Source organism: Dickeya oryzae (assembly GCF_009372235.1).
In the GTDB taxonomy this organism is placed as follows: Bacteria; Pseudomonadota; Gammaproteobacteria; order Enterobacterales; family Enterobacteriaceae; genus Dickeya; species Dickeya oryzae.
This window is the reverse complement of the sequence record NZ_ML762923.1, coordinates 169,500-227,170: the sequence shown is the minus strand read 5'-3', so window position 1 is coordinate 227,170 and position 57,671 is coordinate 169,500. Positions and strand designations below refer to the sequence as shown.

Sequence of the window (57,671 nt, the reverse complement as noted above, 5' to 3'; positions counted from 1 at the left end):
TCCACGGTCCCCTGTCTTGTACAAACGACGATCCGACTGTTGTGGATGTGTTACAAATAACTGATCGTACAATTCTTGCTGGTTGAGGTAGGTAAGCGCCAGACCATTACCCCCAATATACAACTCACCTGGAGTACCAACCGGTACAGGCTGCATGAAACGATCCAGGATTTGTACTTCATTGCCAGCATTAGGTCGCCCAATAGGCACGCTTTGTAAATGATGCTGCACATCCGCCCGGTAGCGGTAACATGTGGTGAACGTAGTATTCTCTGTCGGACCGTAGCCATTAATCAGTTCCAGTTGTGGATACAACGCCTGAATTCGGGCGGCATGGCTGACAGACATTGCTTCGCCACCGGTAATCAACTGTTTTACCCCACGTAGTGCTTGCGGTTGCTCATCTACCAGTAAATTAAACAGTGATGTTGTCAGGAAAAGGCTTTCAATCTCATATTGTTCGATGAGCTGAGACAAACGTGGAATATCCACCCCGTCATAGGGATAGATGACAATAACGCCGCCATTGAGCAACGGCCCCCACAACTCTAGGGTTGATGCGTCAAAACTCACGGCAGCCAGCATTAGAAAGCGCTTATATTGCTCCAAGTCGACATAATCAGCTTCCTTAACTAACCGCAAAATGCCACGCTGACCGATCAATACACCTTTGGCTTTCCCGGTAGAGCCTGAGGTATACATGACGTAAGCTGGCAACGCATTATCGCCGGAGATGGGTAAGGCTGTCTGAGGCATAGACACCCAGGGACCTTGAGCTCCCAGATACAGTACGGGTACCGGTGTATCTTTTACCTGAGATTCATCCCCCTGATGCGCCAACATCAATATACATTGCGCATCAAGTAATTGTGTATGACGTCGACCCACAGGGTCTTCTTTATTCAGCGGAACATATACCGCTTCCAGTTTGCTCAACGCCAGAATAGCTGCAACCAGCTCGATACTCCTCCCCAGCCACAGACCAACACGATCACCTTTTTTCACACCATGCTGAGCCAGCCAGTGCGCCAATTGCGTAGTATGGATATCGAGCTGACGATAGCTCAATCGACGCTCGTCAAGTATTACTGCTGTAGCATCAGGATCTCGTGCCACCTGCCCGGCAAATAGTGCGGCCAGAGTTTCTTTACCCTGATAACCGGGTTTTCCCTGGCTGAACAACACGAGTTGGTCCTGCTGTGCCGGAGTCAGGAATGATTGACTGGTGTGGATGGCAGACTCTTCCGTTACCATCGCCCGGAATACGTCCCGATAACAATCTGCCATCAGCCCGACAAGTTCGTGACTTAGCAAATTCTCATTGTAATCAAGCTGGATAGAAATCTGATTGTTGACCAATGCCGATGTCAACGTGTAGTGCTGGAAATGGACGTTAAGCGCAAAGTGCGTCCCTTCATACACATAATCGCTATTAAGATTACTGGCAACCTCAAACCCCAGCTCCGGCAGCAAACGTTCATACACATGGAAGTCCATGTAGTTAAACAAGACTTCATCCAGTAATGGCTGAGGCCCAAACTGACGTTGGATATCCGCTAACGGGAAGCTGCGGTATGGCATCATACTGCTTTCGTTGGCGAAGGTCTGGCGAATCAGTTCTCCCCAGCTACCTCTCTCCAACCTCTGGCGAAATGGCAGAATATTAAGGAATAATCCATAGAGTTGATCCCCGCCTTTCGCTTCTGGTCGTCCGTTGGTAGGGATACCGGTTAATACATCATTTTCGCCGCTGAACAGGCTCATCACCTTTAAATGTCCGCTCAGCAATACACTCTTCATCGGAACAGAGAGTTGTTTCATTAATCGGCGGATGCCCTGATATACCTCACTGTCCAGCACTAATGAAATGGAACGCTGGCGTGGTGGCGCATCAGCATGTCCCTGAGCTCCCGCTTTACGTGGTAGTTTCAGTAAAGTGCAATCATTCAGTTTCTCTTTCCACCAATGCTGCTGCTCTGGGTCATTGATCAATCGTTGTTCCAACGCAATAAAATCGCGGTATTCAACTCCGGTCTTTGGCTCAGGCTTCCAGTCTTTCACACCAGTCAATGCTGCGTAGCGGTTAAAAATTTCGACAATCAGCGAATGGTAGCTCCAGCCATCATACACCGGGTGACATTCAGTCAGTGTGAACTGAAAACTGGTATCGTCACGCAGATAGATGAAGAAACGTAACAGCGTGGGCTTGAGCAGATCAAAGGGGGTAACTCGCTCAGACTCCAACAACACTTTGATACGCTGCTCCTGTTCCTCAACGCTGAGATGGCGCAGATCTTCAAACACTATCGGCAATTCAGCCTGGCGTAGTACCAGTTGCAGAGGTTGGCTATAGTTCTCCAGATCAAACGCGGTGCGCAACACATCATGGCGTGCCACTGCTTCCTGCACGGACTGATAGAAAGCCTGTTGATTGAATGGCTGGGACAAGCGTAAATGCGAGGTCCCGGTACAGTGATACACATTGGAATCAGGCGTCAATTGCATATGGTAGAACATCCCCGCCTGCATGCGGCTCAACGGGTAGGCATCCACCACATAATCGGGCAGATTCGCTCGATCCTCGGCTGAAATCATACTAAAAGGTTCGGGGTGGCTAACAGCTGTACTCTGCTCAGACAAGTGCTGTTCAACCAATGCCGCCAGCTCTGCAATCGTCTGATGCTGAAACAAATCTACTAACGAAAGATTCCAGTCCAGATCGTTAGCCCGACCGACCAGTTGAACCCCACGTAGCGAATCCCCGCCTAATGCGAAGAAGTTATCCTGTACACCGATAGTGTCCAATTGCAGAGCCTGTTGCCACATATTGACCAATTGCCGCTCTACATCCGTGCGCGCTTCAACAAACTCACTCGCCAATTGTGGCCGGTCTTGTTGCAAAGACAGCAGCGTCGCTCGATCAATTTTCCCGTTGCTGGTCAACGGTAATGTTTCCAGGAAATGGAAGATCGATGGCAACATATAATCTGGTAGCGTTTCCTTCAGCCCAGCGCGCAACATTTCGGTAGTGCATGCCTCCTCACCCACTACATAAGCCACCAGACGCATCTGCTGTTGTTCATCTCGTTGCGCCAGAACTACAGCTTGTTGAACCTGTGGTAAACGCTTGAGGGTGGTTTCAATCTCGCCCAGTTCAATACGAAAACCGCGGATTTTCACCTGATGATCAGCGCGACCAAGGTACTCCAACGAACCATCCGGATGATAGCGGGCAAGGTCGCCGCTGCGATAAATACGCCCTTCACCTACTGCATCAGGGAAAATATCCCGTAGTGGGATGAAACGCTCCGCTGTTAATTCCGGTCGATGCAGATACCCTTTAGCCACCCCTGCACCACCGACATACATTTCACCTGTCGCGCCAATCGGTACCAGATTACGCTGAGCGTCTAGCAGGTAAATGCGCAAATCATCTAACGCCACGCCAATCGGGCTTTTTCCACCTAATTCAGCATCAATTGCACTGATATTACGCCAGGTGACATGCACAGTGGTTTCAGTAATACCATACATGTTAATAATGGCTGGCTGGACATCCCCGTATTTAGCAAACCACGGTCGCAGTGCGCCTGGGTCCAGTGCCTCGCCACCCATCACAATGTAGCGCAGGCTGTCACACCGGGTCGATATCCGGGCATCGGCAGTGATCAACTGATAAAATGCGGAAGGTGTCTGGTTAAGCACCGTAACCTGTTCATCATCCAGCCACTGGCGGAAACGTTCTGGCGTACGAGTGACCCAGTAAGGTACTAAGCTCAGACGCGCACCATATAACAACGCCCCCCAAATTTCCCACACTGAAAAATCAAAAGCACAGGAATGGAACAATGTCCACACATCTGCATTGCTAAACTGGAAGTAACGCTCACTGGCACTAAATAACCGCAACACATTACTGTGTGGGATTTCGACGCCCTTAGGATTGCCGGTAGAGCCGGAAGTGTAAATAATATAGGCCAGATCATCTGGTGACACAGCGAAATTCGGGTTCACATCAGGCATAGTCGCGATAAGGCCAGCCTCATGATCCAGACTAATGAAATCAACCTCACATCCGGCAAACAAATGACGGAATGCTTCACCACCAATGACCCAATTCAGCCCTGCATCCTGCACATAGTAGTTGATGCGTGCTTGGGCATGACTGTTATCAATTGGCACATAGGCCAACCCAGCCTTGAGAATGGCTAAAATGGCAACTAATGTGGCGTCGTCACGTTCCAGGCAAATCCCCACGCGTCTGGAACTATCAGCCGATTGAGACTGCATCTTCAGCAAATAGTGAGCCAGTTGATTCGCCCGTTCATTAAGCTGTCGGTAGGTCACGCGCAAACCATTTTCACCACTCAACGCGACTGCCTGTGGATACAACTGAGCCTGTTGCTCAAAGCGCTGGTGCAACGTGTTAACAACCGGGTGACTAACACATTCGCGCTGCCAGTCGCTTAACAGTAACGCTTTTTCCTCTGACGTCATACATTGATAAGAACACAGGGACGCATCTGGTTGGGCTGCTATCTCCGACAACAGAAACGTGAAATTCCGACTCAAACGCGTGATCGTATCCTCATTGAAGAGGTCAGTGCTATATTCAAAGACACCGAGCAGTTCGTCCCCTTGTTTCTCCATGGACAGCGTCAAGTCATACTTGGCATGCTCACTCAGCGACACCTGAACCCGGCTCTCCAGACCATCGAACCGCCATGAACTGGGGTCATATTCATCAAACGAGAACATAATCTGGAACAGCGGTGCATAGCTGAGATCGCGTTGTGGATTGATAGCTTCTACCAGGCGGTCAAAGCTCACTTGCTGGTGTTCCATACCCGCCAGCACAGTTTTAAACACCTGTTCCTGTAACTGATCAAAACGCTGTTCCGGCGCTAGTTCAATGCGATAAACCAGCGTGTTAACGAAAAAGCCCACGACGTGTTCCAGCGCCATCTGACCGCGTCCAGCCACAGGTGTGCCAATAGCCAGATCCGTCTGACCACTGTAACGATGCAACAACAGATAGAACGCACTGAGTAAAGTGGAGTAAAGCGTTTTATTATGCTGACGTGCCACTCTTGCCAGTTGTTGACTTAAATTTGCAGGCAAGCGAAACGCACAGGTTTTCCCTCGAGTACTAATGCGTGTAGGGCGCGAATAATCGGTGGGAAATGCGATAGGTTCAATACCCCTCAACCGTTCACACCACCATGACAATGATTGCCGATACTCAGGCGTTTCCATTTGTTCCTGCTGCCAAGCGGTATAATCAATGTACTGAATCTCTAATTCTGGCAGTATGGGGGTCTCGCCACGACGAGCAGCATTATATCCTTCAGCCAGCTCGCGGCTGATAATGCCTGCCGACCAGCCATCAGAGATAATGTGATGTAATACCAACAACAACCGATAATTATGATTACCGCAATCAAACAAGGTAACGCGAGCCAGAGGACCCTGGTCTAAGGCAAAATCGCTATCCCGCTCAACTGCTATCGTCTGTTTCTGTTGCGCGTCATCCAACCCTGACAAATCTACCCATTTAACCGGCAACGAGCATTCGGTATGGCAGCGCTGCCACAATACGTCTTGCTCAAAAACAAAATCAGTACGAAATGACTCATGACGTGTCACCAGCCAATCTACTGACTGTTGTAATGCAGCCTTGTCCACCGTCCCCGTCAATTCCAATAAGGTCGGAATATGGTAATTAGCCGACTGCTGTTCCAACTGCTGTAATAACCATAACCGTTTCTGTGCCAACGAGGCTGGGTGTTGAAAAAAAGTCTCTTGCATAGTGTGCCTCCGTGCTTCCTTGTTTACTGCGGGGATGAAGAATCTGGGCGTCGCCGTACGACGCGTTTAATAGCCTGGGGCATCGCACCCGGTGAGCTAGTTATCGTGCTCATTTTTTCAGCCAACAGCTGAATAGTCTGATGCTGAAGTAAATCAGCCAGCGAGACACGCATCTCCAGTTGTTGCTCAATACGTGCAGCAATACGCAGCGCGTGTAATGAATGTCCTCCTAATGCGAAAAAATTCTGATCGCAACCAATCTGATCGTACCTGAGCACCTCACACCAGATATCACGCAGCGATTGCTCTAATGGGCTTTGTGGTGCTGCACCTTCATTCAATGGTGAGACTTGTGGTACAGGTAACGCACGGTAGTCGACTTTACCATTTGCTGTTTGCGGCATGGCTGTCAGCACCTGAATAGAGCCGGGTATCATATGCGTTGGCAAAGTGTGCGCCAGATATTGACGCAGTGCCGCTTCATCTACAGCCGGGTTAGCATCGCTTCGCAGCTCAACCCATGCAGCCAGGATGTCGCGTTGTGCTAAATACTGCACCGCACTCAACACCACCTGAGGATGCGATGACAAGTGAGCCTCGATTTCACCTGGCTCAATACGATAACCACGTAGTTTGATCTGTCGATCACAGCGCCCCAGATAGTGCAATGTACCGTCAATATCCGCACAAACCCGATCCCCAGTGCGATAAAACCTCACACGTCCATCTGGTGTATCACGCTCCAGGAAACGTTCACTGGTGAGTTCCGGACGACGCCAGTACCCACGGGCGACACCTGCACCTCCAATGTAAAGCTCACCGGTAGCCCCCAGAGGTACTGGCTGTTGTTGTTCATCAAGAATTAACAAGTGAGTATTGTTAATAGGCAACCCAATGGCTACGCTGCCGCCATGTTGCACATCCTGCAGACTGACGCGTTGAACACAACACCCCACTACCGTTTCTGTTGGTCCATACTCGTTGAAAATGCCGCAATCGGGTGCATCATTCAGCCAGCGTTGCACTGCGGCACTGTTCAGAGCCTCACCACCAACAACCAGTGCGGCTACCCGGCGTTTATCGTCTGCTGTCAGTCGAGTTTCCAGCAAACTGAGGTGGACAGGTGTAATCTTAAGCAATACATCATGACCACTGTCGCGGATTGCCTGCTGCAAGGCAGCGATATCACCATCCTCACGGATTACACGGATACAACCGCCAACTAATAACGGTAAATACAAGCTGGTTAAGGTCGCATCGAAACTTATCGACGAATGGAACAAGCTGTATGTAGACGCATTAATGTGATAACGCGCCACCGCATCCTGAAGGTAGTTATTCAGACTGGCATGTTCGATCATCACCCCTTTTGGCGTACCTGTAGAGCCTGATGTATAAATAATGTACGCCAATGTGTCAGCAGGAATCTCTACCGGTAAAGTCACCGCCATCTCATCCGTACTCGGGCATTGACCGATATCAATGACTGTCGTCGAAGTAGGTAATTCCATTCGTGCCCGCAACGTTACATCCGTGATTAACGCTCCTCCAGCACTGTCTTCAAGTAGCCACAGCACACGTTCATCCGGCCACTGACTGTCAACTGGGATATAACAAACCCCCAAGCGACTTGCCGCCAAAATCGCACACAGATAATCAATACTACGCGGCAACCAGACCACAACCCGGTCTCCGGCACGTACACCAGCGAAATACAAACGCATCGCCAATTGTTCTGAACGCTGGCGTAGCTCGCGGTAATTTACGTGGTTGCTTCCGTCAATGATGGCAGTGGCATAAGGTGTACGCTGTACCTGCTCAACAAACTGTTGATAAACCGTAGCAACTTCAACCGGTAACGCCATACCCTGCCACCGGGTCAACAGATGACTCTGCTGCTTCGGCGTCAGCTGACTGATAGCACCCAGCGTCACCGCTGAGTCGAGTTGTGTCAGGATATTGCACAACCCCTCAACCAACTGATGAGCGATACTGTCGTCACATACTCCGTCGTCGTAAACCAACTGACCATGAAGACAATCATGCAATGAAGCCACCAACGTAAGTGCATAGTTGGTACTCTCATGTGCATCAACTACACGGAACAACTGAGCCTCCTGCTCACTCGCACCGGGGTAGTTTTCAAACACCAGCAGGGTATCAAACAACGCATCGTTACTACGCAAGCCGGCTGCAGATTTGATATCGGTCAGCGCAACATCGCCATAGCGCTCGTTTTGACGTTGCTGTTGCTGAATTTCACGTAACCAGTCACTAACTGGCTTATCTGCCAGTACACTAATGGCGGTAGGTAGCGTGTTTATCAGTAGCCCAACCATCTGCTCCATACCGGGCAGTGCCGTTTGGCGACCCGATATAGTCATGCCAAACAGTACGTTATCCCCACCGGCATAATTCTGTAGCAATAGTGCCCATGCACCTTGTACCAAGGTACTTACCGTTAACTGCTCACGGCGAGCAAAATGTGACAATCGCTGCGTTACCGCCTCATCAAGAGTGAACGACATTACCTGTTTATGTTCACTACGCTGCCGCGATGGCAAGTCAAAAGGCAATGAGGTTGGAGTCATGCGTGATGCCTGCTGCGCCCAGTAACTCTCACGTTGCCGATCACGCTGTCGTACCTGGCGCACATACCCCCTGAACGAAGGAGCCGACGGCAAGATAACATTTGGGTTGTGCCAGTAATGGGCGACACTGTCCATCATCACCCTTACTGACCAGCCATCCAAAATGGCGTGATGATGACTAACCAATAATTGCCGTTGGCCTTCTCCCAGATCAAGTAGCGTCAACCGCAACAATGGCCCTTGTTGTAAATCAAAATGACGAGCGCGATCAGCCTCTAAGACTTGCTGACGCGTCATCGTCGGCCCAATCCTCACAGACTCCCATACCAATGGAAGATGGCGGTGTACCACTTGCAGCGGTTCATCACCGAGACTCATTTCAAAGGTAGTACGTAGTGCCGGATAATGTTGTACCACCCGTTGCCACGCATGCTGCAGCCTGTCAGTATCTGTATTCAGCGGTAAATCAAAACAGATCTGCTCATGGTATGCATCACTGGTCATCGAGTGGAAAAGCATCCCCTCCTGCATCGGTGTCAGTGGGTAGACATCCTCAATATCACTAATACGTTGCTGTAATTCATCAAGCGCAGCAGTACTTAGGTTAGCCATCGGGAAATCAGAAGACGTCCAGTACGTGGTGACTTGCTGCTGGCAGTGCTGTGTCAGTTGTCGTATCCATGTCAGCATCCGTTCAGCCAGTTGACGCACGGTATCATCCCGATAACATTGACCGTTCCAAGTCCATTCCAGATGCAATGTGCCGTCTACAACATAGCAATCCACTTCCAGTGGCCAGACCCGCGGGCTATCCGGCGCATGCCGGTTTGCCAAATCAAGACGCGCCTCCCCCTGGAACGGGGTAGCATCAAACCCTTGATTAAACTGCCCAAGATAATTGAAGCAAATATCCGCAGCAGTATGTACCTGTGAGGCAGCAGCTAATCTGGCTCCATAGCCGACGCCCCGACACGGTACTTGCCGAGATGCTTCTTTTACCTGTCGAATAACTCGACCGGTATCATCGGGCTGTACCAAATCAATATCCAGCGGATAGATAGCGGTAAACCAACCGACAGTGCGGCTGACATCCAACTCCTCATGCAATCGTTCACGCCCATGCCCTTCGGTATCAATACGCAAACGGGTGCGACCACTCCATTCATACAGTGTCAACGCTAGTGCACTCAACAGCAAATCACCTGGATGGGTTCGATATGCCATATGCGTATTTTGGATCAACGTAGCGGTAGCACTTGCGGGTAGCTCCAGAGCCAGCTTCCGTGAATCTACACCACGCCCTGGTTGAGGGTTTTCACCGACATCACTCGGTAATCGCATGGTATCCAGCGCAGGATAACGTCGCCAGAATGTCTCCTCCTGCCTGGCATCCTCACTGTCAGCATACTGCTGCAAATGATGTGACCAGCGCAGAAGTGAGGCTGTTTTCGCCACGACAGGCATCGTCTCTCCCTTCGCCGCACGCTGATAGGCAAGACTCAGATCTTCAGTAATAATGCGCCAGGACACACCATCGACTAACAGATGATGCGCCACAAATAACAACCAGCAACCTTCTGGCGCACGGTAAAGCAAGGTCTTGAATAATGGCCCCTGAGCGATATCCAACCCCTCTTGCGCCGCAGCAATAGCAGCATCCAGATGCCCCGACTCTGTTAAGGTCACTTGTTCCAGTGTTACGTGATCCACTGGTTTATCGATAACAGCACCAGTGTCATCAAAATGTGCACGCAACCCATCATGCTGGTTCACCAGCCAGGTCAGTGCAGCTTGCAGCCACTGTGGCGAGACCTCATCATGCAGCCGCCATAACATTGACTGGTTATAATGGTGTGGAGTAGCAGCATAATGGGAGAAGAACCAGCGCTGTGCCGGTAACCACTCATAACGCCCCGTTACCGGTGAATGGTCAACTTCGGTAAGATGATGAGGCGTCAGGCGCTCAGCCAGCAACGCGATTGTCGGTGCATCAAAGAGTGTATCAACCGACAGCATTAGCCCAGCTTCTCGTGCCCGAAACACAATTTGCAAACTGAGGATAGAATCACCACCCAGCGCAAAGAAATCATCATGAGTGGAAATATCATCACGTCCCAACACTTGTCGCCAGCAATCCAGCAATTGCTGTTCCAGTGCTGAGATAGGTACCTGATGTGACTCACGCTTGGCCTGTTGCCATGGCAAATTAAGCAGTTGTTTACGATCAACCTTGCCATTGCTGGTTAGCGGCAACGATGTCAACCATTGCCACTGTGTCGGGCGCATGAAGCGAGGCAGGCGCTGAGCAATCTCGTTACGGATAGCCGACTGTGTTGCCTGCTCACCGACCAGCCAAGCTACCAGATGTGGGCGACCTTCCACTTCCCGGATAGCTACCGCAGCCTGCATTACCCCAGCACATGCACTGAGCTGAGCTTCGACCTCTTCCAGCTCAATGCGGTAGCCATTCAGTTTGATCTGATTGTCGTTACGTCCCAGAAACATGAGGTTACCATCGGGCAAATAACAAGCACGGTCACCCGTTCGGTATAGCCTGGCTGACGGATCCGGACTAAACGGATCGGCGATAAAACGTTGCTCGGTCAGATCAGGACGCTGATAGTAACCTAGCGCCAGTCCTTCTCCTCCAATATACAGTTCACCAGGTGCGCCAAAAGGCACTAACTGGAGCTGTTCATCCAATAGATAAAGCCGGGTATTGGCAATCGGTCGACCAATAGGAACAGCACCGTCTTCACCGGTTTCCCCGGCAGTAAATGTGTGAATACAACACCCGACAGTAGCCTCAGTCGGACCATATTCATTGACGATCATTACCTGCGGCGCATATTGCTGCCAGAAACGTAACGCGCTGGCAGACAAACTCTCCCCGCCGACCACCAACATCGAAACGTTGCCAGCAGCCTCTGGAGGCAGTTGTTGGCTGAGTAATTCCAGATGAGCGGGTGTCAGCTTGACCATCGTCAACCCAGGTACCTGCTGCCAAATAGCGACTAATGCGGCAACATCATCCTCATCTGGCAGAATATGCAATGTTTGACCACACAATAACGGCATGAACAAACTGGTCAGGGTTGCATCAAAAGAAATAGAAGCATGCAGAGTGCAACCTTTCCCACCGCGCAAGCTGTAGTCACGACAGGCATGGGCCAGATAGTGTCGTAGCCCTCGATGGGGGATCATTACCCCTTTAGGCACTCCCGTTGAGCCAGAGGTAAACAGGATATAACACAGTTGATCTGCCTCAATACATAGCGTCGGATTACTGTCCTCTGCTGCAGAAGGCAACGCCTCGATATTCAGTTGCTGAGCCTGGGGAGCCAGTGCAGTGATATCCAAATCCCCTTGTGTCAATACTGCCTGTACTTCTGCTGTTTGCATCATCAGGCTGACACGCTCCTGCGGATAACGCAGATCCACGGGAACCCATGCTGCTCCACTTTTCATGACACCCAGGATTGCTGCCACCAACTCAGGCGAACGAGGCAGATAGACCGCTATCCGGCTACCAACACCGAATCCCTGACGCAACAAGGCATGAGCAATGCGATTAGCTTGCTGATTAAGCTGCTGATAAGTTATACACTGCCCAGCCATATTCAGCGCTATCGCCATCGGATGTAAAGCTGCCTGTTGCTCAAACTGTTGATGCACCCAGGGAACATCGACCGTCATCGCGGTATCGTTCAGCGTCTCACACAACAACACCTGCTCGGCAGGCGGCAATATCGATAGCAGCCCCAGACGCTGTGACGGCGAGTCAACTAACTGCTGTAATATCGCCAGGTAATGCTCCGCCAATGAATGAATCCGAGTCGGATCAAAGCAAGCTGTTTTATATTCCAGCACCAATCTCAATTTCTGTTCTTGTTCCTGTACGAAACAGGTGAGATCGAACTTAGCCTGAGATGTCGCGATAGACTGATTTTGTACCGTCAGCGCAGTTTGACTGGCAAGAGGATCAGCATTGTAAACAAACATTGTCTGGAACAATGGGGACGATGGCCGCTCCCCCGCAGGCAGCACTGCATCTACGACCCGGTCAAAAGGCACGTCTTTATTCGCCATAGCCTGTGAGCATGTTTCTGCACTGACAGCCATAAATTGCTCTAGTGTCAATTCACCACTAACCATCTGACGAATTGCCACCGTATTGAGCAACAAACCAATAGTGGATTGCAACGCAGGCCAGTCACGCAGGGTAACAGGCGTTCCAACCACGATATCCTGTTCACCGCTGTGACGATGCAACAGTATCTGAAACGCCGCCAGCAAGACGTTAAATAAGGTAACGTCATGTTGTTTCGCGATCTGACGTAATGAAGTGGCAATCGTATCCGGCATAGCCACTGAAACAAACCCCGCCGCCTGTTGATTGTCCGTAGCCCGTATTACCGGGGACAATCCTAATACAGGTGGCAACGTAGCAAATTGTTGTTTCCAGTAATCCAGTTGAGACTGCCAGAGATCTTGAACTTCTTCCTGATACTCCCAGGATGTGTATTGCAGTACGTTGACAGGGGCTGGTTGAACAGGCTGCTGCATGTAGAGTGCCAATAACTGCTCATCCAACAGATTCATCGACTGTTCATCGACTAAAATATGGTGTAGCACCAACACCAGAGCAATATCCCCTTGTACTGACTCGACCATGGTTAACCGGTACAACGGCGCATCCAGGAGTTCAAGCGGCTGAGCTAAATGCTGCTCACCATATTGCTGTAATACTTCGTGCCATGTCGTACTATCGCTGACCGTACAGCACTCTCGATTACATACCAAGGGCTGATCAGACAGGTACTGTTCGACAACACCTTGCTGCAAACGAAACCGGATATTAAGCGCCGGCGTCTGAGCCCATAACTGTTGCAAACTGTATAATAACCGCTCAGCATCCAGCGGTTGACTGAAAGTCTTAATCTGCCCGATCAGATAGCGCGTGTCCCCAGCATGTTGCTGCGACAAAAACCACATGCGTTGTTGGGCGCTGCTAAGTGGCAACGGCGTTTGGGTCGGTTGAGACAGCAACAGATTTTCGCGCGTTTGCTGTAACACCTTGGTAGCTAACCGCATCGGCGTACGCCAAGCGAAAATATCGCTGACACGCAATCCGATTTGATACCGTTCAGCCAGACGCGCTATAGCTCTGGCAGCCAGTAGTGAATGACCACCTAGAGTAAAGAATGACGAATCACGTCCGATAGCGTCATGCCCCAACAGCTCACACCAGACATCAATAATTGCCTGTTCAGTATCATTGGCTGCCGGAATGACTGAGATATCGGTGTCCACATGCGGCAAGGGAAAACGATTACGATCGATTTTTCCATTCGGAAGGTGAGGGAATTCAGTCATCAACACATAGCACGACGGACACATATATTCTGGTAAGCGATCAGCCAGATAGTCCGCCAAAACGGAACGATCTGGCTCGCATCCATCATTGTGCAATACATACGCAATAATAGCGCTGGCTGCCAGATAATCTGGCCGAATCATGACTACAGCCTCATTGACTGACGGGTGCTCACGCAGAGCCGTTTCGATCTCACCCAGTTCGACACGAAAACCACGGATCTTAACCTGTTGGTCGATGCGTCCCAAGTAATCGAGGGTGCCGTCTTCCCGGTAACAGGCCAAATCACCAGTGCGATACACCCTGGCACCCGCTTTATTACTCAATGGATGAACCACGAAACGACTATTTGTCTGCTCTGGCTGATTGATATAACCCGCAGACAATCCGACACCGCCAATACAAAGCTCACCTGCAACACCAATCGGCATTGGCTGTTGGAACTCATCCAGAATCCACACTTCAGTATTGGACATAGGGCGGCCAATGTGTACTCGTTCCTCGTCAGCAAAAAGCTCTGCGTTAGTTACACACACAGTGGCTTCTGTTGGACCATAGGAGTTGAAAAAACGACGTCCACGCCCCCATTTACGTAGTAAATCGACACCACACGCCTCGCCAGCCGTTATCAGCAATTTCAGAGCAGGTAATGGGGCATAAGGTAAGGCTGCCAGCGCTGATGCTGGCAACGTGACACAAGATATTTTCAAATCAGATAGTTGCGCCAGCAGGTCAGGGCCAGGCATCAACGATAGCCGCGGTGCCATCACCAGTGTGGCACCATGACACAGTGCCATACTGATTTCCCATACTGAGGAGTCAAAACTGGTGGACGCAAACTGTAATACCCGTTCAGCCCCCATGATACCTAATAGTGCCGGGAACTCTGTCGCCAGGTTGACAACGCCATAATGCCGAATCGGTACACCCTTAGGTTTACCAGTCGATCCTGAGGTATAAATAATGTAGGCGGTATTATAGCTGCCACACCGCTCAATCGGGTTCACAGTCGAGTACTGTGGCAAAAGTGGTTCCAGTTCTTCAAGCAAAAGGCGCTGGCAAGGCACATCCTGATAATGGCTGATAAACGCATGCTGGGTCAGAAGCAGATGCACCCCAGCATCCTCAAGCACATAACGGCTGCGATTAAGCGGATAATCTGGATCTAGCGGAACGTAAGCGCCTCCAGCCTTCATGACTGCCAGCATTGCAACTATCACCCAGGGAGACCGAGCTAAGCTCACCCCGACAGTAACTTCTGCACCGACACCATGCGCTATGAGTACCTGCGCCAGTTGGTTAGCTCTCTGGTTTAGTTGTTGGTATGTCAGCGTCTGTTGCTGGAACTCTATCGCCACCAGCTCAGGTGTATGTCGCGCCTGTTGTTCAACTAACTGATGCCAGCATAGCTGTTCATCGAATGGCCTTACGGTCTGATTCCACGCCAACAATTGCTGGTAGTCATCCTGTGGTAACAATGACAAAGCGCCCAGCGCACTTTCTGGTTGCTCCAGAAATGATTCGATAAAGCGGACGAAACTGTCAGCCATACGTGCAAGAGTAGTCGACGCAAAGCGATCACTGGCATATTCGAAATTACCATGGAGCTGTTGCTCTTCAGGCCACATCTCCAACGTCAGTTCATATTTGGCCGTGAATGTATCTGCCTGCCGTAACGCCCCTACGCTGGCAGTACCGATACGCTGATCTACCTCGGTCGCTTCACGCCAGGCAAAGAACGCCTGAAATAGCGGCGACACTCCAGATACTCGTGCTTCATCCTGTAATGCAGGCAATTGACTAAATGGTAACGGGTGCTGTAATGCGTCAATGAAATGGCTTTTAACCTGTTCTAGCAACACAGCAAATGGATGGCGCTTATCCACCTGATTGCGCATCACCATGACAGAAAATAACAGCCCAAATGGCTCATCTTGATCAATATGGTGATGCCGTGAAATTGGCGTCCCCACCAGAATGTCATTCTGCCGACAATAACGTGACAAAAAGGCATGGAACAACGTCAATAGACACAAATAAGGTGTAACATTATATGCTCTGGCAACATTGAGAAGCGCGTCACTCTGCAACCTTGTCAGACTAAAAGGCACTTTACCACCATGATAGTGCTGCACCGGTTGTGCCGGATAATCATAGGGAAGTTGCAATAACGGCAAAGGACCAACCAATTGCTGGCGCCAGTAATCGCGAGCTTTTTCTCCCGCAGCACTATTCAACCACTGATACTGCTGACGAGCGTAATAGTACTGCCCTTCTCGTGCTGGTTCAGGCAAGTTTACCTGCCCACCAGCCAGCACTCGTCGATAGGTTCGTAAGACCCATTGCCATAAGCGCTGCACTGATGCTTCGTCGGCAATAATATGGTGCATCACGATACTCATATCATAGTGCTGCTCACGACGCTGCAGACACCCGACCCGTATCAAGGGTGCCTCCAGAGAAGTGAAAGGTCGGGTCGCTTCCTCCACAAGCCAACGCTCGGCAACAGCATCTCCCTGTGCCGTCACATCAAAGAAATTCAGATGCAGTGTCGCGTTTGGCTCCACTCGTGCTTGTGGCTCACCGTCCACCGCGCAAAACGTAGTACGCAACGAATCGAACCGCTGTAATGCTAGCTGCCATACCTGTTCTAATAATGTCAGGTTGAGCGGTCCCTGCCAGACTGCGTGATACACCATGTTATAGACAGGGCTTTCCGGTTGATGTTGTTGAATTAGCCACAGCCCCTGCTGTTCAACACTGAGTGTTACGGCCTCTTCTCCCGTTGCGTATTCATCAACAGGCTCAGGTTCACGGAGTGCGGAAGCGCATTGAGCCAGCGTGCTACCCTGATACAGGTCATTAAACCGTAGTACCAACCCCATCTGGTCACGCACTTGGGCAATCATGCGAATTGCCTGTAACGAGGTACCGTTTAGCTGGAAAAAATCTTCATCACGACTAAGGTAATCCAGTTGCAACACAGACTGCCAGATAGCTGCCAGTGTCTGCTCCCGTTGGCCCTGCGGCGCAGCACCACTTACGATACGTGATACCGATAACGGATACATATCTTGCAATGCTTTGCGATCAACCTTACCGTTTGGCAGTCGGGGAAATAGATCAAGAATGTGCAAATGCGTCGGAATCCAGGCCACAGGCAAATAAGCAGATAACCAGTCACGCAGTGAATCCTGCTGCAATTCATGCTGCGGATGTACCATCACAAATGCCTGTAATCGTGCCCCTTGTGGAGTCGAGGCCACCATGACCAACGCCTGGCGTACACTGTCATGGCGCTCAAGAATTCCTTCAATTTCACCAGTCTCAACTCTTTGGCCATCAATCTTGATCTGTGTATCGTTACGACCTGTCAGAATTAAATTACCATCTGCATCAATCATACCGAGATCGCCGGTACGGTAAGCACTTTCACCACTATTCAGCGTAATGAAGCCGCTATTATCACCATTCAGATAACCGGCGCTAAGCCAGGAGGTGACAATCAATACTTCACCGACCACACCTTGACTCAGTGGTTGTAGCTGCTTGTTGATGATCAATAATCGGGTGTCGTCAATGGGCTTACCGACTGGTAGTACAGCCCGATCAACATCTGACAGTGACACCGGATAACATACTTTAGCCAGTGTCGATTCCGTTGGGCCATAGAAGTTAAATAACTGGGTATGCGTTAACTCACAATCAGCAAAACGACGTACCAGCGCCCCTTTTAGCATTTCACCAGCCAGGGCAACACAACGCACCTGAGACAACGCCTCTGTCGCCATCGGACTTTCCAGTAAAACCTGGAATAAGGACGGGATGATGTGCATGATGCTGATTTGTTGTGTTTGAATCCAGTTCAGCAACGCGGGTACATCATAAATCAGTTCTGGTGAGGGCGGCAGGCACAAGGTCGCGCCGTTAAGCAAAGGTAAAAAGAGGTCTCGCAGAAACGGATCAAACATTTGAGAGGTAAGCTGACTCACACGATCCTGCGGTGTGATAGCCAGTGTGCGACTTTCCCACTGAATAAACTGCAACAGGCTCTCGTCACGCCCCAATACCGCCTTCGGCGTACCCGTTGAACCAGAGGTAAAATAAACATAAGCATGGGGCTGCTCAATTGGCTGCCTTAGATAGCCTTGTGGTTGTTGCTCAGGCAATCCATTTTCGTCTACCAGCACTACACGGTGCGATAACCCCAGCGCCATTACCTTAGGCAGATGTCGGCGACGAGTAATCAACGTAGCATCAGGAAAACGCCCAGCCAGCAAAGCTAATCGTTTCTCCGGTAGCTGTGGCGACAATGGTACAAAAATGCGTCCGACATGACGTATCGCCAGCACTGATGTCACCAAATCAACATCCTGTCCCAGCAAGGTCAGAACATACTGGTCTTCACTTCCTTGTTCCAGGATCCCTTGACCTAAGGTAGCGACATTTTCCATCAGTTGCTGATAAGTCAACTGACGTTCACCCTGAACCACTGCCAGCTGTTGCGGAAACCGGGTAACGATATTTTCAAACTCGACAGAAATAGCCATGAGCAGCCCCTGCAATTTTCTTAAAATAGAGAATGCTTATTTGAACTCAAATGAGTCTGCATCTTTTAGAAATGGGAATCGTTCTCTGACGCCACGCAAATGTTCATGCGACAGCGTGACAGTGAAAACCGCTTCCTGCGGTTCGCCGTTGAGTAGTGTTTCCCCCAGAGGATCTACCAGCATGGTGTTGCCACTGTAGTTCAGTTGGTTACCGTCCTGACCGACACGATTAACACCAACGACATAACTCTGATTTTCGATAGCGCGGGCTGGCAACAGGGTCTGCCAGTGATGTGAGCGGCCAGCTGGCCAATTTGCAATGTAAATAGCTGCATCGTATTTGCCGTTCAGATTACGTGACCAGGCAGGGAAACGCAGGTCATAACAAATAAACAACGCAATACGCCAGCCATTATGCTCAACAATGCTTTGAGTCTCACCGGCAGTGTACTCTTGATGCTCACCTGCATAGGTAAATAGATGACGTTTATCGTAATACTGAATACTTTCTTCAGTCACCCATAGCAACCGATTGTAATAGCATCCGTTATTTTCGATGATCACACTGCCAACCACTGCAGCTTGATACTCGGTAGCCATTTTTTGCATCCAGTTACGGGTATGGCCTTCCATCTGTTCCGCAATGCCTTTGGGTTTCATGCTAAAACCTGTGGTAAACATCTCCGGCAATACAATGATGTCACTACCCCGACACTGCTTTAACAATTTCTCCACTCGGCGGCGGTTAGCCGCCGCTTGCTCCCATTCAATATCCAATTGAACCAGCGACAGTGTTAAATCCTTCATGCTCATTTTCCTCCATAAAATCTCTAATCGCGGTGTCACTCCCTGATTAGCAGGGTTTAACGCAAGTCAGCATCAAATAACTGCTCCAGAAAACTGCTCTGTCGGGTATGTTCCGCTATCACTGCACTCCTCTGCTGCTCATGCGGCGCTACAATAAAAGCCTCATCAATCAAGTAGGTGAAATAGCGGGAAAATAGCGTTTTATCACAAGCGGGGCAGGTAATGCCGCTACCTTCAAGCCATTGGCGGGTCAGTTGAGTGGCATATTTCGCCTTTTCAGTCACATCACCACTGCTGTAAAACAGTGCCATCAAATCGGTGAATGACGAGCGATAAGGTTTGCCGTCAAGCAACATACGGTTTTGAGTCAACGCCTCAAAATAGTCTTCATTAATGACGGTATCCAGACGATAGCCAAACTCGCGTAACGCAATCACGATATCGTCATAAGTAATAGGATTTGGATTGGTCAGATTCAGTGTCCTGCCATGGAAATCATTGCTATGCAGGCTGGCGTAGAGTGATGCTTTCGCTACATAATCCACTGGTGTGATATCGAAATCTTCGGACGAACGGAACGTCAACCCAGTTTCAACCAAAGACTTGATCATCTCGTAATAAATACCCTTAACACGGGTATCTTTGAGAGGGTAACGCCCACTAGCACTGTCTCCCCATATATTGCCAGGGCGAACAATAGTCCAATTTAGCCCTTTTTCCCCAGCCTGATGAACCGCCTTTTCCGCCTCATATTTCGAACGCTCGTAGTCCATATCGCGATAGTTCTGTCCGAAATCGAGATCAGTTTCCTGTAATTCAAACCCTTCCTGATACAACTTGTCGCCCACTACACTAAAACTGGAGGCATACAGTAAGGGAATACTCCCACCGAGGCAGAAATCGATAATATGCTGCGTACCTTTCACATTGACCGGGTGTAACTTACCGTAAGATGCCACCAGGCTGACATTGGCTGCGCAATGCAGTACTCGATCCACAATTCCTTGTAGACGCTGATAATCCGGTGCATTCAACCCCAACTGCGGGTGGGTTACCTCGCCCAATACCGGAATAATGCGATGCAATTGTCCGGCACTTATACGTTCTACATCATATGAAAACAGCACGCTTTCCAGGCGTATCCTGGCCTGCTCCGCAGAATCCGCACGCACCAGACAATAAACATTTGCCTGAGTCGTAGTCAGAATCTCGAGCAAAATCCTACCACCCAGTACACCCGTTGCACCGGTAAGAAATATATTTTTTACCACCGGTGCGAGCCCTGTAGACATAAACGACCTCCCATAATTTCTGTCAAAACAACATCCGTTAACCGCATTAATTAACTACAACAACGCGCGAGCATTTATAGTCTTCTGACATCCGACATAGTTTTTATAACGATCCCACCCGCATCCCACCATCCAGCGGAATCACTGTAGAGTTCAGATAATTAGTCTTACAGCTAGCCAGAAATCCCACCACTTCAGCGACATCATCAGGTGTCCCCCAACGTCCGACCGGTACAATGCTGCGGATGATTTTTTCCTCCTCCGGTGAACCAATCATGTGCGGATCAACAAATTTCTCCAGCATCTCAGTACGGCAAATACCAGGGGCTACCGCAGTAACACTTATATTCATCGGGCCCAGTTCTCGGGCCCAAGATTCAGTGGCAGAAATCAAGCCAGCCTTGGAAGCCGCATAAGCGGATCCACCTGCTGCCCCCCAAATTCCGGCTACTGAAGCAATATTAATGATGCGGCCGTACTTCAACCGCGCCATATAACGCGCAAATACTTCAGTACAGTTGAATGCGCCCGTCAGGTTAACGGCCATCACCTTTTCTGTGTCACGTAATCCTTGAGCAGACAGGCAATAGCTGCGTTCAATCACTCCAGCGTTGTTGACCAATACCGTGATGGTTTGGCCCAGTTCGTCTGCAATAGCTTGTGCAGTGGTGCTAACAGAGTCGAACCGAGTAACGTCCATAGTGAAACGGTGCAGCCCCTTGGGCTGCTCCAGTTGTTGATACAAATCATCCAGACGTGACGCGCTGATATCCGTTGCTGCTACCTGATAGCCTATATTTAGCAAGGTTCGGGTAATGGCTGAACCAAACCCGCCGGCAGCCCCGGTGATAACAGCGACTTGTTGGCTCATGCTTCTACCCCTTCCTTGAAGGTGATATCGATGACCTTACGAGCATTTTCCATCGCATCAAAAATGCGCTCTTCAAAGAAACGTACATCATCCTGTGACATCAGCAGGTTGGAATACATACGCGACAACGGAGAGAACTGGATACCATAACGCTTGGAGATCTCACGAATAATGATGTCGCAGAATTTAACCTTATCGCTGTAGCCCTCTGAACGATCTACTGGTGTGGACTGGGAGTGATACACCAGAGCCGTTGGCATCCCCTGAACTACCAGTGGCAGATCAACCGACTCGGCGGCTTTAACGAATACACCCGAAATCTGTCGCATAACGTCTGCCATACGGTCATAACATCCTGGGTCTTTCTCAATCAGATCATAGGTGGCTTTTACTGCTGCCAGCCCTAACGGATAACCATTAAAAGTCCCAGCGTGGATCACCTTGCCACGGGTATACAGACTCATGATGTCACGGCGCCCCATGATGGCGGATACAGGCATAGAGCCACCAGCCAGTGCCTTACCAAAGGTAGCCAGGTGTGGAGTAACACCCAGTAATTTCTGCGCCCCACCTAATCCAACACGCACTCCGGTAATCACTTCATCAAAAATCAGTACAATGTTGTACTTCTCGCACAGTGCCTTGGTTTTTTCCAGATACCCCTCACGCGGGAAGATACCGCCGCCATTGATACACAATGGCTCCATTAGCACAGCAGCAATTTCACCGTGATAGCGCTCAATAGTGGCAGTCAGTACATCAATGTCGTTCCACGGCAGCATGAATGACTGATCTTCGATTGCGCCCGGTGCTCGACCCCATGTATCCAATAAGTCACCTTTGAACTGTTCCGGCACCGGCCAAGTCAGATCCTGCTTTTTGCGCCAACCCATGATGTTATCGGCATTGCCGTGGTAATGACCGTGGAAGCGGATAAAACGGGTTTTACCGGTAAACCCACGTGCCAGACGAATTGCGTTTTGCACCGCTTCGGTACCACTCAGGCAAAAGCGCACCATGTCAGCACAAGGAATGTGCTTAACGAGGGTTTCGCACACGTCCACTTCCAAATCGCAGGTATCGACTGAAGTGACTTTGTGCATATAGTTGATCAAGGCTTCGTTGTACGCCTCATTATGATGACCCGTAATCAGGGCACCGAACTTGCAGAACAGGTCGAGATGTTCGTTGCCATCCAAATCCCATACTCGTGAATTGCGCCCACGATTAAACGGAATAACCAGTGGTCGCTCTGGATCGCCAAAGTTGTAATGGGTTCCGCCTGGGAGCAGTTCCCAACATTTTTTATAAAACTCTTTAGATTGGTCTAATGTCAGTTTGGTTTCTGCATCCATTATCTTGGTACTCCCTGTTTGTGGTTGAAATGCTTGGGTAGGTTGTGAGATAGCTGAGTGATCGATGCTGATACGCAGCAAGTCATCAGGTGTGCAGTGTTGCAGCGAATTAGGTAACTCGATATCCAGTGCCGACAGGTATGCCACTCGGTTCAGATAAGCAGCTCCTTGCATTAGCAGAACCCCGATATCACTGACCCGACGCTGCTCTACAGCCTCCAGTGACGAACCTCGCAACCATTCGTTCAGTGCGCCCATGGCTGAACCGCACCAAACCTGATAATCCAATTGTCGAGACGGTTCACCATTAATAGCCCAGCGTGATGACTGCCCTAAATACCACTGAAAAATCAGTGCCATTTTTTTCTTAGGTTGTTGCTCAGCTTTGGCGATCACCTGCGGCTGGTGAGTCCGCTCGAAATAACTTACTGTCTGCTGCCAAACCTCTGCTAATGGTTGATGAAAAATCTGCTTCTCAAGCTGAGCGACATCAGCAGCAGGGATATCCTCCAGACAGTCGTACTGCTTATATAGGCCGTAGAGCTTTTGCGCTCTTACGCCATACATACTCCCTTGCTTCATCACCTGAACTTTAGCGCCCAACTCGAACATATCAGCAGAAGGCGCTGTAGCGACATCACCTATCTGAACTTTGCCCAGCATCTGTTTAACAGAATCTGAAGTACCGGCCTCAATACAAGCCTGGTTCACCGAGCCGGTTACGATATAGGCTGCGCCCAGAGCAAACGCTGCCAGAACAGCATGTGGTGTACCCAGTCCACCCGCTGCTCCTACACGTACTTGCCAACCCAGATCAGATTGCGCTTGTATTTCATCGCGTAACGCTACTACTGAGCGAAAAATACACGCCAGCAAACCTTGATCAGTATGACCGCCTGAATCACCTTCAACCGTAATATCGTCCGCCATAGGCACCTGGCGAGCCAACTCAGCCTGCTGTTCGTTAATAAGCCCTTCTTCGAGCAGTTTTTTCAATAGGTTATCTGGTGCAGGGCGTAAGAAATGCTGTGCAACCTCACGACGAGAAACTTTGGCAATAATATGGTTCTTCGCCTGGACTCGGCCATCAGCATCGCGTGTCAATCCAGCAGCACGGTAATACACCAGAGCAGTGGTCAGGTTGATGTATGCTGAGGCTTCGATCACTCTGACCTGACGTTCTATCAATAACCTGACACATCCCATCTCCCACCCTGGATTTCCTGGATTGTGTAGTAAATTGACACCAAAAGGTCCATTCGGTAAGTACTGCTGGATCCGCTCCACCTCTGTAGTGATTCGCTCCAGACTCAGACCGCCAGCCCCAAAGATCCCCAGCATTTGCCGCTGCCCGAGTGCGATCACCATTTCAGCAGAATGGATGCCGTTCGCCATGGCTCCTGCGTAACAGGAAAAACGTACACCATAATCACGCTGAAACTGCCGATCCCCTAACCGCGAAGCGTCCATCGGTGGTAACCAACCCACTAAATTGCCTTCCTTGGGTACCGCATTATTGGGGGCTTCAATCCGCATATGGCGGTCATACTCGACCACAGCCAGTGGCATCGCCAACGCATAAAGCATCTGGCCACCCAGTAACGGTTTATCCGTCATACTCTGGATACCAGCAGTGTTGTCTTGTTTATTCATAATTCAGCTTCCCTGGCTCATCGTTTAGGCCGTTTCAGCCCGAAACGGCATGGTATTGTAAGAGCTGTCTGCAATAGTTAGCGTCTCGCGACTAAATCCAGCCCCCAGGTTGTCGCACAGCCCAATCACATTACCGCGATAGAGAATCTCTACGATGAAAGTCAGCGCGATATCATCCAACGAACGACCATCATCTGCGTAACGTGCATTAATTGATTTACAGGTAAGCCGGTAGCGTAAAACATCACGCTCACACTTCACCTCACCGCGAAAACGGGCGCTGTAGTGGTGATTACATAGTGTTCGTGGTGTCAGGTATGACTGAGAGTTCAGTCCCAGATAATGTAGGAACACCTTGACCATCTGTTCACACCCCTCAACCAAAAAAGTCCCCGGCATCACCGGATCATTTTTGAAATGGGCTTTAAAAACAAAATGATCTGGGTCGATATCCACCTCTCCGAGCATTTCACCTAAACCAAATGCACCACCATCACGCGACATTGATACGATACGGTTGAGCATGCGGGTATTCGGATTGCAAATATGACCGATATCTGCCCGAGCATACGCAGGGCCGAAACAGGCGGCGACATCACCCTGCAACAACGAGGAGATCTCTTTATCTGACAATGCAGTCTTATTACTCAACAACGGCGGGGTAAACGGTGTCGACGCCGGTGCTTCACGGAAATAAACCGATGTATCCAGGGGTTTGGCTCGAGCCATATCACGAGCGCTGAAAAAGCCAGAGTTGGCCACTAACTTGAATACAAGCCGATCATCGACATAGCAGAAATACTCATAGCCAATGAGCACCACACTGCCAGCTTTCACAACAGAAGTGATGTTAACCCGGCCACGTAAGGTTTCTCCTGCCGCAGGCATCTCGCTGTAAACCGTTGTCTGGCTATCTACCGCGCGATAACACAACTGCCCTTTGAACATCATGTCGCAACCGATGACGGTAAATGCCACGATCATGGCGTGTGATGACTCCAGAGACATAAAGGCCGGCGCTTTACCATCTACGACATACCAGGCATCCGCTGGAATGTCATATTCCCACTCGATAAAACCCGGTTCTAACTTATCTTTCTGCGCCGACATTGCTGTAATGCGTGATACAAACAGGTAAGGCGGTGATGGCATACGCGTACGTATCGCGTAACGGTCAGCTTCTTCATACTCTTTCCCCAATACACTGGCGATGCTGCCATCGGTCAACTCCAGCAACTGCTCATAGTCCAGCAACGGACGCGGGTGTACCGGTTCGGGTTTGGGATATACCTGGGAAAGCGTTGCGCTATCTTCCTGAATAAGTTGTCGGGCAATCAGACGGTGGAAGGTACTTTCCAGTTCCAGATAGCGCAACTGGGTGTAGGCATGTCGCCACTGATGTGCAGTATCGTTCGGCACCAACAACGTCATAGGTAACGCCTGTGGGATCCGTGTCAGCGGTACGCTATCGGCTAAATAGGCGAAACGTGCCTGCGCTGTATCACTCAGCATAATTGCCTGTACCGTTTTATCGCGTCCCGTAAATACGCTAACGTTTAACGGCTTTGTCGCCAGTGGCGGAATGGTACGAGCTCTCGCTTGCCTCCCCACGGTCGGTTCGCGCAAAATCAAATGGCTGTATGCTCGGTCGATACCGATATGATTTACAGCAGCACGTCGTGTTGTCTGAGACCGCCATACTGTGCCATGTTCTGGCACTTGTAAGTCAGATCTGGCAGCATGACGCAGTTCTTGTGACAACGAAAACGACGGTATACCAGGCAGATAAGATTCAGATAACTGCAATGCCGTTTTGATGATACCGAGCAAACCACTAGCGGCCGATAAGTGACCATAGTGTGCCTTCAACGTCCCCAGTGTCAGCGGGGTAGTACGGCCAGCCACACCATACACGTGGCGCACTGCCTCACACTCAGTTTCCAATTCACCAGGGCATGCCCCCGCATATACCTCAACATAATCCACCTGCTGTGGCGTACAGCCAGCCGTGCCCAATGCCGTAGTCATGCTATCTACTAGTGCCTGAGCAGAGGGAGCAAATCGCAAAGAGCGGCCTGGTTCATGGGACACAGACAACCCATCTACCAGCGCATAGATAGCGGTGTCATCACGCAGAGCGTCTTGCTCACGCTTAAGGATAATAGCACCACCACCATCACCTACTTCCTGATTAGCGTGCTGTGACTGGTGATCCCACAGGACGTTTTCTACACCACCAGCGAAACTACAACTCGCAATCAATACTGCATCTACCTGCTGACGATCAAGCATGAACTGCGCCAACTCAATCGCCTTAAACGGCGCACTCTCCTCACTATAAAGTGAGAAAGTCGGCCCGTTGAGACGCAAATGAGCCGCCAACCTGGAAGCCACAATGTTACCGATACCACCAGTAATTCCTTCAGGGTACGGAGCAGGGAATAACCCATTGCGTACAATATCTTCCAGAGCTGTTTGATCATCCGATGACAAAGTGATACCACAACGGCTCAAACTCTGAGCCAGTTGCCAACTGATTTCATTGCGTGCCTGATAGCGCAGACAACCATAATCCACACCACCGGCAACAATCACAGCAATATTACGGCGACTACCATCTAGTTCATAACCAGCATCCAAAAAAGCTCGTTCGGCTACAGGTAGTAAAAACAGATGTGACAAAAGGTGCGGACCCACGACATTAGGCGGCAACTTGAAATGTTTACAGTCAAAATCGAAACGTTCAATGTAAGCACCTTGAGGTGCTTGCGTTACACCACGCTGCGCCAACACATCAGGCCGTTGCTCCAAACCAATCCAACGAGTCGCTGGTAACTCAGTGAAGAATTGAGCCTCTTGCTGTATAGCCTTAGCCAGTTGAGCACTTTGCTCAGTTTCAGCCAGATGAATACCCATCCCTACCAACGCTAGTGGTTGATGAGGAATAATGTTGGCTTTCGTGGCAGACGTGTGGGCTCGCAATCCAGCATTATCATCACAAAGAACCAGATGGGCATTTACACCACCAAAACCAAATGCATTAATGCCCGCACGTTTTGGTGCACCGGTCGCAGGCCATGGCCTTGCCTCCCGCACAACATGCTCCAGTGTCAGCTTTCCTTCTGGTGTATTGACTAATTCAGTAACGCCTGGTGTCGCTGGCAGTTGGTTATGTTGCATTGCCAGCACCACCTTCAGCAGACTTCCCATACCAGAAGCAGTCAACATATGACCATTATTCGCCTTGTTAGCACCGATTAATGGTAAATTACCGTGTGAGGCAAAGAATCGCTCTACCGAAGCAAGTTCCACCTGATCACCGACTGGTGTACCTGTAGCATGGCATTCCAGGTAGTCAATACGCGTATCGCTATGTGCATAAGCACGTTCCAGCGCGGCACACTGTCCCTGAATATCCGGTACTAACATATGCTTGGCACCCGCATCGTTGGATAATCCCACCGATTCGATTACCGCGTAAATCGTATCATTATCCCGTACCGCATCACGGTAACGTTTTAGTGCTACCATACCTGCACCTTCTCCCGCCTTCAGTCCTTCAGAAGCGCGGTCAAACGGGATCGAGATACCTTGTTTGGGGAACGCCTGCAACACGTTAAAACCGTGGTTGATATAAATGTGGTCTGCATGACAAACTGCGCCAGCCAACATCAAGTCTGCTTTACCACTTTCCAGATAATCTGATGCCAGTTTGATGGCATACAGTGCGGACGAACAAGCAGCATCGAGCGAGAATGTCGGTCCTGCCATCCCCAGAGCCAGTGCAGCGACAGTGGCATTATGGCCACCTGTAATCAGATTAACATCATCGTAATCCGCCGTTGGCCAGACTTCATCAAAATGAAAATCTGGGCGATGAATTAATTTCTGAATATAGGGTTGCAACAATTGATGATAAAACGGTGTCATCATACGCTTTACTGTATGAGTAGGCATTCCGATATTACCAATAATCAAGCCAGTTTTTTTCAGAGTATTTTCATGATGACGATAGCCGCTATGACTTAATGCCTGCTCAGCGGTATACAGCGTCCATTTAAATAATGCATCCAACGAGTTTAGTTCGTTAGCGGGCAAACGATACCCTTGAGCATCAAATATAAAATCCCTGACATACCCATTACGATTATAATGTATCTTATCGGCAGTACCTGGCACCGGATGGTAATAATTCTCCGGTGACGTGCCCAATTCCTTTTCGGAAATCGACGAGGCGCTGTCTTTTTCCTGACACAGATTCTCCCAGTATGCCATAGGGTTATCAGCGCCAGGGAACAGGCATCCCAGTCCGACGATGGCTATCGGTTCCATGAAAATATCACTCCTGAATATCAGCCAGGGATTCCCAACCATACGATGCTTGCCAGCTAGTCTCATATTGCAAGTAATTTCATATTACTGTGTAACTGCAACGAAACCGCCTTCTTATAGCATATATGGCTGGAAAATAATTGGCCTTATCTCATTAAATAGTTATTTATCCGTAATAACAGTTTCAGTCCGAGGCTGACAGAATAACTTCCTTAATGCTGATGAAACAGTAAACTCAACCTGATGCAACTGGCTATAGCAATTTCCACATTCGTCATGCAACACAATATCAGTAACCAACGATGATAATGTGTGTTTGACAATATGCATTGAAACGAAGAACGGCGTATTAATTGGTATCGGCATAATCGTATCAATCTGTCCGATAGCCGACGGTAACCCCGCTTTGTCTGAACGCAACATCAGCCATATTAGTGGTAGTTGCAGACCAACATCATGCACAAAGAAATCAAACGAGCCCGGATTAAACTGCCCTGATATAGCAGAGTCACTACCTGACAACCGGCAGGCTAGCGTTAGTCCTCTCTCATCAATATGAACCAACTCACGTACACCGCGGAACGCGTCACCGTGGAACAATAGACTGCCTTGACGCATGTCACCATACAGAGGTTGCTCCACCACAACACGCTTGCTCAGGTCTTCTGTAATCGGCTTGTATATAGCTTCTGGAGCCTTGGTCATCAACGTTAATGTCGCCTGATAGTGCTTTTCACCTTTGTCATTCAGGACAACCATCGTCAATACTAGGGCCTCACTTCCAGTCTGATAATTATCAGCTGGTTTCCAGCACACCTGCCAGTTTTCAGATTGGCTACCATCAAACACAATCCCTTTCAACACTGCAAATGCTGCGACTTTGACCACTCGATAACCAGGAAAACGCTCAGTCGCAGTTTGTGCCATCCAGGCAATTGCTGCTGTCGCAGGTAATACCGGTTTATCGTTGACAACATGATGTGACAAGAACGGATTACGCTGTTCCAGTACATGACGATACACCGCTTCCCCATTACTCAAGGCCTTAACTGGCTGTACCGCCCGGTAGCTGGGGCCACCAATAATAACCTGCGTAGTTACCCCATCACGGTACTCATTCAGGAAGCGCTGGTAACCAGCCTCAACGGGAATAATAACCATGTTTTGTGCATCATATGCCCGTTTGAGGGTCTCATTAACCATTCCTCCATCCCACGGCCCCCAGTTAATCGATCGTATAACAGGGCGAGATTCACCATTTAGCGGCAACCAGCTAAACTTGTTAAGAATATCGTTTGCCAACGCATAATCTGTTTGTCCAGCATTGCCGAAAAACCCTGACACTGAGGAAAATAGCATCACTTGACGCAATTTCTTAATATCAACAGCCTGCAGAAGATTCTCCAACCCACGCACTTTAACATCGAACACAGAACGCAGATCCTTCAGTGTTTTCTTCTCTATGCGTTTGTCTGCCAGATTGCCAGCACCATGGATAATGCCAGTAACAGCACCATACCGACGAGTAATTTCCTGAATGATAGAGATCATCTGCTCTGCATTGGTAATATCGCACTGGCGATAAACTGCTGTTGCACCATATCTCTCGATCTCAGCTAATGTCTGACGCACTTCATCATTGTGTTCCAGGCTACTCAGCATGGCAGTAATCTTAACGGGTGTCGGCTGTACATTCTGCTGCTGTAAACTGGCGATAGCCGCTGCCTTTCTGGCCTGTGGCGTATCTGCACCCAACGCCCACTCAGGCAGTGGTGCTTCAATATCAGTTCGTCCTAGTAAGATAAAAGTTGCAGGTGCATATTGCGCCAGTGCCCGTACGCATCCGGCAGTAATGCCTCGCGCACCTCCTGTGACCACAAACACATCCTGTGCAGTTACGGCATTCGCTCCCGCAGTCAATACGCCATCTGCTGGTCGTACTGCCAATGTCATACGTTCGCCGTCTGTACCTCTACCCACTTCACCGAGCGCCTGATTACTGTCCTGCAACTCTTCCATGATAATGCGAGCCACAGCCTCATCACTCAGTGCAGCAATAATATCCACTGTGCGGCAAAACACTGACTTCCACTCGATATTAAGTGACTTGGTTAGCCCAGTTACCCCGGCCGCCACAACAGGTAGCATCTGACGTTGTGATGTACCTAACTCACCATCACCACGTGCAACAACCATCAAATAACCGTGCTCATTGCTATTCAGCGAAGGTTGCAGGCGACGCGCCAACATGAACAACGTTTCTACTGACTGATAATCCTGCTCCCGAAACAGATCCTGCACACGTTTCACTACCGGACGCACCGATTGAAGGTAAATAACACCATTGATAGTGCCATGCTCTATTTCCAGTTCAGTAATAGTCTCATCAATCGCCACCTCATTCGGCTGAACCAGCACCCGTGCCGCACTGGTTTTTTTACGCCGCTTGCTTTTGGACGCAGTGGGAGAAATCGTCATCCAGATGGCCCGTTGCCCCCGCTGTTCCAATTGAGTGAGTAGCGCAGTTGGTGCTTGTCCTTCCTCATCGATAATCAGCCAGGTACGTGCTTCCTCAAACGCTTGCGCCAGACGATCTGGCAGAGGTAGCGATTGACGAATTACTTCATAACGGCCGACCCCCTGGGGGTCGGCAATAGCTATGTTATCAATGGTTGTTGTGCCGCTAGCAATCGCTGTATTGTCACCAGACATGACAATCTGAGTGGATGCATGCTGAACCACAGGCTCTTGATTAACCTGGGGTTCAGCTAACGGCTTTTTTACAGCATGGTCCTCAGTGGTAGTCACAAAACCCAATGCGCGCAATGTCGCTTCAGACCCAGTATCACGTACCGTAGCCTGTGACTCACGCTGGTTGTCTTCCACGAAAAACTCACGCGCAGACTCAGCCTCTTCATCTGCTGCATTAACACCACCACTGCGGATATCTGCGATGATTTCCGCAATCATATCCATAAAGAACGTAGACATCTTATTGATGTTGCTGAGTGATTCAATATCCAGCGTTTCCATGTCTTTATTCTTAGATGCATCATGATAGATACCAGCATCAGCAGAGAAGGCATCAAACATTGCACCGAAGATTTCCAGACGTTTGATAGAGTCAATGCCAAGATCCGCTTCAAGATCCATCTCGCCGTCGATCATGTCCTGTGGATAACCAGTGCGATCACTGACGATAGCGATCAACTTCGCTGTAATTTCTTCAATTTTTATTGCTTCGAAACGAGCAATCTGCACTTTTTCTTCTTCACTTAATGTGACAGACGGTGCAGGCGTGGTGGTAGCAGTGACAGCAGGCTCAGACACCACAACTGGTACAACACGCTCTGCAACTGCGGGTTCCGGGATCGAAGGCAGTGTGGGTGAGGTAGAAGTCAACGGTGCTACTGGCGCGACAGGTGCAGACATGGCAGATGTCTGTGTTGCCTGTGCTACAGGCGTAGGTTGTACTGGTGCTGACTGTACTGGTGCTGACTGTACTGGTGCTGACTGTACCGGTGCTGACTGTACCGGTGTTGCTTGTATTGGCGCGGCCACAGGAGCAGTAAACGCAACTGGCGCACTGGCAATTGGCGCAGCAATCGATAGCGCAACGTTACCCGATAACGGCGTACGCTGAACTGACGGAGCCGAACTATGGTTCGCCTCTACCTCAAACAAATCCTGCTGAGTAGCAAAATAACGTTCGTGGTTAGCGTGGTACAATTCCAAGTTCTTGTTTAAAAGCTGAACACTCTGACTCAGACTACCCAGCATATGAGGCAAATTCTGGTGGTCCGGGTATTTATCCAGTAGGGTAAATTGTTTATTCAGCAACGACTCCAGCAAAGAGATATACTCTTTCTGGTTTGACTGGAATTGCTGATGTAGTTGACTCATCACCTGTTGCGCAGTCAGCAAGCCATTAAGACTGCTGCTGTCGTGGCTATACGTCAAGGGAGCCTTGTTTTCCATTACAGTATCTCTCTCTGAGGTGGGTAAAGCTAATTTTCCTTTTTCCTGCATCCTTGAGGCCGGGGCCTTAGGGGTTGATACAGAACTACTCGTCGGCTGTTTCTCCGACTCTACTGACGTGCTGACGAACCCTGCCGATGCCATAGGAGATTGCTTCAACGATGAGTTAGTCGGCTCGTCACTAACCTGCCGCAAGTTACTCGGTGGGCTAGCTTGTTTTTGCGTGGATACATCCTGAGATTTAATAGTCGTATCCATTAATGTGTTGGCATTTTCGGCCACAAACTGTTCGACGGTTTTTGTATCACCATCTCGCAACGCATTAAGGCGACGGGTACGATTTTTCGCAGACAAGAAAAAGCCGCCATTCAGTCGTACACTAACAGCACTACGTTTTCCTGTCGGCAGCGGTGCTGGACGGGCATAACGGTCAAATGCGGTCAATGGCACCCCTTCGGCGACCAGCCTTGCAATTGCCCGAGATAACTGGACACGCTCTTCACCTTTATCACTGGTATTCAATGAAACAACACAGTGTGGACGATCCTTAAGAATGTCAGCCACCAGCTTGCCCAGAACTCCCTTTGGACCAATCTCAATGAACAGTCGTCCGCCTTGTTGATAGATAGTTTCGATGGTCTGACGGAACAATACCGGCTGGATCAACTGATCACCCAAAGTCGCAGCAATCTGATCTGGCGTAGAAGGGTACGGCTGTGCCAGCGCTGTAGAATACAAACTCCCTTGTGGAACCTGAAAACTCACTGCAGCGAGTTTTTTACGGAAGGGCTTAGCTGCAGATGCAATATAGCGAGTATGAAATGCAGCAGATACGGGTAACAAACGACAATGGACTTTTTTCTCTTCCAATTGTTGGTGTAACTGCCGGATTTGTTCACTAGATCCACCAAAAACGACCTGAGAGGTCGAATTATCATTGGCAATCACGATATCGGTGTAAGCCGTCAGGATTGCTTCACGTTCCTCAACACTACTGAGTGAAGCCGCCAGCATGGCTCCTGAATCACCATTGCACTGCGCACTAGCGGAAGCTGCAGCCTGACCACGAGCTAAAGATACCCGGTAAAAATCGGCCTCCGACAACCCACCCGCAGCCCAGAGTGCTGTCACTTCACCATAACTGTGCCCACAGAAGAAATCAGCTTTAAATCCAATATTTTTCAGCAAGTTATAATAACCAGCACTGATAGCCCCAATAGCTGGCTGCGCATTGGCAGTTTCTGTCAGGTGCTGCTGCTGCTTCTGACGCTCAATATCATTGAATACCGGTGCAGGGTAAATTACAGAAGAAATAGTCGGCAAATCATCTTCTTGTACCAGTGTGTCCAGGGTTTCCAGCGTCTGACGTATTTCTGGAAAATCTACTGCAACACCACGCCCCATATTGACATACTGTGAACCCTGGCCTGGGAACATAGCGACGACGGCACCATCCCATTCCTTAGCGCGGGGCTGATAATAAATTCCAGCAGGATGCTCCCAGCCTTGTTCACGCTGACGAGTGAGTTGTTTAATTGCATTGTCGAGGAACACCACCATATCCTGTGGCTCTTCCACCACAAATAACAAACGAGCCTGTTCAGCTTTCAGTGATTCGAGATCCTGATCCCGCAAATGTTCGCGTAGGGCAATCTCAGGCGTAGTTTGCTTAAGGTGCTCAACTGCTGCCTTACAAACAGTTAGCAAGGCATCCGGTGTTTCAGCCTGGAACAACAACGTGGCAGGCAAATCATTAAGGCGGTAACGCCCTTGCGGCTCACGCTCATACTCTTCCAGGACAGCATGGAAATTCGTACCACCGAACCCAAAGGCACTTAATGCAGCTCTACGTGGTGTATTGTTGGCAGGACGCACCCACGGGCGAGATTCAGTATTAGCGTAAAGGGGGGAATTCTTATCAGCAACAGTATCACATGGTTGTTCAACGTTAATCGTTGGGGGCAACACTTTATGTGATAATGCCATTGCTACTTTAATCATTGAAGCCGCGCCAGCAGCACAGCGGGTGTGGCCTATTTGCGATTTAACGCTGCCGAGCGCTATAGATTTAGGTGGAACGGGCATGTCTTCAAATACCGCAGCAAGACTCTTCAGTTCAGTATTATCACCGGATGCAGTCCCTGTACCGTGTGCTTCTATCAACTGCAAATCTGACGGAGTAATACCCGCTCGCTGATAAGTACGACGAATAGCTTTTACTTGCCCTTCATAACGTGGCGCGAAAATACTCTTCGCTCGACCATCGCTGGAGGCCTCCAGTGCTTTCAACACTGCATAAATACGGTCACCATGTAATTCAGCATCTTCCAGGCGTTTTAACACCAACATTCCAACGCCATCACCCAACATGATACCGTCTGACTGATGATCGAATGGTCGTGACAGATTACTTTTGGACAGTGCAGGCGTTTTACTGAAACACAAGAATGAAAACGCGGAATTCTCCAGATTGACTCCACCCGTCAATACCGCATCACAGCTACCAGACTGCAACTCACCTACTGCCGCTTTAATTGCCGCAAGGCTACTGGCACAAGCAGCATCTACCATGTACGAAGTGCCGCCCAGATCAAAGTAACTAGCAATACGACCACAAGCTACATTACCGAGAAACCCAGGGAAACTGTCTTCATTCCATTCAAGGTAAAGATCGTGAGCACGATTAATTACGTCATCCGCAACAGAGGCAGATAAACCAGATTTAATCATGATGCGGCGAAGATAAGGTGCCTGCTGTCGTGCTGCTAGAGAAAAAGAAGTGTTGCCATTGCCACTTCCCCCTAGAATAACGCCTATACGATCACGATCAACCGTATTGTTTTCACTAGCTAGCCCAGCATCAACCATCGCCTGTTTAGCCACATACAAAGCAAACAATTGTGCCGTACTGATTGAATCCACTATCGCAGGTGGAATCTTGAACTCGACAGGATCAAAGTCAATAGGTTTGATAAAACCGGCCTTATAGCCATAAGTTTTATCTGGACTGGAGGGGCTGGCATCATAAAAATCTTCTTTGTACCAATATTCATCTCCTGGCAAAGTATCAACATCAGTAATAGAGTCTTTTTTATCATTAATGTTACGCCAGAAATCATGCAGACTTGCCGCATCGGGGAAATGGCTCGCCATTCCGACAATTGCAATGTCACTTGCCCCGCTATTCAGGTGCAATATATCCTTCCCTAACATATATTCCCTCTCACAAAAGGCAAAGCCATCCCTGGGTAACATGAAGCCATGTACCTCACTATGACCCGCTTTATTGTTAATAACTGTTAAACTTACTCCTTGGTATTATAACCAGGATAGGCGTAGGAAAATTCATAATCCTATTTCACTTCTTTGATAATACAATCGTCCTTCCCCGGAGCACGCCCATAATTACACCAACAATGGCAGAAATCATGGCAACAAAGATATCTAACACCACTACTGAGAATTCGTTAAGTATATTGAATGGTAAATATTTCACGATGATGAATATAGCTGAAACCACAGCAGCACTGAATGCATGAAGGATGAAGTACAAAGACCACTCATCTAATTCATCATCATCATCAAAGTGTAACAAGCCAGCACGAACATCGATTACTGCTTGTTTCTGTGTAACATGAGTAATCCATAACGATATTATCCAGGCGGTTCCACCACATCCAAATGCAACACTTTCCACATCCAGATCAACTTGTTGGTGATAGTACCCCCAAGAAATAAACCCAACAGCTAACATAGTAACAATTACCCAAGGAATGAAATAATTCATTACTAAGTGCTCATCACTAAATGTCTTGCCAGCATTATTTTTTTCAGAAAAAACAGTGCGTTGATACCACTGAAGCAGTGCAGGAAGACAATAAAGATACATCATCAAAACTGACAGGGTAACGCCAAGGAAAAGGCTTCCCATTGCCATTAATGGTATTTCTTTATAAATAAACATTGAAAAACCACTAATAACATATGTGACTATAGTTACAATAAGGGATAACAACCCAGTCCCTAAGGCCAATTTACTCCATAATTGAGCCGGACGTTGCGTTGTCGAGTATGATGACTTTGAATAAAGCACTGCTTCAGAACAAAGTTCTGATGAGGCTCCAAGGGAGACACGACCAAGTGCATCAAGCATCAGCTCAACACTGATAGAAAAGATAGCGACAAGTGGAAAAAAAACAGAAAATACAATAAAATATGTACTTTTCCCATCCCCTGAACCAACCAGGAAGAATATGCAAAAGAATATAACTAGTTCGATAGCTACGTGAATAAGAACCCTGACAGATAAGCGAAAGCCTCTGTACTCTTGCTGAACCATACCATCCATGAAAACTAACTCCTCAGTAATTCCCTCATCTCCGTGCGGTATAAAAAGCTGAGAAAATCCATCAAAAATAAACAACTAGATAGTAGTTATAGTAGACGATAAGACCATGTTAAGTTAATTAATTCAACACGAATTATTTAACAAAACTTAATCTTAATCGTAATGACTTATCTTTTTCAATCAAAGCAATTAAATCCATCGCTTACTGTATACAGGAGCAAAAAATCATTTTCAAACCACCTATAAAAAAGTGGCTGAAAAATAAAAATAATAAAAATCATGTGATTACGCATAAACAGACCAGCAAAAAAGAATAAAATATCAACAACAAATAAAAAATAAGTTTATAATGCTGCCTTATAATACAAATTAGAATTATCATCTAAAATGGTATGTTCGCAATTTACAAACGATAATATTGAAACCAATAGAACGATAATTAACCATTGATTCTCCTGACTTTAACTCCCTATAAGCATTGATGACTCACTCGCAAATAATGAAGAAAATAATAGTAATGTTGTTTACTATCTTGAATAACTGAAGACGTCTTCGTTCTAGAGCAAAGGAATTATTGAAATTAAATGAATCATGAACGAAGATAACTTTCCCGTTGTCTGAGGTAAGAAAATTTGGCATATATAAAAAGCAAAATGCGAAATTTGGTTGACTAATTTTTTCCATACCCCCAAATTTGGTATTTTAGTTGTATTACCTGGTTTTAAGGAAGCTAACGTACTCATTTACTGTATGTACACACAGCCTCTTAATACATATTGTTATTTCGTAATTTTACCTACAACAGAAAGGATTCTGTGATGCTTTCTCTTGCACGATCGATTCTCATCCATGAGTGGCGCCGCTTTCTTCCTGCGGTACTGGCTGTTGCTTTTTCAGGCCTACTGGTTGTCGTGCAATTAGGGTTATTACTCGGTATGTTTGGGGCAGTCAGCGTATATATTGATCGTTCTTCTGCGGACCTCTGGGTCGGCTTCCCCGATACCCAGAGTATCGACCTCCCCCGCCCTATTTCAGAAAATGTTGAAAACTCATTGTTGATGAATCCTGAAGTCACAGAAGTCGAGCGTTTATCATGGACACTTGGCGACTGGCGGCGCCCCATTGGGGGGCGTGTTTCAGCGGTAATCATTGGTATCGACCTCAAGCCAAATGCTATGACCTTCGCAAAGTTGCTGTCACCTGAGAAAAAGCAACTACTGCAGATACCTGGTAACTTGTTGGTGGATATTAGTGATCTAAGCAAACTGGGTGTAAAAGTCGGTGATTACACGGAGCTAAATGGTAAACGGGTCCACATAGCCGGGACCGTGAGCGGTATGCGCTCAATGGGTGGAGTTAATATCATCACCTCCCTATACACCGCACGCACCCTTGATCCAGCACTATTGAGAAACAATCTCGATTATTTCCTGGTTAAGATACGTCACCCAGAAGAGGCTGAGCGGGTTCGTGACGAATTACAGCCCACAGGAGCAAACCGCCGTTTTCAAGTCTGGACTGCTCAGGAGTTTTCTGAACAATCTGTGGGTTATTGGATCTTCGAATCCGGTTCAGGCAGTGGTTTCCTATTTTCCTCCACATTGGGATTCATCGTCGGTATCGTTATCACCAGTCAAACATTAATGGCAGCTATTGTTGCTGCATTACGTGAGTACGCAACTTTACGTGCGATGGGGGTCCCTACCCGAGCCCTTCGAAAAGTGGTACTGGAACAATCATTCTGGATTGGCGTGGCTGGGTTGTTGTTAACCACACTAATTATGCTGGCATTATCAGCAGGCGCTCGAGCAATGTACGTCTCTTTTACATTGCCATTGTCTGCGCTGTTCTTACTTTACGCTCTGGTGATGACCATCACGCTACTGTCTGGGTTGATGGCATTACGGGCGTTGAATCGTGCGGAACCTTTCACTCTGTTACGTTGAGATAGCCAGATGAACGTAAAAATCACCATCAATGCCAAACAAGTCAGCCACAGTTTCACTACCGGAAAGATTGTCCAGCCGGTGGTAAAAGAGGTCGATCTTCAAATCGCTGCCGGTGAGTTAACATTAATCATTGGTCCTTCTGGCTCAGGCAAAAGTACCCTGCTTGCCATTTTGTCAGGATTATTGCGCCCTCAATCGGGGCAAGTGATCATCAATGGGCAAGATATTACTCAATACCCCGATCGTGACTTGGAAAAATTCAGGTTGCATCATTGTGGATTTGTCTTTCAAGGTTTTAACCTATTCGGTGCTCTGAATGCACTACAAAATGTCATGTTGCCACTCACCTATGGTGAAAACCTTTCACAACAGGAAGCCAAAGAGCGTGCATCCGCTACGCTGGATGCAGTAGGGCTAGAAAATCGTAAAACACTTTACCCTGCCGAGTTGTCGGGTGGGGAAAAACAACGTGTAGCAATTGCACGAGCATTGGTCAAACATGGTCAGTTCCTGTTTGCCGATGAACCCACAAGTGCACTCGACAAGCATAACGGCCAAATTGTTATCGACACACTACGCCACATCGCCCATGAGCAAGGCTCTACTGTAGTCGCTGTATCACATGACAATCGTCTGATCGAGCACGCTGACCGTGTTATTACCATAGAAGATGGTCGTATCACCCATGATTCCGGCTCTTTATTTCACGGAGTTTCACTGACATGAAAGTTATTCACCTGGCCAGTCTCGTTATGGTTCTCGCACTTAGCGCCTGCGACGCCGAAAATTCCCCTCCCCCGGCTACGCAATCAGCGCCTTGGATTGCTGTTGCTAAGGGTTACATCAGTATTGAAGGGGGCATGGTTAGTATTGACGCGCCAAGAGCGGGGATCATCAAGCAAATTTTGGCAGAGGAAGGCGACGAAGTTAAAAAAGGACAGTTACTAGCACAAATCGATGACAATGAGGCCAGATTATCACTCGAACAGGCAATTGCCTCTCAGGATGAAGCCACCCAAGACGTATCTACCAGTAAAACCAAACTGGATATTGCTGAACGCGAGTATCGCAGGGTTTTGCCACTTAGCACTCAGGTCATTTCTGACCAGTCAAAGCAAAATCTGAAAGATCAAACAGCCCTTGCCCGCGAAGAACTGGCCTCTAAAAAAGCAACACTGGAAACAGCCAAAGCTAAAGTGGCTTCTGCTCAACTGGAAGTAGAAAAGTTCAAGGTTTTGGCGCCGGAAAACGGTAAGATCGTAAGACGATATGCTAAACCTGGTGAAGGTTCTTCGACGCTCAACGTGACCAGGCTGTTCACCCTAGCTCCCGACGCGCCACGCATTGTACGCGCAGAGATAGAAGATATCTTTGTTGACAAAGTCCACCCTGGTCAACTCGCTGAAGTTATTTTGGAAAATAACGAGCAGAAAACATATCAGGCCAAAGTGCTGCGACTAAGTGAAGTGTTTGGCCCCAGCGTACAAAATGCCAGCGACCCAACGGCGAAGCAGGATACGCGAGTCATTGAGTGCGTACTATCGCTGGATGCGCCAAAGATCAAACTTGGCCAACGAGTCATGGTCAAAATCTACCCTCAGGGCATAGTCCCGCCAGTAAATACAGCTAAAGCACAATGACATCCATTTTTACCATGTTGCCGCAATCACTGCGGCAACATATTTATTTCGCTCGCCAGCCAATAGAAGTGAGTGATGCGGCTCAAATGAGGCTACTCAATAGTGGATTAACACTACCCACATCACTTGCTCGTGCCGTTTTGAAGCGCAGGGTAGAATTTTTGTCTGGCCGGGCTTGTGCACGTGAAGCCCTAAGACTGGCGGGATTAACAATAACAGATTCACTACCCATTTCTCCCCACCGCCATCCCGTCTGGCCAGATAATATCGTAGGCTCTATCAGCCACAGCAGACAAATCGCTTTTGCTGCCGTAGCCCATCGACAAGCGTTACATAGTATAGGAATAGATATAGAAGCCCGCATGACAACAAGCACCCTGGAAAGTGTCCGCTCACTGATAGCCACACCACAGGAACTGCATCTGATACAAAAAGCGACGCCCAACGAAACACTGGCAATAACCGTACTGTTCTCCGCTAAAGAAAGTCTTTTTAAAGCATTATTCGCTGACGTACAGCGTATTTTCGACTTTTCATGTGCACAACTGACAAAATGGCAGCATGCACAACAGTATCTTCAGTTCACACTGACTCAATCTCTTAGTCCAGGAAACCCGCAAGGAAAAACTATCCGCTGTTACTACCAGCATATCGATGATCACGTCCTGACACTATGTATGGAAACACAACCTAGCATCTGCCAGTCTGAGAGATGAATAACACGCGCAAGCTCCTACACCATTTATTTATATAGCCTCTGCAACACAACGATTCCCTGACATTTACTCAAATAAACCAGGATCAGCGCCAGAAACGACTCGCAGGACGAGGCTTATATGGTAAAGATCAGCTATGCGCTCAGTAAGCCGCTCGCCAGCCAGTCATCCGTGCTTTTTATCCCCGGCAACACGAAGAAATAGCCACCGCCGATCGGTTTGATGTATTCCTCCAGCGGCTCACCATTAAGCCGTTTTTGCACGGTCAGGAAACCTTTTTCCAAATCAGCCTGATAGCACACGAATAACAGCCCCATATCCAGCTGGCCGGAATTGGATACCCCCAGCGAGTAGCTGTAGCCACGGCGCAACATCAGGTTGGCGCGGGTCTCCGGCGTGCGCGGGTTAGCCAGACGAATGTGCGCATCCAGCGGGATCACTTTCCCCTCCGGGTCACGGCTGTAATCCGGCTCATCATGTTCATTCACCATACCCAGCGGCGCACCGCTGTGCTTGTCGCGCCCGAAAATGGTTTGCTGCTCCTGCAACGGCGTACGGTCCCAGAATTCAACATGAAAACGGATGATACGCGCTGCCTGATAGCTGCCGCCTGTCGCCCATGCCGGCTCGCCAGATGCCGCATCGACCCACACAATCTGGTTCATCAAGGCGTCATCCCCGGTGTTGGGGTTGGCAGTACCGTCTTTGAAACCCAGCAGGTTAACCGGCGTTTCGTTGCCTTTGCTGCGCGCGGCATGTGCGGAGATAAATCCTTCGCGCTTCCAACGCACGCTGAGCAGGTCCGGCGTTTGTTTGATGATGTCACGCAGCGCGTGCAGCACCGTTTCGTTGGTGTTGGCACAGATTTGCAACAACAGATCACCATGACACAGGCTGGCGTCCAGCGAATCGTTGGGAAAACGGGTCATGCGTTGCAGCTTCAGCGGCTTGAGTGCCTGCAAACCAAAACGCTCGTCAAACAGTGACCCACCGACCGACACGGTGATGGTGAGGTTATCCGGGTAGATATCGGGCCCCATGATGCCGGAATCCAGCGGTGGCAAGCGCGGGTCGACATCCGGCACTTTGCCCCCTTGCGTCAAAAACGCAATACGCTGGGTCAGCAACCGAAACAACCGAACCAAATCGGCTTTGTGGGTCGCCAGTACATCAAACGCTACCAGCATCATCGCCGCCTGTTGTGGCGTGACGACACCCGCCTGATGTTCACCCAGAAACGGCTGCTTTTCCCAGCGATCATCCTGCATTGCCTGCGGTTTATCTTCCGCCTGCGCCAGCGTATCCGCACCGAGCGCCAGCGCCCCCCCCATCATCCCCAGCCCTTGCAATAAGCGGCGGCGTGACGGTGAAGCCAGGTCAGGATGAGCCGGACACGCGGAGGGATGAGAAGACTTCGGCCCGCCTTGCGGGCCCGTGGTATGACTCATGATTTCTCGCCTCAATCCAGCCCAAGCACGCCGCGCAACTGTGCCAAATCTTCCGCTAGCGTCGTGACAGGCCCTTTCAACGCGGTGCGATCGGCATCACTCAGCTTCTCGTAAGACTTAAACCCGTCTTTGGTTTTGTATTTCGCCAGTACGCGATCAACGGTTTTGAAATTGGCGTCAACTTTGCCAAGTAACGTCGGATTGGCCTTCTCCAGCAACGGACGCAGCAGGTTAACAATCTTCTGCGCGCCATCAACGTTGGCCTGGAAGTCCCACAAGTCGGTACGACTATAACGATCTTCCTCACCGCTGATCTTGGTTGCCGCCACTTCTTCAATCAGGCCTGCGGCACCACCTACCACTTTATTCGGCGGGAAGGTCAGGCTGGCGATACGTTTTTGCAATTCCTGGGTATCGGCGTTGAGTTGGTCGGCGTAATGCTCCATCCCTTTGGTGGAGTGATCAGCGAACAGCGCTTTCTCCAGGCGGTGGAAACCGGTGAATTTCGGGTCGTCAGCTTTCTTCTCGTAGTCGTCTTCGCGGGCGTCAATACTCCCATCCAGATCGGAGAACAGCTCGGCAATCGGCTCAATACGCTCGTAGTGCTGACGGGTTGGTGCATACAGTTTGCGCGCCTCATCCAGCTTACCGGCCTTGATGGCGGCCGTGAACAGTTTGGTCTGCTGAACCAACGCGTCCACTTCTTTGGTCACATACACCTTGTATTCGGCGATAGGCCCGACCAGGTCCAGTACGTTGGTTTTGGCCGTAGCCGCCTCGGCGCTGGCGGTAACCACCAGCTTACCTTTCGGGTTGCTGAGCAGCCCGCAGGTCATGTCATACTCACCTGGCTCCAGATTCGCGGTCATCTTTTGGGTAAAGCCCGGCGCGATGTTCTCACGTTCTTCCACCACCATCACCCCTTTGAGGATTTCCCACTCCAGGTTTTTTTGGCTGGCGTTGGTGACGACAAACTGTGTTTTACCTGCGGCGACCGTCACCTGCATCGGCTCGCACTGCTTGTCATTGACGGTTATCTTAACCTGCGCAATATCCGCAGCCAGCACACCAAACGCAGGCATAACCAGCAGAGCGGCGCACAGCGCCGTACGACGAAAAACAGGTGTAGACATAGACGTATCCCTTTTTGCATTCATTGTTTATGGTGATAGTTTCTTGAAATTACAATCGTCATTGATGATGTTTACGTGCCGTTGCCATCGCATTCGGCGCCATGCGCTGGGGCAGGAAAAAGCACACCAGCGCCGGGATCAGGTACAGGAAATAGACCACCACTTCACTGACCGTCGGTGTTTCCTGATAACCGAACAGGCCTTCTAACAGGGTGCCAAACAGGGTGTGGGTCGACAGCGTGGCGCTGAAATCAAACGCAATCTGCTGGAATTGATTCCACAACCCGGCTTCGTGAAAGGCGCGGATCGCCCCGGCAGCCAGACCGGCGGCAACAAACAAAATGAACAGGCTGCTCCATTTGAAGAAGCGGGCCAGATGCAGTTTCACCCCGCCCCAGTAGATCATCACGCCGACGGCAATGGCGCACACAAGCCCAAGCACCGCGCCGATCGGCGCGTAAATACCGACATCCTGCTGGAAAGCGGCCAGCAAGAAGAACACCGACTCCAGGCCTTCGCGCGCGACGGCGAAGAACACCATCGCCACCAGCGCCCACCCTTGACGCTTGCTGGCATTGAGTGCCTGATCGATAGCGCCCTCCAGATGAACGCGCACCGAGCGAGAGACTTTGCGCATCCAAAACACCATGTAAGTGAGGATGACCACCGCGACCACCGCCACGATCCCTTCAAACAGCTCCTGCTGTTTTTGCGGAAACTCACCAGTAGTAGCGTTGATAAAGACCCCGAGTGCCAGACATAACGCCAGCGCCAGTACCACCCCCGCCCAGACGGCTCCCAGCCACTGTTCGCGCTGGGTACGCTTCAGGTAGCTGGTAATCAGGCTGACGATCAGTGCGGCCTCAAGACCTTCACGGAACATGATCAGTAACGGCACAAACATGGACGGATACTCCTTAAGGCAGCCTGCACATACCGGCAGCCACACGCAAGTGATGCGAATCAGACAAAGAATGATAATAGTTCTTATTAACACAGAAAGGGAAGGAGGGGATAACTCAATTTTTTCTAATCAAATATTTCAATGCGGTCAGTGATACGGGTCAGAGACAATTCCGTGTCGCGACCAGCCAATAGCAGATAAATTACCTATCAATCATATTGTTATATAAAAATAACGATACTCATATCTGGCAATAACTCACCGGCATTATAGTCTTACACACTGGTCGCGGCCTTTTTTCTTCGCCAGATATAACGCCTGATCAGCCCCCTCTTTCAGGCGCTGAATATCGCAGGGGTTATCGTTGGAATGTGAATAGACGCCTACGCTTACCGTCACCACCTGTTCAGGCAGTAGCGACGCCTCATGCGGCAGTGCGCAGCGGCGTATATTCTCCACCACTTTCTCACCGTATACCGCAGCCTGTTCACCATTCATCCCAGGCAAAATAATCGCGAACTCCTCACCGCCATAGCGGGCCGCCAGGGCGTTGTCCGGCAATGGCAGGCTGTTCAATACGCTGCCCAGTTGGTTCAGGCAACGATCGCCTAAAACATGGCCATAGGTATCGTTGTAACGCTTGAAGAAATCCACATCCAGCATAATCAATGACAACGGCCCACCTTCATCACGAGCACGGTTCAACGATTGCTCCAGGTAGAGATCGAAACGCCGACGGTTAGCCAGCTTGGTGAGTGGGTCGATCAGGGCCAGTTTTTGCAATATCTTATTCTTGTCAGTTTCCTCCTGATGCAGACGACTAATTGCATCCTTGTTTTTTACTGTCTGCCGAACCTGCCTGAGCACAAAGTTCCCCAGGAAAAGCATAGTGAGTAACACCATGAGATTAATCACTATCGCCGGTACATTCTCCTTCAGCCAGCGCGCCTGCAATGCCTCCCGCTCAAAGCTTGCCGCCACCACCAGCGGATAACGCTCCAGCTTGACATAGCCGACAATACGCACCTTGTTATCCAACGTGGTGCGCCAGATACCCGTGCCGCTACCCTGCTCCAGCCGGGATTTTTCAAACAGACCACCGTCAGAGAAGTTACTGTTAATGTATTGTTCCCGGTTAGGGTAGAGGTAGATGGCATGCCCATCAGCATTCATCAATGACAGCACGCCGTTATAATCCAAAATGAAATAACTGTAGAAATTACCAAAGTAATTATGATCGATAGAGGCAATTAAAACGCCCTTGAATTCACCGTTCGGCCCATTGATTCGTTTCGCCACCGGAATAATACGTTTGCCAGTCAGCGCACTGGTGGTCACCTTATCAATGTACAACGACGCAGTGTCATTATTCTTTAGCCAGGAAAAATACGCCCGTCGGCTGGCATTATAGATATACAGCGGCCCTTTACCGGAAGATGAAATCAGTGTCCCATTTTGGTCAAAGAGGTAGAACCCGACTAATTGTGGCAATACCGAACGGTGAGCGTCGAGCACGCTTTTAACGCGCGAGGAATCCAGCATGCCGGTTTGTGATAATTCCCGCAGCATGTCATCCATAGCCACTTCAATGGGGACAAAGGTATCCTGCGCCTGACGAGACATCGCCACGGATAAATTGGCGACCGTTTTCTCTGCATGCATCAACAGACGGTGATGCGAGTTCCAGAAATTCCAGGCGCTGCTGGTAACAAAAATCAGGCTACAGACCACCAGAAACACCACGGTAGCCATGCCGGGAGAAGCGCGAAAAGGCAATGTGCGAAGGAAACGCAGAACACAGAACTGGAAATGATTATTATTTGACATAGGCGTTCTCAATGGGGCAACAACTTATCTATACCCGTCGTACTTTCTATACTCGCCATACTTCAACTCGTCATGCTAGCCGATACTTCAGGTGGCGTCCCGTTAGTGTCACCGCTTGCACCACCACCCTTTCAGAGGCGGAAACACAAGGCGGCCATCACATCAGCTCTCGTCATCCTGCATCAGGATTTATTTTCTGTCCGCGATGCAGTGCTGAACCATCTCGGTGCAGTCCATTCACCCGATATCATCGTCAGCACTCACACCTGCACGCTATCCGTGCCTTTTATTAACCCAACAATGATAGCTGTTTTAGATTATTTTAACATTTCAAGAAAAAGGACAGATGTTTTTTTCTGATAATGTGCAGCGGCACTAAAATAATGCAATCAACGCACTGAAATAATCAAATTAAATGCTCACGACATCTCGTTTTATAAAAACCTGTCAAACATTTCATTTTTAACACCGGGCAGATTTTTACATTACATAAAAAAGAAATGAAGCCACAAAGACCAAATAAAAAACCAACAATCCAGAATATAATTCTTATTTTTAGCCATCATTGACAATATAAGACTGTTTGATAACATCAAACAACAGCACATGGATCCTATGCCGCCTTCTTATTCTTTTAAATAAAAGACGCGAGTGCTCATTATTTTTTATGGTTTTAATTATCCACACCAAAAATAATTTGAGTTGATGAATACAGCGCATTGCGTTGGTTCCTTTTGTTTTTATTCTCATGATGGAGTTGGCGATGACGATCAAAAAACCGTATTTATTGTTTCTGGGTGATGCCCATGACCAGCTGGCCGCTAAAGTGGCGATAGGTATTAAGCAATGGCATCCGGAATACTGCGTCGGTCAGTATCGCATGTCAGGATGTCAGGCAGATTGCGGCCTGCCTGATATGACACTCGACGAGGCATGGGCAGCAGGCGCGCGCACGCTGGTGATCGGCGTAGCAAACCGCGGCGGTATCATTTCTGATGCCTGGGTAGCCATACTGCGTCAGGCGCTGGAGTACGGCATGGACCTGGCGGCCGGTCTGCACAATAAACTGGCGGATGTAGCGGAACTCAGCGAACTGGCCACCCGGCTCGGGCGCTCACTGTTTGATGTGCGCCATCCGACCCAGCATTTCCCGGTAGCCAGTGGCCGTAAACGCAGTGGCAAACGCTTGTTACCCGTCGGCACCGACTGCTCCTGCGGAAAAATGTACACCGCGCTGGCCATTGAACAGGCGCTGCTGGCTCGCGGCGCTCATGCCACCTTTCGTGCCACCGGCCAGACCGGCATTCTGATTTCCGGCGCGGGTGTGAGTATTGACGCTGTGGTGTCTGACTTCATCGCCGGTGCGGTGGAAACCCTCGCCCCCGATAACGATGCTGATCACTGGGATATTATCGAAGGTCAGGGATCGCTATTTCATCCCTCTTTCGCCGGGGTTACCACCGGGATTATCCATGGTGCGCAGCCCGATGCGCTGGTGCTGTGCCACGAACCAACCCGTACCCATATGCGAGGGGTGGACTATCCGCTGCCGGACCTGCAAGCCTGTATTGACCTCAATCTGGCGATGGCGCGGTTGACCAACCCACACGCCCGCTTCGTTGGGGTTTCTATCAACAGTGCGCAGTTAAGCGAAGCGGACGCGCTGGCTTATATGGCGAAACTGGAACAACAACTGGGATTGCCGGTGGTTGACCCCTTCCGTCAGGGCGTGGGCCGCATCGTCGACCAACTGTAAGGACCGCACGATGGCAGAGTTAATCGTCGCTCATGAGCGGTGGGCGTTGAAAGAAACCTTCACCGTTTCACGGGGCAGTAAAACCCACGCTGATGTCATCAAAGTCACAGTCCGTGACGGGCATCTTGAAGGGCACGGCGAAAGCGTCCCTTACGCCCGGTACGATGAAAATGTCAGTGGTGTGGCAGCACAGCTTACCGCGCTACAAGACAAGGTTCGGCAAGGGCTTGACCGACAAACGTTGCAGACACTGCTGCCGCCGGGTGCGGCACGTAACGCGCTGGACTGCGCATTGTGGGATCTCGACAGCCAGCGACAGGCAATACCGGTCTGGCAACTGGCCGGGTTACCGCGCCCGGAGCCTGTTGTCAGTGCCTTCACCTTGTCGTTGGATGCCCCGGAACGGATGGCGCAGGCCGCAAAACGTCACGCACACCGCCCACTGCTGAAACTGAAACTGGCGGATGAACACGATATCGAGCGCGTCGCGGCGGTACGCCAGTGGGCACCGCAGGCACAGATCATCGTCGATGCGAATGAAGGCTGGACCGCCGATCTGTATTTGAAACTGGTACCCGAACTACAACGTCTTGGGGTGAGCTTGATTGAACAGCCACTGCCCGCCCACGACGATGAAGTGTTGGCTACGCTGCCACGCCCTATTGCACTGTGTGCCGACGAATCCTGCCATGACCGCCGGACGCTACCGGGGCTGGCGACACGCTACGATATGGTCAACATCAAGCTGGATAAAACCGGTGGATTGACCGAAGCGCTGTTGCTGCGTCAGGCGGCACAAGCGCAGGGTCTGAAAATCATGGTGGGATGCATGGTCAGTACGTCGCTGTCGATGGCACCCGCTTCGCTGGTGGCGCAGGGTGCGCATATTGTCGATCTTGACGGGCCGTTGCTGCTGGCAGAAGACCGGGTCGGCGGGCTGGAATGGCGCGGCAGCCAACTGTATTTATCTGAAGAAGGGCTGTGGGGCCACCCTCGCCCTTGCTTAACGGGAGCGGTGTAATGTCACGTACTGTTTATGTTAACGGGCACTATCTGCCTGAGGAACACGCGACGGTTTCGATGTTCGATCGTGGTTTTCTGTTTGCTGATGCGGTGTATGAGGTCACAGCGGTGGTTAACGGTCGGTTGGCGGAATTCGACGGCCACATGGCGCGACTGGAACGCTCCTGTCGTGAGCTGAACCTGCATCTGCCCGTCAGCCAGGCCGCGCTGCGGGAGATTCATCTGCAGCTTATCGAACAAAACCGGCTGGAAGAAGGCGGTATCTACCTGCAACTCACGCGGGGCAGTACCGGTGATCGTGATTTCGCATTTCCCACTGATGCTGCGCCGACACTGGTGTTGTTTACCCAGTCACGCCCGGTGATTCATCACCCGTGTGCGGAAAAAGGTATTCGCGTCATCACCTGCCCGGACCTGCGCTGGCACCGGCGCGACATCAAAACCGTCAGCCTACTGATGGCTTGCATGGCGAAAGAGTGGGCGCACGCAAAGGGTGCCGATGACGCCTGGCTGGTGGAAAACGGCATGGTGACCGAAGGCAGCTCCAGTAACTGCTATATCGTCGATACTCACAACCACCTGATCACCCGACCGCTGAGTAACGACATCCTGCACGGCATCACCCGTAAGGCGTTACTGCAACTTGCCGCTGAGCAAGGTTTGACGGTAGAAGAACGGGCGTTTAGCCCGCAGGAAGCACGGGCCGCCAAAGAAGCGTTTATCAGTTCCGCCACCACCTTTGTCTGGCCGGTGGTGGAGATAGACGGCGTGACCATCGGGGACGGTCGCCCCGGCCCACTGGCACAGCAGTTGCGGGACATCTACATCGCCATGATCCGCAAGCAGACCGCCGGGTAACATCGCCATCATCCGCTCAATCATCAATGAGCGGATGATGACGTCTCTCATGACCTAGACGTCACACTATTCTTTTTTTGACACTGCGGAAGATTGTTAACCTTGACGGAATCGCACTGCCAACGGGTCTTTCCATCAGTAATCGTATAACCATCGATATCCGGCTTAATATTCACTTCACGCGGGTTTAGTCCAGACAGTTGCATCGGCTCGACGTCCAAAAACCAAACATGCTCACCGTCGGTCGCCAATTTTTCATTATTCGGCAGCATACGAATCTCCGCCACTTTCACCCCGGCCGGAAGCCCCTGATACAACCGTCCGAAGATATAGAAACCGTTTTTGTCCAGCGCAGCGTTGAACGACAGGCAACGGAAACTGGCGGCATCAGCGTCAGTTTGCAGTTCGCCACGGTAGTACTGTTTACCGTCAATGGTAGCCCAGCCAAAACAGTTGCCCGCGATCGGTGCCGACTTTTGATAGGGAACAACGCTGGTTTCATTCTCCACAAAATAGTAGTTCTGCTTGTCGAATGCCTGATTCATGGCCAACGTGCGAAAACTGGCCACATCCACCCCGTTAAGGATTTCGCCGTCCGGTAGCCAGATATGATTACGATCGCGGAAAAACGGAAAATCCAGCGCCTGAAAACTGTCGACGTCAATGTCCTGTTTCATACGCTCGCAACTGACATAGGTGCCGACATTGGTGTTCAAAAACCGGTCACCAAGCAGTCTGGCGCTATCCGGCTTAAAACCCTCCGGTAGAGATTGCTGGTTGCAGTAGTAGTGCTTGCCGGAAACCGCCAACACCATGCGTTCTTCCTTGAGCAGAACTCGAAAGTCGCTCGGTTTGGCGTCCTTCAATACCTGCGGGTCCGCATAGGTCGATGCCCGATACACCACCTTACCCTGTTCAACCTGATAGGGTGACTTCACTTCCGCCTGAACTGATAACGCTGCCATACCCAGCAACAGAGCGAGATATCTGTTCCGTTCCATACGCTTTCCTTTTGTTTTACTCTCGGTAGTTTTATCCAGTGAATCACTGTGCATCCGTTTCCTTACCCGCCGACCAGTGCATCGCCAGTTTCTGGGCAGCCTTAATCTCATCTGGCTGCATGGTCGCTTCCAGGTCATTACGGGCAGCGAGCGCCTCCGCCATGCCTTCGGTCGCCGCCAGCGAATACCACGCGTAGGCGTGGATACGATTACGTGACGCACCCAGCCCATCCTGGCGCATCATGCCCATACGATACTGTGCCATGCGGTTGCCGTCATGCGCCGCGAAGCGATATTGCTTCATCGCTTCCACATAATCCGCTTTACCGCCCTGACCCAGTCGCAATATCTCACCATAAGCCAGCCGCGACTCGGTATCACCGGTCGCCGCCGCGTTGGCAAATACCTCACGAGCCCGCTCCAGTTCACCGCGTTTAAGCAACCCGTTGCCCAGCTCTCGCGACGCCGGGACATACCCCGCCGCCGACGCCAGCACCAGATAGTATTCCCGTTTGGTGGCGTCTGATTGCATCTGACTCAGCGTGTAATCCGCCTCTCCATTGCCCTTGCCAGAGGCGCGATCCAGCCAGTAGTGCGCCTGTTTGTCGTTCTTCACCAGCCCTTTATTGCCGTCACGGTAAGCCTGTGCCAGCCACAACTGTGCATCGGCTTCGCCGTTAGCCGCTGCTTTCTGGTACCAGTCGAGCGCGTCTTTCCCCTCGGCATGTTTTGCCATCCACAACTGGGCCTGCGGTTGCCCCCGATCTGCCGCCCGGAAATACCAGCGCTCGGCCAGATCGGTACGCTTCGCGACACCTTTGCCTTGTTCATAGCGCTGGGCAAGCTGGTACTGCGCGTCCCGATCGCCCAAATCCGCCGCCTTCTCTATCCATCCGGTCGCTTCTTTTTCCGCACCGGGATGCGCCGTATACCACTGTGCGACCACCAGTTGTGCCGGGGCATACTGGTTATCCGCCGCACGTTCAAAGGCATCCAGACAGGCGGCAACCAGTTTACCCTGATGCTGTGCCTGACAATCGGTACCCAGCCGGTAACCCGCCTCGCCACTCCCCAGCCGCGAGGCTTTCTGCCACCACTGACGCGCCAGCGGCGTATTTTTCGGCTCACCCAATCCGGCCTGATACCAGTCACCCACCTGTAATGCCGCTGCGGCGCGGGTGTCTTTGCTGGCAGCGGAGACATCCGTCAAGGCGGCGGCTTTTTGCATCCACTGCATCGCTTCAACGTAATGCGAGCGGGAAGCGAGTTGCTTCGCCAGCCGATACTGCGCTTCACCGTTGCCGCGCTCCGCCGACTGGCGTAAATCCGCGTCGGACAGCGACGACACCGGTGCCTGACAGGCGGCCAGCAAACTACAGGACAGCGCCGCCACTAATCGTATTTTTCTCATCATGTTACCGTCATTACCCTGGTGATATCCGGCGGGCGGCCGACGATGCCGCCCGGCGCCAGTTTTTACTTCACGACTGTCTTTATCTCGCGACTGTCTTTATCCCGAGACAGTCTTTACCTGCCGCTCTCGCCTTGCTGTAAACGGTACAGCCGAATGGTGAAAGCACGCAGTTCGTCTTCCATACCGCGTAATTCCGCCGGGGTCAGCGACTGACGGGCGGCTTTGCGCGCCTCCAGCGTCCGCAGGCGAATGCCAAAAGGCACGTCGGAGGACAAATCTTTTTGAATATCATAAAGTTGTGATTTCAGGTACGAAATGGTGACCGTCCGGCGCTGTTTTTCCAAATCCAGCAACTGTTGCAGGGTATCGCCCACTTCGGCACGTGCCAGCTCGTAACCGCTGACACGCGGCGGCTTGTCACCTTGCTGACGATCAAGGGCTATCTGCCACTGCCGGTCCATTTCTTTCACCGCCAGCGAATCGGGATACAGTTGTTGCATCACGCCTTTAAGCCCCTCGCCATACTGGTAGAGGTAGAACGACGAGGCGTTTTTCACCTGTTCCAGTTGCGCCTGATAGCGGTTGATCAGCTCCCCTTCCATGCTTTGCAGCTTCTGCTCGCCCAGCACGATGCGTACCCGACGAATGTCGTTGTGATCCGGCGCGGCAGGCAGTGTGTACGCCGGTTGCTGTAACAGCGCCAGCGCCTCGGCTTTCTGATTCTGCCAGTACTGCCAGCCGGTGATGGCCGCTACCGGCAGGGCACAGCTCAGCACACCGCAGGCAAACCAGAACCAGCCCGGTTTCGGCTTATGGTGAGTTTCAATTTTCAATACGGTAGGTTTCATCCGCCCTTTCTCCCGCCCGACCAGAATACTGCCCGACGGCAGCGCCGGCTGGGCTGCTGCCGCCTCAGACGCCATACCGCCCGGCTCCATATCAGACTGGAAGAACACCATCGGCGGGATCTGCATATCCTGCTGTTTCTTCAGTGTCTGATCGTCAGACACAATCACAATCTCGGTTTCATCGAACAGATGGGTATACCCTTCGATAAAATGCAGCAGGTTTTCCACCCGCGGAATACGGCTCAGGCCCGAGTTATGCAGCTTTTCGCTCATCAGTTGCAAGGCGCGCTCGCAGCGATACACCAGCCGCTTATGTTCGTGGCTGATGGCGTACTGGCGGATCACCTCGCTGATGCGGGCGATAAACCAGTCCAGCACTTCGATACGCGCCCGCTCCTGATGCACCGGCGGCCAGAAATTCTCCCACTGGGTCACGATCAGGTTGGCGAGAAACTCGCACCCTTCGGTAAAACCGTTCAACCCGGCCAGACGCGAGCGCGCCAGGGTGAAATAGATAGCGGTTTGCAGGTCGACACCCTGCTTTTCAAAAATCGCGGTCGCCATGTCGTGCACCCGCATCCAGTCCACTTCCGGGCGGGATGCATGGCTTAGCTTGTTGATTTCCGCGCGTAACGCCTCGTACTCAGGCAGCATCCGTGGATCACGGCCCACTTTCAGGGCCTGTTGTGCATCTTGCATATCACGTCATCCGGCTACGGGCGAGCAGGCCGATGCCCACTCGCCCTCTGGGTTAATAGAGAGAATCAGGCAGCTTGAACTGGCTAAACAGGCCACCGGCAAACGGGTTATGGCTGGCATCGGTATACACCCGATAGGTCATGCCACCTTGTTCCAGCGAGAAGCGCACGTCGAACGTATTGTCGTTGACCTGGGTTAGCTGGCCGTTGGTCAACAGGCGGAACATCGCCCACGGTCCGGTGAAGCTCAGGCTACGTGGCGAACGTTCGCGGTCATCCGGCACCAGCGTCAGCTTACTTTCAGCGCCGTCACGCATGCTATTCGGCCACACCAACGGCGTTTTGGTCCGGCGTCCATGGCTGTATTCCAGCAACTGTCCGTCAAGGTTCAATACACTGCGACGCTTGTTAGCGGTCAGTTCCACCGGCTCCACCACAAAGTGGATTTCCAGGCTGCCTTGTGCGTTAAACAGCGTCTGGCGGATACGGGTCGCGCGATCAAGCTGTTTCACCAAATCGGTTTGCATTGCCGACGCGCCTTCCCCTTCCCGCATCCCGCCTTCCATGATGGATTTGAGGTTGGTCTGGTAGAAGTTATCCAGCGTGCCGCCAGCCGCGAAGAAGCGTTCCATCTCGGAGAGCGGAACATCCTTGTCAGACGATGGGTTGAACGGGTAGCGATCCGCCAGTTTTTCATTAAACGGCGTCACCACCTTGTCCAGCCATTCCTGATTCAGTGACGACATGGCAAGACCGGTCACCAGACTGGCGCTTTCTCCCGCCAGTTGGCCGACCCATCGATCCAGCGGCGACGGCAGGCTGCGGGCATACTGCTGCAACGCAAACACCGGGTCAGCGAACTTGTTACCCTGACGTGCCTGCACCGCTTTCAGTGCTGCCTGCCCCGGATCCGTCGCATTCACAATCTGATCGAGATAGTGGTAGAGATCGGTCAGCTTCTGATTGACCTCCTGCACCAGCGGCCCCTGTTCACCCCGCCCGCTCAGCGCGGCGTTAATCGTCATGAACGGACGACCAATACGGGTATTGATGCCTTGCGCGGTGTCGTTCTCGTCATCCGCCAGCTTGCGGATACGGGTGTTATCACTCACCGTGGTCAGCACCCGCTGGAACGGCTGATCATTACCGGTAATGTCAGTCAGGATGTTCAACGCCTGCTCCGGGCTTTCCAACGGCTGCACATCGATATTCGCCAGCGCTTTTTGCCACTGGTTGATGTAGTCGGTGATGTAGCGGTCATTCACCTGCCGCAGAATTTCCTTACGGTCTGCCTCGCTCAGGTGAGCACGCTCACGCTGCCCCAATACCCAGGCATCCAGCGCGGTCAGGTCCAGCAGTGTCTTATCCTGCTTGAGGTAAAAATCGCTGAAACCGGGATAGGTCAACAAGCGGGGTACGGTGCCTGCCTTGTCATTACGCAAACTAAATACCGAGTCAAACGTCGGCCCGACCTCATCGCGGAGCGCCAAATCCGGCGGCAGCACCTGCGTGGCCTTCATCACCAGACTCTGGTAGACACGCTGGTACATCGGCAGCTTGCTCAGCTCACGCTGGGCACTGGCGATCGGGTCGACAAACGGTGCAAACGTCGAGATGGCCACCGTATCCTTTTGCTCGCGGGACTGGTGCCAGTCGGTATGATCCAAGGCGTAATCCAGATGCTGCATCAGCTGTTCCTGCACCTTGCCCTGACCGGGGAACGCCTTTTGCCAGCGCAGTGCCATAAACTGTTCCACCAGCGTTTTGTTACGCCCGGAGGCGTCGTCCAGCATCCGCATTACCCGCAAAATAGTGAGCTTTTGTTCACTACCCGCCGGTGCCTGATTCAGGTCTTCCAGCAGCCCTTGCATCACCGCGGGCAAGAAGCGCTGGTTAAGCATTTGCAGGTACGAACCTTCCACGTAGGGGCCAATTTTATCGCCCTGATACAGGCCAAGATCCGCCAGCATCGGCGTGCGCTCGTGGTAGTTACCGAACGACAAGGTCGCGTCGCGGATCAAATTCAAACGCGGCAACTGCTGGTAACCGTATCCCGCCTGCCCTTCCAGCTCGTTGGTACCGATGAACGCCTGCGCTTTGGTCAGCACGTTACGACCGGCCTCTTCGTTGACCCGGTAGAAATGGTGCCAGCTACCAATCATCGCCAGCCCAAACAGCACCATGCAGGTCACCCCAATGCTCATGCGGCGACGACGATAGAGGCTGTGCAGCCGGTTTTCCCCTGCCAGACTGGCCTCCGGGAAAATCACCTCCGGGAACAGTTTCTGTACGAAGAAGGTATTGGATTCACCGCGCATCGCCGCATTAATCGGCTCCGGTAATTGGTAACGGCGGGAAGCGGACTGAGCGAAGGCGTCAAACGGCACCCCCTGCTGATACACCGAACTGGCGTAAACGCCGCGTACCAAAAATGCACGGTCGTCGCCGGTCGACAGTGTTTCGTTCAACACGTCCGTCACGTAATCCTTCAGCCCGGCCAACTGACGCACGAAGGTAAACAGCGTATTGCGTACACCGCGGTCCGACTGCGTCAGCAGCATTTCCGGCAGGTTATTGTTAAGGCTGTTGATCCACTCATCCCAAAAGCGTTCCAGTTCCTCCAGCCAGCCTTTGCCATGACTGGCCTGTGGTGTAAAGGTTACCCCCAACACCGCCTGACGTGCCTCCCGGTTCAGCGACCGGTACACCACGTCAAAACCACGCAACATGTCCAGACGGGTCAGCGCCACATACAGCGGCAGGCGGGTATTGATGTTGACCGCTATCTCCTGCAAGCGGGCGCGCATCACCTGCGCATAGGCCTTGCGCTCCGACACGCTGGCCTGCGACAGCCAGGAGAGATCGATAGTCAGCACCAGCCCGTTGAGCGGCTGGCGACGGCGGTTGAGGCTCAGCCATTGCAGCAAATGCTGCCACAGACGCGCGTGACGCCCGGCCGATGGATCTGCGCCGACTTCCGGTTGCGCCAGCAAGTGACCGCTCGGATCCCAGATAACCGCCGATTCACCGACCCAACTGTTCACCTGCTGGCCGCCAGCGACTTCACGCAACTCCGCATCCAGCTTCGGGTTGAGCTTATTGGCCGGGTTAGCACGATGGATCAGGCTGCTTTTACCGCTGCCGGACAAACCAATCGCCAGATACCAGGGCATGGCGTACAGCGCCTTTTTGCCGAGCTGGGTTTGAAACGCCTGTAGCCAACGGTCCAGAAAGGTTTGCTGGCTATCAACGTATACCTGCAAGGGGTCTTGCCCGATAGTCTGCTGTTCGCGGCGTTCCGCACGCAGTTGCTGTACCCGACGCCAGACACGCCAGGCGCTGTAGGCAAACCCCAGCCACAGCCAGACCAGCGTGAACACCACGCGACCCCACACGCTTTGCAGTGGGCGCATCTCGCCGAGGAGCAGACGCGGCCCCAGCCACCAGGCCAGCACTAACGCGACTACCCATACCACCACCCCCAACAGCAGCCA

At 50.8% G+C, this 57,671-nt stretch carries 25 protein-coding genes (2 of these 25 cut by a window edge); 8 read left to right on the top strand and 17 right to left on the bottom strand.

All coding sequences use genetic code 11. The features are described 5' to 3' along the window. The 9 genes from FAZ14_RS09750 to FAZ14_RS09710 form a co-directional block, all read right to left on the bottom strand. Positions 1-5,808, bottom strand: the 5' portion of a protein-coding gene (locus FAZ14_RS09750; RefSeq protein ID WP_016943539.1) for a non-ribosomal peptide synthetase. 684 nt of this gene lie to the left of the window's left edge; only the first 5,808 of its 6,492 coding nucleotides appear in the window; it begins with the start codon at positions 5,806-5,808; its stop codon lies beyond the left edge, outside the window. Positions 5,809-5,831: 23 nt separating this feature from the next. Continuing rightward, positions 5,832-18,326 (bottom strand): non-ribosomal peptide synthetase, encoded by a 12,495-nt coding sequence (locus tag FAZ14_RS09745; RefSeq protein ID WP_153508460.1) that lies wholly within the window; start codon positions 18,324-18,326, stop codon positions 5,832-5,834. Between the two features lie 36 nt (positions 18,327-18,362). Continuing rightward, entirely contained in the window at positions 18,363-19,133 is a 771-nt protein-coding gene (locus tag FAZ14_RS09740) for an amidohydrolase (protein WP_016943537.1), read from the bottom strand. Between the two features lie 56 nt (positions 19,134-19,189). Next, complete coding sequence (locus FAZ14_RS09735; RefSeq protein WP_016943536.1) at positions 19,190-20,425, bottom strand: SDR family oxidoreductase; 1,236 nt, start codon at positions 20,423-20,425, stop codon at positions 19,190-19,192. A gap of 103 nt (positions 20,426-20,528) precedes the next feature. Next, the gene (locus FAZ14_RS09730) at positions 20,529-21,296 is read right to left on the bottom strand and encodes an SDR family NAD(P)-dependent oxidoreductase (RefSeq protein WP_016943535.1); all 768 of its coding nucleotides are present in this window, start codon (positions 21,294-21,296) and stop codon (positions 20,529-20,531) included. Continuing rightward, positions 21,293-24,304 carry a PfaD family polyunsaturated fatty acid/polyketide biosynthesis protein gene (locus FAZ14_RS09725; RefSeq protein ID WP_016943534.1) on the bottom strand — a complete coding sequence of 1,004 codons (3,012 nt, stop codon included), beginning with the start codon at positions 24,302-24,304 and terminating at the stop codon, positions 21,293-21,295. The genes FAZ14_RS09730 and FAZ14_RS09725 overlap by 4 nt, the downstream gene beginning before the upstream one ends. Positions 24,305-24,328: 24 nt before the next feature. Continuing rightward, the gene (locus FAZ14_RS09720) at positions 24,329-28,636 is read right to left on the bottom strand and encodes a polyketide synthase family protein (protein ID WP_016943533.1); all 4,308 of its coding nucleotides are present in this window, start codon (positions 28,634-28,636) and stop codon (positions 24,329-24,331) included. A 162-nt stretch (positions 28,637-28,798) separates the two neighbouring features. After that, entirely contained in the window at positions 28,799-35,869 is a 7,071-nt protein-coding gene (locus FAZ14_RS20375; protein WP_268906959.1) for a type I polyketide synthase, read from the bottom strand. A gap of 103 nt (positions 35,870-35,972) precedes the next feature. Further along, positions 35,973-36,962 carry a hypothetical protein gene (locus tag FAZ14_RS09710; RefSeq protein WP_016943531.1) on the bottom strand — a complete coding sequence of 330 codons (990 nt, stop codon included), beginning with the start codon at positions 36,960-36,962 and terminating at the stop codon, positions 35,973-35,975. An 818-nt stretch (positions 36,963-37,780) separates the two neighbouring features. Here FAZ14_RS09710 and FAZ14_RS09705 point away from each other — a divergent pair. Genes FAZ14_RS09705 through FAZ14_RS09690 form a run of 4 tightly spaced genes read left to right on the top strand, consistent with a single transcriptional unit; the run spans position 37,781 to position 41,267 of the window. Next, positions 37,781-38,908, top strand: coding sequence for an FtsX-like permease family protein (locus tag FAZ14_RS09705; RefSeq protein WP_016943530.1), 1,128 nt, complete (start codon positions 37,781-37,783; stop codon positions 38,906-38,908). 9 nt (positions 38,909-38,917) lie between these two features. Beyond that, entirely contained in the window at positions 38,918-39,637 is a 720-nt protein-coding gene (locus tag FAZ14_RS09700) for an ABC transporter ATP-binding protein (protein ID WP_016943529.1), read from the top strand. Continuing rightward, positions 39,634-40,551, top strand: coding sequence for an efflux RND transporter periplasmic adaptor subunit (locus FAZ14_RS09695; protein WP_016943528.1), 918 nt, complete (start codon positions 39,634-39,636; stop codon positions 40,549-40,551). Before FAZ14_RS09700 ends, FAZ14_RS09695 begins: the two co-directional genes overlap by 4 nt. Beyond that, positions 40,548-41,267 (top strand): 4'-phosphopantetheinyl transferase family protein, encoded by a 720-nt coding sequence (locus tag FAZ14_RS09690; RefSeq protein WP_080578355.1) that lies wholly within the window; start codon positions 40,548-40,550, stop codon positions 41,265-41,267. Before FAZ14_RS09695 ends, FAZ14_RS09690 begins: the two co-directional genes overlap by 4 nt. 134 nt (positions 41,268-41,401) lie before the next feature. On the opposite strand, the gene efeB is transcribed toward FAZ14_RS09690, so the two are convergent. The 4 genes from efeB to FAZ14_RS09670 all read right to left on the bottom strand — a co-directional run bounded on the left by efeB (position 41,402) and on the right by FAZ14_RS09670 (position 46,579). Continuing rightward, on the bottom strand, positions 41,402-42,715 hold the full coding sequence (efeB, locus tag FAZ14_RS09685) for an iron uptake transporter deferrochelatase/peroxidase subunit (protein ID WP_016943527.1): 1,314 nt from the start codon (positions 42,713-42,715) through the stop codon (positions 41,402-41,404). Positions 42,716-42,726: 11 nt separating this feature from the next. Beyond that, positions 42,727-43,848, bottom strand: a complete 1,122-nt coding sequence (efeO, locus tag FAZ14_RS09680) for an iron uptake system protein EfeO (protein ID WP_153508459.1) — start codon at positions 43,846-43,848, stop codon at positions 42,727-42,729. Between the two features lie 58 nt (positions 43,849-43,906). Then, positions 43,907-44,752: an iron uptake transporter permease EfeU gene (gene efeU / locus FAZ14_RS09675; RefSeq protein ID WP_153508458.1), complete on the bottom strand. Its 846-nt coding sequence runs from the start codon at positions 44,750-44,752 to the stop codon at positions 43,907-43,909. 267 nt (positions 44,753-45,019) lie between these two features. Next, the gene (locus FAZ14_RS09670; protein ID WP_016943524.1) at positions 45,020-46,579 is read right to left on the bottom strand and encodes a sensor domain-containing diguanylate cyclase; all 1,560 of its coding nucleotides are present in this window, start codon (positions 46,577-46,579) and stop codon (positions 45,020-45,022) included. A 105-nt stretch (positions 46,580-46,684) separates the two neighbouring features. On the opposite strand from FAZ14_RS09670, the gene FAZ14_RS09665 reads away from it, so the two are divergent. From FAZ14_RS09665 to FAZ14_RS09650, 4 genes are all read left to right on the top strand, one after another. Further along, positions 46,685-46,939 carry a hypothetical protein gene (locus tag FAZ14_RS09665; protein WP_152446764.1) on the top strand — a complete coding sequence of 85 codons (255 nt, stop codon included), beginning with the start codon at positions 46,685-46,687 and terminating at the stop codon, positions 46,937-46,939. Positions 46,940-47,342: 403 nt separating this feature from the next. Next, on the top strand, positions 47,343-48,335 hold the full coding sequence (gene dgcN, locus FAZ14_RS09660; protein WP_019846544.1) for an N-acetyltransferase DgcN: 993 nt from the start codon (positions 47,343-47,345) through the stop codon (positions 48,333-48,335). A gap of 10 nt (positions 48,336-48,345) precedes the next feature. Beyond that, positions 48,346-49,356 carry an N-acetyl-D-Glu racemase DgcA gene (gene dgcA, locus FAZ14_RS09655; RefSeq protein WP_153508457.1) on the top strand — a complete coding sequence of 337 codons (1,011 nt, stop codon included), beginning with the start codon at positions 48,346-48,348 and terminating at the stop codon, positions 49,354-49,356. After that, positions 49,356-50,216, top strand: coding sequence for a D-amino-acid transaminase (locus FAZ14_RS09650; protein ID WP_038926024.1), 861 nt, complete (start codon positions 49,356-49,358; stop codon positions 50,214-50,216). Before dgcA ends, FAZ14_RS09650 begins: the two co-directional genes overlap by 1 nt. A 47-nt stretch (positions 50,217-50,263) precedes the next feature. On the opposite strand, the gene FAZ14_RS09645 is transcribed toward FAZ14_RS09650, so the two are convergent. The 4 genes from FAZ14_RS09645 to tssM form a co-directional block, all read right to left on the bottom strand. After that, complete coding sequence (locus FAZ14_RS09645; protein ID WP_153508456.1) at positions 50,264-51,217, bottom strand: DKNYY domain-containing protein; 954 nt, start codon at positions 51,215-51,217, stop codon at positions 50,264-50,266. Positions 51,218-51,260: 43 nt separating this feature from the next. Beyond that, complete coding sequence (locus tag FAZ14_RS09640) at positions 51,261-52,631, bottom strand: tetratricopeptide repeat protein (RefSeq protein ID WP_153508455.1); 1,371 nt, start codon at positions 52,629-52,631, stop codon at positions 51,261-51,263. A 113-nt stretch (positions 52,632-52,744) separates the two neighbouring features. Continuing rightward, entirely contained in the window at positions 52,745-54,178 is a 1,434-nt protein-coding gene (locus FAZ14_RS09635) for a VasL domain-containing protein (RefSeq protein ID WP_153508454.1), read from the bottom strand. A gap of 52 nt (positions 54,179-54,230) precedes the next feature. Then, positions 54,231-57,671, bottom strand: partial view of a type VI secretion system membrane subunit TssM gene (gene tssM / locus FAZ14_RS09630; protein ID WP_153508453.1) — the 3' portion only. The gene runs 57 nt beyond the window's last position; only the last 3,441 of its 3,498 coding nucleotides appear in the window; its start codon lies beyond the right edge, outside the window — the gene reads right to left on this strand; its stop codon occupies positions 54,231-54,233.

Excerpts from the sequence above, each read along its gene's own strand:
- FAZ14_RS09745 (WP_153508460.1), bottom strand. The coding sequence starts at position 18,326 with ATGGCTATTTCTGTCGAGTTTGAAAATATCGTTACCCGGTTTCCGCAA.
- FAZ14_RS09740 (WP_016943537.1), bottom strand. The coding sequence starts at position 19,133 with ATGAAGGATTTAACACTGTCGCTGGTTCAATTGGATATTGAATGGGAG.
- FAZ14_RS09735 (WP_016943536.1), bottom strand. The coding sequence starts at position 20,425 with ATGTCTACAGGGCTCGCACCGGTGGTAAAAAATATATTTCTTACCGGT.
- FAZ14_RS09730 (WP_016943535.1), bottom strand. The coding sequence starts at position 21,296 with ATGAGCCAACAAGTCGCTGTTATCACCGGGGCTGCCGGCGGGTTTGGT.
- FAZ14_RS09725 (WP_016943534.1), bottom strand. The coding sequence starts at position 24,304 with ATGAATAAACAAGACAACACTGCTGGTATCCAGAGTATGACGGATAAA.
- FAZ14_RS09720 (WP_016943533.1), bottom strand. The coding sequence starts at position 28,636 with ATGGAACCGATAGCCATCGTCGGACTGGGATGCCTGTTCCCTGGCGCT.
- FAZ14_RS20375 (WP_268906959.1), bottom strand. The coding sequence starts at position 35,869 with ATGTTACCCAGGGATGGCTTTGCCTTTTGTGAGAGGGAATATATGTTA.
- FAZ14_RS09710 (WP_016943531.1), bottom strand. The coding sequence starts at position 36,962 with ATGGATGGTATGGTTCAGCAAGAGTACAGAGGCTTTCGCTTATCTGTC.
- FAZ14_RS09705 (WP_016943530.1), top strand. The coding sequence starts at position 37,781 with ATGCTTTCTCTTGCACGATCGATTCTCATCCATGAGTGGCGCCGCTTT.
- FAZ14_RS09700 (WP_016943529.1), top strand. The coding sequence starts at position 38,918 with ATGAACGTAAAAATCACCATCAATGCCAAACAAGTCAGCCACAGTTTC.
- FAZ14_RS09695 (WP_016943528.1), top strand. The coding sequence starts at position 39,634 with ATGAAAGTTATTCACCTGGCCAGTCTCGTTATGGTTCTCGCACTTAGC.
- FAZ14_RS09690 (WP_080578355.1), top strand. The coding sequence starts at position 40,548 with ATGACATCCATTTTTACCATGTTGCCGCAATCACTGCGGCAACATATT.
- efeB (WP_016943527.1), bottom strand. The coding sequence starts at position 42,715 with ATGAGTCATACCACGGGCCCGCAAGGCGGGCCGAAGTCTTCTCATCCC.
- efeO (WP_153508459.1), bottom strand. The coding sequence starts at position 43,848 with ATGTCTACACCTGTTTTTCGTCGTACGGCGCTGTGCGCCGCTCTGCTG.
- efeU (WP_153508458.1), bottom strand. The coding sequence starts at position 44,752 with ATGTTTGTGCCGTTACTGATCATGTTCCGTGAAGGTCTTGAGGCCGCA.
- FAZ14_RS09670 (WP_016943524.1), bottom strand. The coding sequence starts at position 46,579 with ATGTCAAATAATAATCATTTCCAGTTCTGTGTTCTGCGTTTCCTTCGC.
- dgcN (WP_019846544.1), top strand. The coding sequence starts at position 47,343 with ATGACGATCAAAAAACCGTATTTATTGTTTCTGGGTGATGCCCATGAC.
- dgcA (WP_153508457.1), top strand. The coding sequence starts at position 48,346 with ATGGCAGAGTTAATCGTCGCTCATGAGCGGTGGGCGTTGAAAGAAACC.
- FAZ14_RS09650 (WP_038926024.1), top strand. The coding sequence starts at position 49,356 with ATGTCACGTACTGTTTATGTTAACGGGCACTATCTGCCTGAGGAACAC.
- FAZ14_RS09645 (WP_153508456.1), bottom strand. The coding sequence starts at position 51,217 with ATGGAACGGAACAGATATCTCGCTCTGTTGCTGGGTATGGCAGCGTTA.
- FAZ14_RS09640 (WP_153508455.1), bottom strand. The coding sequence starts at position 52,631 with ATGATGAGAAAAATACGATTAGTGGCGGCGCTGTCCTGTAGTTTGCTG.
- FAZ14_RS09635 (WP_153508454.1), bottom strand. The coding sequence starts at position 54,178 with ATGCAAGATGCACAACAGGCCCTGAAAGTGGGCCGTGATCCACGGATG.